Raw genomic sequence first — 55734 nt, 5'->3', positions numbered from 1 at the left:
TGGGGTAGTAGGCCATGCCGGAGGCGCCGAAGGCGTCCAATTGGCTCATATGGAACTGGAGGTTGGCGGTCATCGGCGCCGCCGTTTCCACGAAGGCGAGGTTGGCGACGGCGCTCCACTCCCCCATCGCCTGCAACGCCATGGCCTTCTGGCTGTCGTTGAGCGGACGGAAGCCGGGCACGTAGCGGATGCCGGCATCCACGACCCAGCCGTAGGTCAGGCTGTAGGGCGCCGTCGCGGCACCGTCCGGCGGGACGCCCCAGCGGCGCCCGCTGTCGAACGCCCGTACGAACAGCGGATCGCCGGCGCCGCCCGTCGTCCGGCCGGCCGTTTCCATCGCCGGGCCTGAAACGTCATCGAAGCCCGAGACGTCATCGAGGGGTGATCGATCGTCGCCGAGCCCGTCCCCAATTTCGCCAGGGGCGGGAATCCGAAACTCACTCATGTCCGCGCACTCCGTTTGAGTGGACCGGTGTTTCGCTAAATTCGTTCGGAATTTCGATGATGTTTGGCGAAAACGATCGGAGTTCGTCTTTCAATCAGCCAGTACTTATGACAAGGCGTTTGTCCGTGTTCAATGGAACAGACGGCATCATCAGCATTGGGCGATGGAAAATTTCCAGCGAATTTTCAGTATCTTGTGGGGATTCCGGGAAATTCCTTCCTCGCACTCGCGGGCCTGCGGTCACGCCGGGTTATACGCTGAGGATGACTGGCGGGATTTCCAGGATGGGCAAAAATTCAATCGCTACAAATGAAACACACGAACCGGCTCGCACCCGCCATGATAAGGTCAAAGTAAATTCTTTAAAGAATATTAAGGCGCAATCCTGTCACAGCATAGGTGTGGATTCGCGGATTGACAGGATGGAGAGATTCCGCAACCGTTGCCGCATAACAACAACGGGGGAGAAAAAGATTGCGGTATGGCTGTGTTGCGCTCGCCATCTTTGCTGTTTCTGTTGGAGCATGCTCGACTGGTGCACAGATTGCCTCCGTCCCGCCAGTGCCGCAGGACACAATTCTGCAGGATGTCGAGTTTGAGGAAAACTCGGCGCCGGTCGTTTCGGATATCGAACCGGTTTATGTTCACAAGGGGAAGGCGTCCTACTACGCCGATTTCTTCCACGGCCGGACCACGGCGTCGGGGGAGCGATTCAGCCAGAACCGGCTGACCGCCGCGTCCCGCCGGCTTCCCCTGGGCAGCCGGGTGACGGTGACCAACGCCGACAACGGGCGCAGCGTCGAGGTCGTGATCAACGACCGCGGCCCCTACGTGAAAGGGCGGGTGATCGATCTGTCCCGGAAGGCCGCCGGCGAACTGGGCATGATCGAGGACGGCGTGGTGAACGTGCGCGTCGAAGCCCGGCCCTCCGACCAGCCGAACCGCTCGCTGCGGCACCGGCTGGAGCGGATGGTGGCCGCGCTTTACCCCGACCGCAAACCGGCGTCCGAACCGCCTGTGACGGTGGCCGAACGGCCCGAACCGGATTTGACCGGCACGGACCTGGGCGCGGCCGAATAACGGAACCGCGTCCCGTCCGACGCTTCCCACCCAAACGCACAACGCGCAGGCTTCCGCCCAACGGGCGTGGCGCCGCGAAGGCCGCCGATGCGTCCCCGCGGGTGACGGAGCCGTGCGCGCAGAGGAGATTCCAACCCATGCTGAAACTCGTGATCCGCGACACGCATCACGCCGCCGGCCTGTTCCTGGAGCAGGTGGACAACGTCCGCCAGCTCATCGCCGAGTTGAAGGCGCTGAAGCGCGTTCCGTCCGCCTCGCTCTATCTAGAAGGGCTGGCCGAACGTTGCCTGCGGCGCGGCTGGACGGTGATTCCCGCCGATCCGCTGATCCGCGGCTGCACGTCGCGCACCCACATCGTCGAACTGCACCTCGACCCCAACCAGCCGGGCGCGCCCTTCGTCGGCATCTACGAGCCGGGGGAGGACGGCACCCCCTGCCGGCGCCTGCACGACTCCCTGGAAGGGCTGGCGAGCCGCCTGCGCCTGCCGCCCGCCAACACCGGCACCGTGCCGGCAACGGTGCAGCAGGCGCCCGCGCTGGCCGCATAGAGCCATCGCAGCGGTCCGGGGACTCCGGCCGCATCCATTGATTGGAATCATACCGCGGCATGGCGGGCGGGGGTAGCCTGCGGGCCGGCCATCCCGCCGCCCGCCACCCGCCGTCCGCCCCCCTGACCGTCGAGCATCTCAGCCTCGTCTTCCTGCTGCTCCAGCAGATGTGCGTGTATCTGGTCATCGCGTACATGCTGAGCCGGACGCCGCTGTTCCTGCCGGTGATGCACCTCACCGTGCGCTGGCCGCACAAGCTGGCCTGCTACGTCATCTTCTCCATGTTCTGCATCATGGGGACCTATTTCGGGTTGCAGATCGACGATTCCATCGCCAACACCCGCGCCATCGGGGCCGTGCTGAGCGGCATCCTGGGCGGGCCGTCGGTGGGGCTGGCGGTTGGCTTCACCGGCGGGCTGCACCGCTATTCGCTGGGCGGCATGTCGGCGGTGGCCTGCGCCGTCTCCACGGTGACGGAGGGGCTGATCGGCGGTCTGGTGCACCGCCACTTCGTGCGCCAGGGCCGGATCGAGCCGCTGTTCGACCCGCTGCGCGTCGGCGCTGTCACACTCGTCGCGGAAATCGCCCAGATGCTGATCATCCTTCTGGTGGCAAAGCCCTTCCCGGCGGCGGTCCATCTGGTCGAGGTGGTGGCTCTGCCGATGATCGTCGCCAACACGCTGGGGGCGGGGCTGTTCATGCGCATCCTGATGGACCGCCGCGCCCTGATCGACAAGCAGTCGAGCGCCTTCTCCGCCAAGGCGCTGAAGATCGCCGCGCGGGCCGACGGCGTGCTGCGGCAGGGTTTCAACGAAGAGAACAGCATGCGGGTCGCCCGCATCATCTACGAGGAGACGGGCGTCGGCGCCGTCGCCATCACCGACCGCGAGAAGCTGCTGGCCTTCATCGGAGTCGGCGACGACCACCATCTGCCGGGCACGCCGATCACCTCGCCCCAGACCTATCAGGCGATCGCCAACAACCAGGTGCTCTACGCCGACGGCAATCTGGTCTCCTACAAATGCTCGATCCACCCGAACTGCCGGCTGGGCGCCTCGCTGGTGATCCCGCTGGTCGGGGAAGACGACCGGGTGATCGGTACCGTGAAGCTGTACGAGCCGAAGACCAAGCTGTTCTCCACCATCAACCGCACGCTGGGGGAGGGCATCGCCCGGCTGCTGTCCAGCCAGATCCTTGCCGGGCGCTACGAACAGCAGAAGGCGCTGCTCGCCCAGTCGGAGATCAAGCTGCTGCACGCGCAGGTGAACCCGCATTTCCTGTTCAACGCGCTGAACACCATCTCCGCGGTCATCCGCAACGACCCGGAGCGGGCACGCCAACTCGTGCAGAGCCTATCGGTCTTCTTCCGCAAGAACCTGAAGCGCCCCAGCCAGGAGGCCACGGTGGGCGACGAGGTGGAGCATGTCAGCGCCTATCTCCAGATCGAACTGGCGCGCTTCACCGGGCGCCTGTCGGTGGAGATCGACGTGCCCGACGAACTGCGCCACGCCCGGCTGCCGGCCTTCCTGCTCCAGCCACTCGTTGAGAACGCCATCAAGCACGGCACCTCGCAACTCCTCGGCCCTGGCCATGTCCGCATCGCGGCGCGGCGGGAGGGCGGCGACCTGCTGCTGGCGGTGGAGGACAACGCCGGCCTTTACGAGGAGCGACCGGGCGGTGACGGGCTGGGCATGTCCATCGTGGACCGCCGCGTCCGCAACCGCTTCGGCAACGGCTACGGGGTGGATGTCGCCTGCGAGGCCGACGTCTTCACCCGCATCACCTTGCGCCTTCCCCTGGATATCCCTGCCGTTGCGGAGACCGCGCCATGATGACCGTCCTGATCGTGGACGACGAGCCGCTGGCCCGCGAGGAGTTGCGGCGCCTTCTGGAGGAGTTCCCCGACCTCCAGGTCGCCGGGGAATGCGCCAACGCCATCGAAGCCATCGGCGCCATCAACCGCCAGCCGCCCGACGTGGTCTTCCTCGACATCCAGATGCCGCGCGTCAGCGGGCTGGAGATGCTGAGCATGCTCGACCCGGAGCGGATGCCCCGCATCGTCTTCCTGACCGCCCACGACGAATACGCCGTCCAGGCCTTCGAGGAGCACGCCTTCGACTATCTGCTGAAGCCGGCGGACCCGGCCCGGCTGGCCAAGACGCTGCAACGGTTGCGCCGTGAGCGCGCGCCGCAGGACCTCGCCGTGCTGAAGGACGCCGCCCCGCTGCGGCTGATCCCCTGCACCGGCCACAACCGCATCTCCCTGCTGAAGCTGGACGAGGTGGAATGCGTGGCCTCCAAGGCGAGCGGCGTCTTCGTCGTCGGCGCCGACGGCGAGGAGCGCTTCACCGAGCTGACCCTGCTGACCTTGCAGGAGCGCACGCCGCTGGTGCGTTGCCACAGGCAATATCTGGTCAACCCCGACCGCATCCGGGAAATCCGCCTGATCGACAACGGTCTGGCGGAAATCCAGACGCTGGGCGGCCAAAGCATCCCGGTCAGCCGCCGCTTCCTCGGCCCGCTGAAGGAGCGGCTTGGCATCGGATGAATGTCCTGGCTATTCCCTCTCCCCTCTGGGGAGAGGGTTAGGGTGCGGGGGTTGCGCGTGGCGGTGCGTCCGGCAAAAGCGCAACCCCCTCACCGGCCCTGCGGGCCACCCTCTCCCCGGAGGGGAGAGGGCTTATAAAACCCCCCCGCCACTCACCGTCGCTTTCCGACCGCTCGCCACGCCCTGGCGCCGCTCCGGGGAGAGCACCACACGGAGGATGAAACCCGGCCTAACGTGACGGCAGTTCCTTCCAAGGAGAGCTGTCATGGATCACGCCCTAACATTTGTGATCGCGACACTCTGCATCCTCGCCCTCTGCTACCGCTTCTACGGCGTGTTCTTTGTGCGCAAGGTGCTCCGTGCCGATGATTCCGAGGTGACGCCGTCCCACATCCTGGCCGACGGGCGAAACTATGTTCCCACTAAGAAGTGGGTGAACGCCGGCCAGCATTTCGCGGCGATCGCCGCCGCCGGCCCGCTGGTCGGCCCCGTGCTGGCCGCGCAGTTCGGCTATCTGCCGAGCTTCCTGTGGCTGCTGATCGGCTGCGTCATCGGCGGTGCTGTGCACGACACGGTCGTGCTGTTCGCCTCGATGAAGCACAAGGGCCAGTCCCTGTCGGAAGTCGCGAAGGCCGAACTCGGCCCGGTCGCCGGCTGGTGCACCGGTCTGGCGATGCTGTTCATCATCACCATCACCATGGCCGGCCTGTCGATGGTCGTCGTCCATGCGCTGGAACGCAACGCCTGGGGCGCCTTCGCGGTCTTCATGACGATCCCGATTGCCGTCGCGCTCGGCCTCTACGAGAAGATCACCGGCTCGTCCAAGGGCGCCACGCAGGTCGGCATCGCCGCCATCGCCGCCTCCGTCTTCGCCGGCCCCTACATCCAGGGCACGGTGCTGGGCAGCTGGCTGACGCTGCACGCCGAGACGGTCGCGCTGATCCTGCCGATCTACGCCTTCTTCGCCACGGCCCTGCCGGTGTGGATGCTGCTGACCCCGCGCGGCTACCTGTCGAGCTTCATGAAGATCGGCGTGTTCGGCGCGCTCGTCGTCGGCGTCGTCTTCATCAACCCGGAAATCCGCTTCCCCGCGCTCACCGACTTCATCCATGGCGGCGGCCCGGTGCTGGCCGGCCCGGTGTGGCCGTTCATCTCGATCACCATCGCCTGCGGCGCCATCTCCGGCTTCCACGCCTTCATCGGCTCGGGCACCACGCCGAAGCTGATCGACAAATGGAGCGACATCCGCACCGTGGCCTTCGGCGGCATGCTGGCCGAATGCGTGGTCGGCGTCATGGCGCTGATCGCCGCCACCTCCCTGCATCCGGCCGACTATTTCGCCATCAACTCCTCGCCCGCCGCCTTCCAGGCCCTGAACATGCAGGTCGTCGATCTGCCGCGGCTCAGCCAGGAAATCGGCCTCGACCTCTACGGCCGCACAGGCGGCGCGGTGACCCTGGCCGTCGGCATGACGGAAATCTTCACCCGCATCCCGTGGTTCGGCACGCTGGCCTCCTACTTCTTCCAGTTCGTCGTGATGTTCGAGGCGGTGTTCATCCTGACCGCGGTGGACAGCGGCACCCGCGTGGCCCGCTACCTGATCCAGGACCTGGGTGGCGACCTCTATGCCCCGCTGAAGCGTCTCGACTGGGTCCCCGGTTCGATCGCCGCGAGCGTGCTGGCCTGCGTGGCCTGGGGCTACCTGCTGACGTCGGGTGACATCAACTCGGTGTGGGCGCTGTTCGGGGTGTCGAACCAGCTCATGGCCTCGGTCGGCCTGATCATCGGCGCCACGATCATCCTGCGCCTCGGCCAGAAGCGGGTCTACATGCTGACCTGCCTCGTCCCGCTGGCCTACCTGTTCGTGACGGTGAACTACGCCGGCTACTGGATGATCACCAACGTCTATCTGAACCCGCTGGCCAAGGGCTACAACGTCTTCAACGCTGGCATCTCGATCATCATGCTGTCGCTGGGCTTCGTGATCCTGATCGCCGCCCTCAAGAAGTGGAAGGAACTCCTGCGCATCCGCAAGGACACCCTGCCCGAGACGCTGATCGCCACCCCGGCGGAATAGCCGGACACCGGGCAAGCCGCCCGGAGACGACCAAGCGCTCAACCGGAAGAGGTATCGCTGCTCCCCCAGCGGTACCTCTTCTGCATTGCTGTGGAATGGCTGGGACGCCACCGAATCCACGAATTACAAGGGTTGATTCGCCATCCGGCAGGTGCCATCCAAGGGCCGGCGCCGTGGCCTCCGGGCTGCGGCGCCGGTCTTTCGTGGATGAAACGGGTGGTCGGACACATGCCGCAGGTTGCACGGTCGGTACTTTCGCTCCTGCTCGGGGTCGCTTTTCTGATGCTGGGCAACGGCGCGCTCAGCACGCTCATCGGCCTGCGGCTGGCCGGCACGGAATCCGGTGCGGTCGCGGTGGGCCTGATCACCGCGGCCTTCTACACCGGGTTGACCGGCGGCTCCCTGTTCGCCCACCGGGTCATCACACGGGTCGGCCACATCCGCGCCTTCGCCGCCTTCGCCTCCGTCCTGTCCGCGGCGGCGCTGTCGCACGCGCTGTTTGCCGCGGTGCCGCTGTGGACCGTGCTGCGTCTGGCCGAGGGCTTCTGCATGGCCGGCCTCTACATCTGCATCGAAAGCTGGCTGAACGGCACCGCCAACAACGAGACGCGCGGGCAGATCCTGTCGCTCTACATGGTCACGCTCTACGCCGCCTCGGCGGTGGGCCAGCAGTTGCTGCAGTTGGACGATGAGGCGGGCGTGCGCATCTTCATGCTGATCGCCATCCTGCTGACGCTCGCCCTGGTGCCGGTGGCGCTGACCCGGACCACGCCGCCGACCCTGCCCAACGTCGAATCCTACGGCCTGCGGCGGCTGTACGAGGCGTCGCCGCTGGGCGTCGTCGGCGTCTTCATCAGCGGGACGGTGACCGGCTCCATCTACGGCCTCGCCCCGGTGTTCGGAGCGGCCTCCGGTTTTGGGGTGTCGGGGACGGCGCTGTTCATGAGCACCCTGATCCTGGGCGGGGTGGCGCTGCAATGGCCTCTGGGGCGGCTGTCAGACCGCTTCGACCGGCGCGCCGTCATCATCGGCCTGTCGGCGGCGCTGGCGCTGGTCAGCGTCGGCATGATCCTGGCGGACGGCAGCGGGCGGCAGGAAACGCTGCTGCTGGTGGCGCCGCTGTTCGGCGGGCTGGCCTTCACGCTCTACCCGGTCTGCGCCGCCCACACCAACGACCATGCCGGGCCGGACAATGTGGTGTCGGTCAGCGGCGGCCTAATCCTCGCCAACTCGGTGGGGGCGATCATCGGGCCGCCGCTGGCCTCGGCCGCCATGGGCTTCGCCGGGCCGGAAGCGCTGTTCGGCTTCATCGCCGCGGGGGCGGGCTCGGCGACGCTTTACGGCCTGTGGCGCACGCGGATGCGCCCGCCGCCGCCCGCCGAGGCCCAGGCGAGCTTCCGCCCGCTGCCCCAGACGACGCCGACCGTCACCCCGCTCGACCCGCTGGGTCCGCCCCGGCCGGAACTGGTGGCGGGGGATTGAGGGGATTTGCGGTGTGAAGCCCTCTCCCCCCTGGGGAGAGGGTTTGGGTGAGGGGGATTTACGCCCGACAGGGCGGAGGAAAACTATCGATCAGCGACGCGGATCGCCTTCGGCGCCCCCTCATCCTGACCTTCTCCCCGCTTTCGGCGGACCGAAGGTCCGCCTGTCGCGTCAGCGCAAACTTCATTTGCGCGTGAGCGGAGGGGAGAAGGAATGGGGTCACTCCTCCACCTTCGCCGGGGCGGTGGGCTGCCAGGGGAAGGCGCCCATCGGTCCCATGCCGACGCGGTCGCGCGGGATCGCCACGTCGCTCTGCATGTAGAGCGCGATCAGCTCGGCCAGCGAGCGCAGCGAGTCCGCGTGGATGCGCTCGTAGCCGTGGGAGCTGTCGATGCCGAAGCAGACCAGAGCCGTGCGGATGTCGTTTCCGGCCTCGATGGCGGCGGCGCTGTCGCAGCGGTAATAGCGGAAGACGTCGCGCTGGTGCTCGATGTCGTGCTGCTGGCACAGCGACAGCAGCTTGTGCGTCAGGTGATAGTCGAAGGGACCGGTGCTGTCGGCCATGGCGACGGTCACGCCGAACTCGCGGCTGTTCTGGCCCATGGCGGTGGTGCCGTTGTCGATGGTCACCATTTCCGCCACGTCCTTGTGCAGCACCGACGAGGCGCCGGACCCGACCTCCTCGGAGATGGTCAGCAGCAGGTGGCAATCGACCGGCAGGGGCAGCTTGGCGTCCAGCACCGCCTTGGCGGCGGCGAAGATCACCGCCACCCCGGCCTTGTCGTCGAGATGGCGGGAGTTGATGAAGCCGCTGGCGTCGAACTCCGCCTGCGGGTCGATGGCCACGAAGTCACCGACGTTGAAGCCGTGGAACTGCAATTCCGCCAGAGTCTCGCAGCGGGCGTCCACCCGAATCTCCAGATTGGTCCAGGCCACCGGCTGGGTGTCGATCTCCTCGTTGAAGGTGTGGCCGGACGCCTTCAGCGGCAGGATGGTGCCGCGGTAGCTGCCCTTGTCGGTGAAGACGGTGCAGCGCGCTCCCTCGGCGAAGCGCGCCGACCATGTGCCGATGGGTACGACCTCCAGCCGGCCGTTCGGCTTCAGCATCTTCACCTGGGCGCCCAGCGTGTCGAGATGGGCGACCACGGCGCGGTCGGGGCTGTATTGGCGCCCCGCCAGATCGGCGCGGATCGCGCCGCGCCGGGTCAGCTCGAAGGGGATGCCCAGACGGTGCAGCTCGTCGCCGCAGAAATGCACGATCTGGTCGGTGTATCCGGTCGGGCTCGGGATCTCCAGCAGGCGGCGGAGAAGGCCCGTCAGATAGTCCATGTCGATGACCGGCCGGACGATTCCGGTCCGTGTCAAGGCTGCCTGCTCCATACCACCTCCTGAACGGTCACGCCCGCGGATCGACCGCGGAGTAGGGGAAGAGAAGATCGAGGAAGCGTTCGGCGGTCGGCTGCGGTTCGTGGTTGGCAAGACCGGGCCGCTCGTTCGCCTCGATGATCGCGTAGTCGGACCCCAGAAGGTCGGGAATCAGAAGATCCAGGCCGACCACCGGAATGTCGAGTGCGCGCGCCGCCTCCACCGCCGCCTCGACCACGCGGTGGTGCAGGCGGTCGGTGATGTCGTGCAGCGTGCCGCCCGTGTGCAGGTTGGCCGTTTTGCGAACGGCCAGCGTCTGCCCCTCCGGAAGGACCGAGTCCATGGAGAAACCGGCGTCCCGCACGCAACGTTCCGTCTCCTCGTCCATCGGAATGCGGCTTTCTCCGCCGGTGGCGGCGGCGCGGCGGCGGCTCTGCGCCTCGATCAGCTGAGAGATCGTCCGGTCGCCGGTGCCGACGATCTCCGCCGGGCGGCGCACCGCGGCGGCGACGACGCGGTAGTCGATGACCAGGATGCGCACGTCCTGGCCCTGCACGAACTGCTCCAGCAGGACCGTGTTGCAGATCTTCTTGGCCTTGCCGATCGCCCAGGCCAGCGTCTCCGCGTCGCGCACGTCCACGGTGATGCCCTGGCCCTGCTCGCCGCGGGCGGGCTTCACCACGACGCTGCCGTGGCGCTCCAGGAAGGCGGCGTTGTCGTCCATGCCGGCCGCCGTCATCTGGTCCGGCACCGACAGGCCCGCGCGCAGCAGCGTGCGCCGGGTCACCGCCTTGTCGTCGCAGCGGAACAGTGCCACCGCCGAGGTCAGCTCGCTGAGGCTCTCGCGGCACAGGATGCTGCGCCCGCCGAAGCTGAGGCGGAACAGGTTGGACTCCGCGTCCACCACCTCCACCCCGATGCCGCGGCGCCGGGCCTCGTTGATGATGATCATGGCGTAGGGGTTGAGGCTGGCCTCCACCGCCGGGCCGGCGAACAGCTTCTCGTTGATCGGGTTCTTGGTCTTCAGCGCGAAGACCGGCACCCGCCGGAACCCCAGCTTCTCGTAGAGCGCGATGGCGTTCGCGTTGTCGTGCAGGACCGACAGGTCCATGAAGCTGCGCCCGCGCTCCTTGAAATGTTCGGCCAGCGCGCGGACCAGCGCCTCGCCGATGCCGGGATAGGCCGCCTGCGGATCGACCGCCAGACACCACAGGGAGGAGCCGTTCTGCGGGTCCTTGAAGGCGCGGACATGATCCACCCCGGTGACCGAGCCGATGACCGCCCCACTGACCGGATCGGTTGCGATCAGATGGGTCAGCACGCGGCTGTCACGCTCCGACCAGCAGAATTCCGGGTCCATGGTCACCATGCCGCGGGCGCCGTAGATGCGGTTTACGGCATCGACGTCCTGGCGGCCGCGCAGCGTTTCGATGGAAAAGCCGCGCGTCTCGCCGCCCGGCCGGAAGCCGGCCAACCGCAGGCGGTAGGTGTGGGAGGGGTCAAGGAACAGCTCGGTCGGCGCCTGGGCCAGCGCCACATGGGGGTCCTCCAGATACAGCGCGATGTCGCGCCGTCCCGGACCCTCCTGGCGCATTGCCGCGATCAGTTCACCCACGTCGGGAAAGGTGTTGGCGAACAGCAGGCGGCCCCAGCCGCAATTCACCACCGCGCGCGGCGTCGGCCCAAGCCCCGCCCCCGTCCGGCGGTTCGGACGCGGCGAGTCCTCGTCCATCAGGGCGGAGACCAGGGCGCGTTCGATCCGGAAAGGCGTCTGGGTGCGATTCTGCATCGTCATCATGCGGTGTTCAGATCCCGTGGGTTTGCAGCCAGAACTCCAGCAGGGCGGCCTGCCAGAGCTTCGAACCGCGAAGCGGCGTGATATGGGTTTCCGGATCGCTGAACAGCCGGTCCAGATAGGCCGGCTGGAACAGAGCGCGCTCCCGCGCGGCGGGCTGGTTCAGCACGTCGCGCACCAGTTCCAGATAGGGACCGCGCAGATACTTCAGCGCCGGAACGGGGAAATAGCCCTTGGGCCGGTCGATGACCTCGGAGGGGACGACCATGCGCGCCGCCTCCTTCAACACGTATTTGCCGCCGTCGCGCAGCTTCAGCTCCGGCGGGACGCGGGCGGCCAGTTCAACCAGATCGTGGTCGAGGAAGGGCACGCGTCCCTCCAGCCCCCAGGCCATGGTCATGTTGTCGACCCGCTTCACAGGGTCGTCGACCAGCATGACCGTGGTGTCGAGGCGAAGCGCCTTGTCCACCGGGCGTTCGGCGCCGGGCCGGGCGAAATGGGCGGCGACGAAGGCGCTCGCCGCGTCCTCGTCGGCGAGGTATTGCGGGTTCAGCGCCTCGGCCATCTCCGCGCGGTTGCGGTCGAAGAAGACCTTGGCGTAGGTGGACAGCGGATCGGTCGCCTCCATCATCGGCGGGTACCAGTGGTAGCCCGCAAAGATCTCGTCGGCACCCTGGCCGCTCTGCACCACCTTCACATGCTTGGACACCTCCTGCGACAGCAGGAAGAAGCCGATGGCGTCGTGGCTGACCATCGGCTCCGACATCGCCCGCACGCAGTCCTGAAGGGCGGGCAGGGCGCGGCTGCTGTCGATGAACAGCTTGTGGTGGTCGGTCTGGAAGCGCTGGGCGATCAGGTCGGAATACTGGAACTCGTCGCCCTTCTCCTGCCCCACGGTCTCGAAGCCGATGGAGAAGGTCTGCAGGCCGGTCTGTCCGGCTTCCGCCAGCAGGGCGACAATGACCGAGCTGTCCAGCCCGCCCGACAGCAGCACGCCGACCGGCACGTCGGCGACCAGACGCCGCTCCACCGCCTTGCGCAGCGTGGAGAGCACGGCGTCCTGCCAGTCGCCCTCCGACATGCGCTCGTCGCCGGGCTGCGGGCCGAAAACCGGCTCCCAATAGGTTTCCTCGGTGCGGCGCCCGTCCGGCTCCAGCGTCAGCAGCGTGGCCGGCGGCAGCTTGCGCACACCCTTCAGGATGGTCCCCGGCGCCGGGACGACGGCGTGGAAACTCATGTATTGGTAGAGCCCCACCGGATCGATCGCGGTGTCGATGTCGCCGCCGGCCAGCAGGGCGGGCAGGGTCGAGGCGAAACGCAGCCGCCCCGCCGTCTCGGACAGGTAGAGCGGCTTGATGCCCAGCCGGTCGCGGCCCAGCGTGACACGCCCGCTGTCACGCTCCCAAATGGCGAAGGCGAACATGCCGTAGAGCCGCTCGACGAAGCGGCGGCCCCAGGCGTGATAGGCTTTCAGCAGGACTTCGGTGTCGCCGTGCGAGAAGAAGCGGTAGCCCTTGGCCTCCAGCTCCGCCCGCAGCTCCGGATAATTGTAGATGCAGCCGTTGAAGACGATGCCGAGGCCCAACTCGGGGTCGGTCATCGGCTGCTGCGCCGCTTCGGACAGGTCGATGATGCTCAGCCGCCGGTGGCCGAAGGCCATCCGGCCATGGGCGAAGACGCCTTGCCCGTCGGGGCCGCGCAACGCCAGGGCTTCGGTCATCGAGCCGACCGCGGAAGCGGAGGCCGGGCGAGAATCGAAGCGGATTTCCCCGCTGATGCCGCACATTGTAAGAAATATCTCCGTATTCGAATGGACTGGACGCCGGAAAAAAACGCCTGGAGACGGCGAAGGACCGGCGCCAGCCCTCAACAGGCGTGCAGCTTGATCGTCGCAAGGTTGGAGCCTGCCTTGCACAGGGTATCGGGGGTAGGGCGCGCCGAACGACGGGAGGGGAGCGGCCCGAAAACGGGGTATCCGGACTACCCCATAGGGCTGGAAATGCCTCGCGGCTGAGGAAAGCCAAGGGGGATGGCGCCGGCCAGCGCAATGGTGGGGATAGGCTTTTCGGGATTAATACTTCTGCGCCCGATAAAGGCGATTAGATGTCTAATCGCGCTGCCGTCAGCGCGGCGGCCAGTTCGCGGGCGGCGTGGCGCAGGGCGCCCGGCTCATGGCCGGTGAAGCCCAACATCAGCGCCTGCAACGGCAGGGCGGCGATGTGCATCGGGCTGACCGGGCGCACGGCAATGCCACGCCGGGCCGCCACCGCCTCGACGTCGCGGTCCGACAAGCCGGGGCGCAGGCGGGCGATCAGCTTCATGCCCTGCTCCGGGACCTCCGCCTCCATCCAGGGGGAGAGGTGCGCGCCGATGGCCTCGGCCAGCGCGTCGCGCGCCGCCATGTAGCGCTGGCGCATGCGGCGCAGATGCGGGCCGAAATGCCCCTCCTCCAGGAAATCCGTCACCACACCCGTGTAGAGCGTTGCCGGGTGCCAGTCGGTCAGGCGGCGCATGGCGAGCACGGGGTCAAGCAGTTCGGGCGGCAGCACGGCGTAGCCGAGCCGCAGGCCGGGGAACAGGACCTTGCTGAAGGTGCCGACATAGATGACCCGCCCGCCGCCGTCGATCCCCTGGAGCGAGGCGAGCGGACGGCCCGCGTAACGGAACTCGCTGTCGTAGTCGTCCTCCAGCACCCAGGCGCCGGCCGTGCGCGCCCAGGCCAGAAGTTCCATCCGCCGCGCCATCGACAGCACGACCCCCAGCGGGTAGTGGGAGGACGGGGTGACATAGGCCAGCCGGGCGTCCGGCGCCGCGGCGACGCCCGCCGCCACCTCCAAGCCCTGCCCATCGACGGGCACCGGCACGACGCGCGCCCGCGCGGCCTCCAGGGCGGCGCGCACCGCGGGGTAGCAGGGGTCTTCCAGCCACACCGGATCGCCGGGCCGAAGCAGCACCCGCAGCACGAGGTCGATGGCCTGCTGGGCGCCGGCGGTTATCACCACCTGCTCCGGCTCGCAGCGCACCGCCCGCGCGCTTTGGAGGTAGTGGGCGATGGCCTCCCGCAGCGCCGCCGGTCCGCCGGGCTCGCCATAGCCGAGCATCTCCGGGTCGGGCCGTTGCAGGTGCCGCAGGGTCAGGCTGCGCCAGATTCGCAAACTGCGCTCGTCCAGCGCGCAACGCCCCGTGCTGAACGGGAGGGTGCCGAAGGGGGTGACCGATGGCGGCGGGGAGGAGACGCGGCGGGGCGGCTCCGGTGGCGGAATCTCCAGCCCGTCCGGCAGATCGCGGGACACGAAGCTGCCCGCCCCGACCCGCCCCTCGATGAAACCTTCGGCCAGAAGCTGTTCATAGGCGGCGACCACCGTGTTGCGGGCGACGCCGAGCCGTTCGGCCAGGGCGCGTGTCGGCGGCAGCTTCCCGCCGGGCGGCAGGGCGCCGGATAGGATGGCCCGGCGCAGCGCACCGTAGACCTGCCGCAGCAGCGGCTCCCCGCCCGTCCGGTCGATAGGGAGGAGCATCAGGTCGGAGAGATCGGCGGGCATCGGATTGGTCCAGTCGACAAGGTCGGAATTGGCTCTCACGCAGAACCAATGGCTAGGCTCTAATGGCGCCGTTGTCCACCGCCGCGAAGTGAGTTCCGCGATGTCCGAGGCCGTTCCGTCCGAAAGCTATCCCGTCACCGACCGCAACCGGGTAAAGCGCCTGCACGAGCGGGGCCGCTACGACCGCGAATCGGTCCACGCCATCCTCGACGGAGCGATGATCGCGCACATCGCCTACGTGATCGACGGGCAGCCCTACTGCACGCCCACGGCCTTCTGGCGAGAGGGGGGGCATCTCTACTGGCACGGCTCCTCGGCCAGCCGGATGCTGCGGGCGCAGCGCGACGGCCTGCCGGTCTGCCTGACCGTCACGCATCTCGACAGCCTCGTGCTCGCCCGCAGCGGGTTCAACCATTCGGCGGATTACCGGTCCGCCATGTGCTTCGGCACCGCGCGCATCGTCGAGGAGCCGGAGGCCAAGGCCCGCGCGCTCGACGCCATGGTCGACCGCTTCTATCCGGGGCGCAGCGCCGAGTTGCGAACCAGTACGGTGCAGGAGATCAAGGCGACCATGGTCGTCGGCATGGAGATCGAAGAGGCGAGCGCCAAGGTCCGGGGCAAGGGGCTGTCGGACGAGGGCGAGGACATGGACCTGCCCATCTACACCGCCCGCTACCCGGTGGTTCAGGTGATCGGCGCCGCCGAGCCTTGCCCGCGGCTTCCCGCCGGCACGCCGGTCCCGCCGGGGCAGGCGGGCTTTACCGCCGGCCGCCGGCTGGACGAGCTGATGCTGGAGAACCACCGCATCAGGTTCGGCGGGGAGTAACGCGCCCCTTCTCCGCGTCCGGGGTCACCGCGTCCGGCGCCACTCGCCGTCGATGGTGTAGGGCGCCGAGCGGCGGCGGTGCGTCCGATCGCCGTGCGGCGGATGACCGTCCAAATGCTCGGCCAGGATCGCCATGTTCTTGCGGTTGGCCTTCCAGAACACGTCGGCGATGTTGCCGGCGACCGGGACGGCGCTGATCAGGCTGTCCATCGCCACATTGCCGACCATGCGCAGCAGCTTGCCGCGCGGCACGCCGAGCCTCCAGGCCTCGCGGATGAGATAGCCGGACACCGCCGTGGTGGCGAGGTTGCCGAAGCCGGGCACCAAGCCCAGCACCGCGTCGGCGCCGAAGGTGATGTTGGTCCCCGGCACGCGGATGGCGCTGTCCATCGTCCGTGCCAGCCATTCCAGCCGCTGGCGCGCGGCGAAATGCGCCGTCTCATCGTAGGCGGAACCGTAACGGAAAGAAGAAAAAGAGGTAGCGGTCATACGGACCCTCCAGAAGGGGACGGCTGCGCCGTCCGCTCAAGTGAAGGGCTCCGACATCGCGGTCCGTACCAAGTGGACCGCCAGAGGGGCCCGGAGCCAGTCCCGCACAGATGGCCCGGTTGTCCCATCCACGCAAGACCCACCTGGTGCATTTTCGTATGAGTACGGTGGAATCATCCCCGGTTTCTGGGACCGGTCACAAAAGCATCAGGAACGCCGGCAGGCCGCCCAGAACCGCTCCCTGGGCTCCTCCCCACAGGACGTCCCCCTGCTCCACCGACCGGCGCAGCGCCGGGTTGGTGCCGCGCAACTGACACAGGGCGAAGATGGCCGCGTTCATCGGGCCGGCCAGGGCGAACCACAGGATCCAGGACGGCATGCCGCCGAGCCACACGGCGGGAGCGAGCATCAGGGCGGTGCGCCCGGTCCAGGACAGGCCGCGGAACAGCAACGCCTCCCATGACCAGGAGCCGGCTTGGCCGACCGGGCCGAAGGGCAGGAGATGCTGACCGATGAGCGTGGCTCCGGCGGTGGCCACGCCGACGACGAGTGCTTGGTCTGCGGGCATGGCCAGCGACCACAGGGCGGTGCTGAGCAGGGTCGCCGGAACGCCCCACAGCAGCAGACGTGGAAGGGCGCCCGTCTGGCGGGTGAGCGCGCTGAGAAAGAAACTGCCGAGCAGGGAACAGGTGACGGTGAGGAGGACGGCGGCGAACAGCAGATAGTCGATGACGAACTGTTCGGTCAGCATCACCATGGCCGCGCTCCCCCCACCGGTTCTTTGTTCGTATTCCCCACAATTACGGTGGGGCGTGACGGGGCCGGCGTCAATGGAAATTACCCTGATTTTTGGGGGCCGCCCACCCTCTTCATTCCCGGCCCTTCCAGCCCCGTCCGTCGCAGCAGGTCGAGAAACCGCTCCAGCACCAGATTGGCCTGCGTGCCCGCTTTGGTGACTGCCTGGAACTCCTGGGCGTAGTAGAAGCGCTCCGGCAGAAGGGCGCGCATCGCCCCGCGTTCGACCCACTGCCGCGCGTAATGGGTGGGCAGGAAACCGACGTAGCAACCGGTCAGGATGAGGAAGGCCACGCCCTCGCGGTCGGTCGCGGTGGCGGTCGCGGTCAGCGCCCGCTGCACCCCCGTCGCCTCCGGCACCTGCTGCGCCTCGGTCGGGGCGACGGCATCGGCGGCCTCCACCGCGGCGTCGGGCACCGTTTCCGCATCGAACAGCGGATGGCCGCGCCCGCAGTAAAGGTGTGACTCCTCCTGGTACAGCGGCAGACGGTCCAGGCCGGGCAGGGCGCGCCGCACCGGCACCACGCCCACATGAAGGCGCCCGTCCAGCACGCCGCGCTCAATCTCGTTGGGCGGGATCATGCGGATGTTCACCCGCACCTCCGGCCCCTGCTGCTTGAGGCCGCGGAGCGCGTCGGTCACCCGCATCTTCGGCATCGTCACGAGGTTGTCGGTGATGCCGATGTTCAATTCGCCGCGCAGCCGCCCGTGCGCGGCGTTGATCTCGCTGCGGAAGCTCTCCAGGCCGGCGAACAGGCGCAGCGCCGCCTCGTAGGCCATGCGCCCCTCGTCGGTGAGCAGGAAGCCCGCCCGCCCGCGCCGGCACAGCCGCAGACCCAGCCGCCGTTCCAGGTCGGCCATGTGCAGGCTGATGGCGGCGCGGCTGATGTTCAGCTCCACCTCCGCCGCGGAAAAGCCGCCGCACTCCACCACCGTCTTGAAGACGCGCAGCAGGCGCAGGTCGGCGTCGTTGAGGCCGCTCATGGGGCGGGCGGGCTTGGTCATGAATAGGTAAGCGGACGCTTGCGTAAGGTTTGAATGGTTTGGATTTAACCGTAACCGAGCCTCCGCGCACACTGTTTTCCGAAGCGATTTCCGATGACCACCCGAACCAGCAGGAGCGCCGCCCGATGCCGCCGTTGGACGAGAGCCAGAAAGCCGGAACCGCCCCGACCGCCGGGCTGACGCGCGAGGAGCTGGACGCCCATTGGATGCCCTTCACGGCGAACCGCGAATTCAAGGCGAACCCGCGCCTGATCGCCCGCGCCGAAGGCGCGTGGTACTGGGACGTCGAGGGTCGGAAGATCTACGACAGCCTGTCCGGCCTGTGGTGTTGCGGCGCCGGGCACAGCCGCCGCGAAATCAGCGAGGCGGTGGCCCGCCAGATCGCCGAGCTGGACTACAGCCCGGCCTTCCAGTTCGGCCACCCCGCCGCCTTCAAGCTGGCGCACAAGCTGGCCTCGATGACGCCGGCCGGGCTGGACCATGTGTTCTTCGTCAATTCAGGGTCGGAGGCGACCGATACGTCGCTGAAGATGGCGCGCGCCTATTGGCGGCTGAAGGGCCAACCGGCCAAGACCAAGCTGATCGGCCGGTCCAAGGGCTATCACGGCGTCAATTTCGGCGGAATCAGCCTGGGCGGCATCGGCGGCAATCGCAAACTGTTCGGCTCGGGCGTCGAGGCCGACCATCTGCCGCACACGCTGCTGCCGCAGAACGCCTTCACCAAGGGCCTGCCGGAGCAGGGCGCCGAACTGGCCGACGCGCTGGAGGAACTCGTCGCCCTGCACGACGCCTCCAACATCGCCGCGGTGATCGTGGAGCCGCTGGCCGGTTCCGCCGGCGTGCTGCCGCCGCCCAAGGGCTATCTGCAACGGCTGCGCGCGCTGTGCGACAAGCACGACATCCTGCTGATCTTCGACGAGGTCATCACCGGCTTCGGCCGCATGGGCGCTGCCTTCGGCGCCGACGCCTTCGGCGTGGTGCCCGACATCATGAACGTTGCCAAGGGCCTGACCAACGGCGCGGTGCCGATGGGCGCCGTCGTCGCCAGTCATGATATCTATCAGACCTTCATGGACAACGGCGGCGCCGACTACATGGTCGAATTCCCGCACGGCTACACCTACTCCGCCCACCCCGTCGCCTGCGCCGCCGGCCTCGCCGCGCTGGAACTGTTCGAGCAGGACAAGCTGGCCGAAAAGGCGGCGGCGCTCGCCCCGCATTTCGAGACGGTGCTGCACGGGCTGAAGGGGCTAAAGCACGTCACCGACATCCGCAACTACGGGCTGTGCGGCGCGGTGCAGATCGCGGCCCTGCCGGGCGAGCCGGCCCGCCGGCCCTACGAGATCGCCATGAAGTGCTGGAAGGCGGGCTTCTACGTCCGCTTCGGCGGCGACACGCTGCAATTCGGTCCGCATTTCATCAGCGAGCGCGACGACCTCGACCGGCTGATGAACGCCGTTTCCGACGCCATCCAGGCGACCGCTTGAGCCATCGACGGAGGACAATGGAAACCGCCATGACCCTCGTTCCGCACCTCATCGGCGGCACGGCCGACGCCCCCACCGACACCCGCAGCGCCGACATCATGAATCCGGCGACGGGCGAGACCGTCGGCCGCGTCCCGCTGGCCAGCCGCACCACCGTTGAATCGGCCATCGCTGCCGCAGAGGCCGCCTTCCCGGCGTGGCGGGCGACGCCGCCGGCCAAGCGGGCGCGGGTGATGTTCCGCTTCCGCCAATTGCTGGAGGACCACGCCGACCGCATCTGCGCGGCGATCACGCGGGAGCACGGTAAGACGCTGGAGGACGCCCGCGGCGAGCTGACCCGCGGCATCGAGAACGTCGAATACGCCTGCGGCATCGCCGACCTGCTGAAGGGTGAGCATTCCAAGAACGTCGGACCGGGCATCGACAGCTGGTCGGAGTTCCAGCCGCTGGGCGCCGTGGCGGGCATCACGCCCTTCAATTTCCCGGCCATGGTGCCGCTGTGGATGTTCCCGGTCGCCGTGGCCTGCGGCAACAGCTTCATCCTGAAGCCGTCGGAGCGCGACCCGAGCGCTTCCCTGCTCGTCGCGCAGCTGGCCCAGGAGGCGGGGCTGCCGCCGGGGGTGCTGAACGTCGTCCATGGCGACAAGGAGGCGGTCGATACGCTGCTGACCGACCCGCGCGTCCAGGCGGTCAGCTTCGTCGGCTCCACGCCGGTTGCCGAATACGTCTACGCCACCGGCTCCGCCCATGGGAAACGGGTGCAGGCGCTGGGCGGGGCCAAGAACCACGCCATCGTCATGCCTGACGCCGACCTCGACAACGCGGTCAGCGCGATCATGGGGGCGGCCTACGGCTCCTGCGGGGAGCGCTGCATGGCGATCTCCGCGGTCGTCGCGGTGAGCGACGCGACCGCCGACCGCGTGGTGGCGATGCTGGCGGAGCAGGTGCGCGGCCTCAAAGTCGGGGCCGGGACCGGCAGCGGCTGCGACATGGGGCCGCTGGTCACGCGCGCCCATTTCGAGAAGGTGAAGGGCTTTGTCGACCAGGGCGTTGCCGAAGGGGCAGAACTGGTGGTTGACGGCCGCGGGCTGGTGGTGCCGGGGCACGAGGGCGGCTTCTTCCTCGGCGGCTGTCTGTTCGACCGGGTGACGCCGGACATGAGCGTCTACCGGGAAGAGATCTTCGGCCCGGTCCTCTGCGTCGTGCGCGTGAAGACGATGCAGGAGGGCATGGACCTGATCGACGCCCACGAATACGGCAACGGCACCTGCCTGTTCACCCGTGACGGCGAGGCCGCGCGCTACTTTACCGACGCGATCAAGGTCGGCATGGTCGGCGTCAACGTGCCGCTGCCGGTGCCGGTGTCCTATCACAGCTTCGGCGGCTGGAAGCGGTCGCTGTTCGGCGATCTGGCGGCCTATGGACCGGACGGCGTGCGCTTCTACACCCGGCGCAAGACGATCACCCAGCGCTGGCCGACCGGCGGCGTGCGCGAAGGCGCACAGTTCTCCTTTCCGTCGATGAAGTGAGAGCTGGGTGTATTCCCTCTCCCCAGAGGAGGGCTTTGCGATAGGGCCGGATTTTGGACTCTATTTGAGTATTGCGCGGCCAAGTGGGACCAAACACCGCCTCAGCCAAGCCGCTCTCCTACAGGGCTGCACGGAAGCGCCACAGCGTGGAGTGATCCGGCGTCGGGCCGTCCAGGCTCAAGCCGACAAAGCGGCGGAACGACAGCCGGTCGGCCAAGGCGGCCTCCAGCGCCGGGTCGGACAGCCCGCCGTGCCACAACCCCAGCAGCAGGCAGCGCAGCAGCACCGGCGGATTCCCCGGAGCCCCGGCCTCCGAGCGTCGGTTGCGCAGTGACCGGAGCACCACCTCCAGCGCCGCCCAGTCCGCCGCACCGGCGATCTCGTCCAGAACCCCGTTCTCCGGAGCCCGGACCAGATCGTCCGCCAAACTCAGTTGACCGCAAACCCGAACACGCATGGTCGCCCTTTCCGAGAACCAAGGAAGGGAATCACAACTGAGAACGTTCGGCAATTGCGCAAAGCCCTCCAAGGGGGAGAGGGCTTTGTCGTTCGGCTGCAATTCGGCCCTAGGGAACTCGACCGCGGCCATTGGAGTTTCCCATCCGGACCTGGGTGAACCGGGAACGGATGGAATCCCATGGCGCGGCGGTGCGCGTTGCTCTTGGCTGGGGTGTTGACGGCCCTCTCGGCGCTGCCCGCCGCCGGGGCGACGGTGACTCTCGCCTGCAGCGGGCTCGGCATCAGCTTCGACCTGTGTCGCGACGGCGCGCAGGAATGGGCGCGGCGCAGCGGGAACGAGGTTCGTTTCGTTTCCCCGCCGAAGGGGGCGAGCGAGCAGTTGGCGCTCTACCAGCAGCTTCTCGCCGCCGGATCGCCGGACATCGACGTGTTCCAGATCGACGTGGTCTGGCCGGGCATCCTCGGCAACTACTTCATCGACCTGAAGGACCGCGCCGGGCCGGACGTTGTTCGCCAACATCTTCCGGCAATGGTCGAGGCTGCGACGGTCAAGGGCCGGCTGGTCGCGATGCCCTGGTTCGCCGACGCCGGGGTTCTCTACGCCCGCAAGGATCTGCTGGAGGCCCACGGGCGCCCGGTGCCGCAGACCTGGGAGGAGCTTCAGGACACCGCCGCCCTGATCCAACGGGCGGAGCGCGCCGCCGGGCGGGACCGGATGTGGGGCTATGTCTGGCAGGGCCGCGCCTATGAAGGGCTGACCGTCAACGCGCTGGAATGGATCGCCAGCCGCAACGGCGGCACCATTGTCGCCCCCGACGGAGCCGTCACCATCGACAACCCGCGCGCCGCCGAGGCGCTGGCCATGGCCCACGGTTGGGTCGGTTCGATCAGTCCACCGGGAGTCCTCAATTACATGGAGGAGGAGGCGCGCGGGGTCTTCCAGTCCGGCAACGCCGTTTTCATGCGCAACTGGCCCTACGCCTGGACGCTGGTCAACGCGGCGGACAGCGCGGTCGGCGGCAAGGTCGCCGTGGTGCCGCTGCCCAAGGGCGGGCCGGAGGGGCGCCACACGTCCACGCTGGGCGGGCAGTTGCTGGCGGTCAGCAAATTCTCCGCCCATGCGGACGAGGCCGCGGACCTGGCGCTGTATCTGACCGGCCTGGCCGAGCAGAAGCGCCGGGCCATCCACGGCGCCTCCAACCCGACCATCCCGGCGCTCTACGAGGATGCGGAGGTGGTGGCCACCAACCCCTTCTTCGCAGAGCTGGCCGACTCCATCGCCAATGCGGTCAACCGCCCGGCCCAGGCGACGGGCATGCGCTACAACCAAGTGTCGGCGGAGTTCTACGCCAACGTCCACGAGGTGCTTACCGGACGGCAGGACGCCAAGGCGATGCTGCCCGATCTCAAGGAGGCTCTGGTCCGCATCAGCCGGGGAGGGCGCTGGTGAGCGCTCTTCCGCGATCCAGCCTGGAGCGGCAGCGGCGCCGGGCGGCGTGGCTGTTCCTGCTGCCGATGCTGACCGTGCTGGCGGGGGTGGCCGGCTGGCCGTTGTTCCGCACCGTCTTCTTCTCCTTCACCGACGCGACGCTCGCCACGCTGGACGGCTTCCAGGGGGTGGGGCTGGACAATTACCTGTGGCTGATGCGCGACCCCGTCTGGTGGCGGGCGGTGTGGAACACGCTGGTCTTCACCGTGGTGTCGGTGGCGATCGAGACGGCGTTGGGGCTGGGCGTCGCGCTGATCCTGAACGCGCATCTGCCGGGGCGCGGGCTGCTGCGCGCCGCCGTCCTGATCCCCTGGGCGATCCCCACCGTGGTGTCGGCCCAGATGTGGGGCTGGATGTTCCATGATCTCTACGGCGTGGTGAACACGATCCTGATGGGACTCGGGCTGATCGCCGAGCCGCGGGCCTGGACCGCCGATCCCGATCTGGCGCTGCCGGTGGTGATCGCGGTCGATGTCTGGAAATCCACGCCCTTCATGGCGCTGCTGATCCTGGCCGCCCTGCAGATGCTGCCGCGCGACCTCTACGAGGCGGCGCGGGTGGACGGGGTGCATCCGGTGAAGGTCTTCTTCCGCATCACGCTGCCGCTGATCCGTCCGGCGCTGATGGTGGCGGTGCTGTTCCGCACGCTGGACGCGCTGCGCGTGTTCGACCTGATGTATGTGCTGACCGGCAACAGCCGCTCCACCATGTCGATGTCGGTCTATGCCCGGCAATATCTGATCGACTTCCAGGACGTGGGCTACGGCTCCGCCGCGGCGACCCTGCTGGTCCTGGTGCTGGCGGTGGCGACGGTGCTGGCGGTGACGCTGGGCCGCGTGCGTGTCGACGCGGGGAGGTGAGGGGATGGGCCTGAAACGCATCGCCTTTGCTCTTGTGGTTCTGGGAATCGTCGTCTGGGCGGTGTTTCCCTTCGCCTGGGCCATCGTCACCTCGCTGAAGGCGGGCAGCGCGCTGTTCACGGTGGAGGCCTGGCCGTCGCAGCCATCGCTGGCGAACTACGCGGCGATCTTCAAGGAGCAGCCCTTCGGGCGGAACATCCTGAACTCCCTGCTGGCCGCCTCGGCGGTGGTGGCGCTGTCGCTGGGGCTGGCGGTGCTGGCCGCCTACGCGCTGGGGCGGGTGCGCTTCCGCGGGCGGGGGCTGCTGCTGTTCGTGGTGCTGGGCGTGTCGATGTTCCCGCAGGTCGCCGTTCTGTCGGGCCTGTTCGAGCTGGTGCGCTGGCTCGGCCTCTACAACCGGATCGGCTCGCTGATGTTGTCCTACCTGATCTTCACGCTGCCCTTCACCGTCTGGGTGTTGACCACCTTCATGCGCGAGCTGCCGAAGGAACTGGAGGAGGCCGCCATGGTGGACGGCGCCGGCCCCTTCGTGATCGTGACGCGGGTGTTCCTGCCGCTGATGGGGCCGGCGCTGGCGGCGACCGGGCTGCTCGCCTTCATCGCCGCCTGGAACGAGTTCCTGTTCGCCCTGACCTTCACCCTGACCGACGACGCGCGCACCGTGCCGGTGGCGATCGCGCTGATGTCCGGGGCCAGCCAGTACGAGCTGCCCTGGGGCCGGATCATGGCGTCGTCGGTGGTGGTGACGGTGCCGCTGATCGGGCTGGTGCTGCTGTTCCAGCGGCGGATCGTCTCCGGCCTGACCGCCGGCGCTGTGAAGGGGTAGGGCGATGGCGGGCGTCACGCTGCGCGGGGTGCGCAAGAGCTTCGGGCGGATCGAGGTCATCCACGGCGTCGACCTGGAGGTCGCGGACGGTGAGTTCGTCGCCTTCGTCGGGCCGTCCGGCTGCGGCAAGTCCACTCTGCTGCGCCTGATCGCCGGGCTGGAGGAGCCGAGCGCCGGGGACCTGTCCATCGGTGGGCAGCGGGTGAACGACCAGCCTCCGGCGGCGCGCGGCATCGCCATGGTCTTCCAGTCCTACGCGCTCTACCCCCACATGACGGCCTACGACAACATGGCCTTCGGCCTGACCCTGTCGCGGACCGACAAGGGGACCATCGCGGAGCGGGTGCGCGCCGCCGCGCGGCTGCTGCAGATCGAGGATCTGCTCGACCGCAAGCCGCGCGACTTGTCCGGTGGGCAGCGCCAGCGCGTCGCCATCGGGCGGGCCATCGTGCGCGAGCCGCAGGTCTTCCTGTTCGACGAGCCGCTGTCCAACCTCGACGCCGGCCTGCGCGTCCAAATGCGCCTGGAGATCGCCAAGCTGAAGGCCGACCTGCGCGCCACCATGATCTACGTGACCCACGATCAGGTGGAGGCAATGACCCTGGCCGACCGCATCGTCGTGCTGAACGCCGGGCGGGTGGAGCAGGCCGGCACGCCGCTGGAGCTGTACCACCGCCCGCGCAACCGCTTCGTCGCCGGCTTCATCGGCTCGCCGGCCATGAACTTCCTGGATGTGGTCTCGGAGGGGCAGGCGGACGGGTCGGTGCGGGTGTGGCTTCCCGGCGGGGTGCCGCTGGATATCGCCGTGGATGCTTCAGCGCCGGCGGCGGGCACGCTGCTGACGCTGGGCGTCCGGCCGGAGCATGTCGGTTTGGCCGATGGCGGGGTCGGGCTGGTCGCCACCATCCTGGCCGTGGAACGGCTGGGCGGCGAGACGCATTGCCACGCCGCGCTGGAAGACGGGCAAAGGCTTCTGGTCCGCCTCGACGGCGACCGGCCGGTGGCGACGGGCGAGCGGTTGCGCTTGAACCTGCGGAGTGAAACCGCGCATCTCTTCGGGTCCGACGGGCAGAGGCTCTGAGCGCAGCGGCGGGGCGCGCTGTACTGCTTTCGAATGAACTTGCGGGCGAAGCGGCGGTCGGTTTGAATGCCGCCATGGACATCATGACACCCCGGCAGACCGACATCCTGGCGCTCGCCCGCACGCAGGGGCGCGTGCTGGTCGACGATCTGGCCGCCCGCTTCAACGTCACGCCGCAGACCATCCGCAAGGACCTGAACGAGCTGTGCGACCGTCGCCTGCTCCAGCGGGTCCACGGCGGCGCGGTCGCCGGATCGGGTGTCGAGAATCTCGGCTACGAGGCGCGGCGGCTGATCGCCCAGGACGAGAAGCGCGCCATCGGCCGCCGCGCCGCGGAGCTGGTGCCCGACAGCTCCTCCCTCTTCATCAACATCGGCACGACGACGGAGGAGGTGGCCCGCGCCCTTCAGGGGCGCAGCGGGTTGGTGGTCATCACCAACAACATCAACGTCGCCAACCTGCTGCGCCCCGAGCCGCACATCGAGGTGATCGTGGCCGGCGGCGTGGTGCGTCGGTCGGACGGCGGCATCGTCGGCGAGGCCGCCATCGACTTCTTCAACCAGTTCATGGCCGATTTCGCGGTGATCGGCGCCTCGGCCATCGACGAGAGCGGGGCGCTGCTCGACTTCGATTACCGCGAGGTGCGGGTGTCGCAGGCGATCATGGCGAACGCCCGCCACGTCATCCTGGTCGCCGACCGCGGCAAGCTGGAGCGCACCGCCCCGGTGCGCATCGGCCACATCTCGCAGGTCCACACCTTCGTCACGGACGTCCTGCCCTCCGACCGGCTGGCCCGCATCTGCCGGGAGTCCGGCGTGCGGGTGGAGGAGCTGTTCCCCGACCGCGCGGCGGAGCCGGAACCCCAGGACTGATCCCTACACCAGCCAGACCCAGGCGATGACGACGGCGAGCAGCGAGGCCGTGGAGGCGACGCCGATGGGCAGCGCCAGCCGGTAGATCGCGGACTCCGCCTTGGTCAGCCCCAGAAGGCTGGAGGCCAGAACGATCCGGCCCGGCGTCAGCAGCGTGCAGACGCTGCCGGCCACCACCTGGATCGCGGCGGCGGCGATCAGCGGCAGGCCGCTGCCCGACGCCAGATTGACCTGGATGTGCATCATCAGGGCGTTCGACGCCGTGTTGGAGCCGGTCAGCATCCCCGTCGCCGCCCCCAGCACCGGCACGGCCAGCACGGCGGCGGAGCCCGCCACCGCCTGCCACGCCTGCCCGAAGGCCGCCGCCCCGCCGGAGGCGGCCATGAAGGCGGCCAGTTCCACGAAGACCAGGGTCGCCGCCATCGGCACCAGCGCCGCGCGCAGGGCGGGACCGGCCACAGCCAGGGCGCGCCCGCGCGGCAGGCTCGCCAGCATGACAAGGGCGATGGCGACCAGCCATGTCGAGGGGTGGCGCAGCAGGGGCATCGGCGCCAGCCCGCCGAACGGGTCGAGCACCAGCAAGTCCGCCGTCCAGCCCGACAGCGGCGGCACCAACCGTGTCGCCATCAGCCCGCCGACCAGAACCACATAGGGCCACAGCAGGGCCAGCAGCCGCGACAGGCCGGCGGCGTCGCGCGGCAGCCGCCGCGCCTCCACCGCCAGCAGAAGCACCGCCGTCGCCAGCCCGCCGCCCAGCTCCGGCGCCACGAAGCGGTTGGTCAGCCAGAGCAGCCCGGCCAGCGTCAGCATCAGGACGAGGTCCCTGGCCCGGTCGCCCGGGGTGGAGGTCAGCCCGGCGCCGTGGATCAGCCGCCAGAACACCAGCAGCAGGCTGGGCAGCACGACCACCATCAGAGCGGCGCTGGCCGTCCCCAGCTCGGTGAAGGACACGCCGATCAGCTCCGCCCCGACCCGCGTGCCGACGCCCAGCGCACCCCAGGGGGCGAGCATCTGGCTGAACAGGCCCAACGCCGCGGCGTGGGCCGGCGGCAGATTCAGCGGGCGCAGCATGGCGAGCGCCACCACCAGCCCGACGCCGAACCCCGTCACCGATTCGGCGAAAGGACCGGCGAGCAGGCAGGCGACGAAGACGGCGCGGCGGCGCTCGGCCGGTGTCTTCGCCTCGACCTGCGCATCGGCCTTGACGGCGCGGGCCTCGAAAGCGCGGTGGAACAGCAGGCCCGCCGCGATGATCGACATGGCGTGCCACGCCAGCCACGCTCCCTCGCCGGCCTTCAGCGCCACGGCGGGGAGCAGGCTGGGCAGTTGGGCCAGCCAATCCGGAGCGGTGGCGCCGCTCGGCTGCGCCACCATCAGGGCCGCCATGAGCACCCCGGCGGCCAGCGCCATGCCCGCGGTCCCGGCGGTTAGCATGCTGACGCGCCGCGACACGAGCAGGGCGATGGTGGCGGCGAGCGGCAGGAGATGGAGGGTCAGGGGCATGATCGACACAGGGGACCGTGGAAGAAGCGTGCTGATATACTAATATCGGCACGCTTCGGCCAGCCCCATCGGTCTTTGCGCGGCTGCCCTGCCTGGGACTCAGGCGCCTTTGATCCCGCGCAGCAGGGCGATTTCCGCCAGAAGGTCGTCGATGGCGGCCAACGCGAAGTCCAGCGCGGCTTGGTCGGTCAGCCGGCCGTCCTTGATCTTCTCGTGAACCGTGCCGATGACCACCTGCGGGCGGGCGATGACCCGACCCATCATGCCGGACAGTGTCTCGCGCATCTCGTGCTGGGCGCGCACGCCGCCGGTGAAGGCGGGGGAGGCGGTCATGATGAGGATCGGCTTGCCCCGCACCGGCGACTTCATGGCCGGGCGCGACGCCCAGTCCAACGCGTTCTTCAGCACGCCCGACATGCCGTAATTGTATTCCGGGGAGATGATGACCAGACCGTCGGCCGCGGCGATGGCGTCGCGGAGCGCGGTGGCCGCGGCGGGGGTGTTCTCCGCGTCCAGATCGGGATCGTAAAGCGGGATGTCGTTCAGGGGGAACAGCGCCATCTCCGCCTTGCTGCCCGCCTTTTCGCCCAGCGAGTCGGCGATCGTGCTCAGCACCGCGGTGCAGTGGGAGTGACGGCGGATGCTGCCGGAAAGGCCGAGAAGGCGGACGGGCTTGGCGGTGTCGGTCATCGTGGCTGTCCTGTCGCGGTTTGAGGTGGGTGCCCGTTCCAACGGTGCGCACGGAGGATGGTGCCGTCCCCGTCCCCGCGCCGCAACCCGCGGGATCAGGGGCCGGACCACGCCTCCGCTCCGGATCGGGGCGGACTCCGTAGAATCCACAATAGGGGAAAGCAGCGCTGCGAATACGCATAAAATACAAGATAAATCGCTGATTTTTCCAGCGCTTGCAAGGCACTAGGGGGTGGGATGCGGCTCAAGAGAGGCTGGCGACGGGCTAAGATGGTGCGACAATATGGTGATGTTTTTCGGCCATTAATACAGTAGAAGTAGCACTTAAGTAGTGTTTGTGCGTGTTCTCCGCGACGGGGTGCTGGCTTATGCGCGACAATGGACCGGTTACGAACCGCGAAATCGAAATGTCCGACGACATGCTGCTTGTGTCACGGACCGACACCCGCGGCAAGATCACGTTCGTCAATAAAGCATTTGTTGATATTAGCGGTTTCTCAGAAACGGAATTACTCGGCTCGCCTCATAATCTTGTGCGCCATCCGGACATGCCACCGGCGGCCTTCGCCAACCTGTGGGAAACCATCAAGGACGGCAGGCCGTGGGAAGGGCTGGTCAAGAACCGGTCCAAAAGCGGCGACCATTATTGGGTCAAGGCGAACGTCACCCCGATCACCGAGAAGGGCGTGGTGACGGAGTACATCTCCATCCGGTCCAAGCCGAGCCGGGAAGCGGTGGCGGAGGCGGAGCGCATCTACGCGTAGATCCGCGCCGGGCGCGGCCAGCAGTATGGCCTGCTGGACGGCCAGATCGTCCGCCGCGGTTTCGGCGTCTGGCTGGGTGACTTGGCGTCGAGCATCGCCGGGCGCATCGTGGCAACCACCGGTCTTCTGTTGCTGACCGTCATGGTCCTCGGCTGGCTGAGCCTGACCGGTAGCGACAGCGTCGAGGTTTTCGCCGGGCTGATGCTGTTCGGCCTGCTGGTGGCCGGCGTCGGGACGCTCAGCGTTCTGGGCACGGTGCGGCGCCCGCTCGGGCTGGTGGAAACCCATCTCGACGCCATCGCCCGCGGCGACCTGATGACCAACGTCCCCAGCTCCGGCGTGGCGGAGTTCGCCCGCATCCGATCGCAGATCCGTGCCGTGAAGGCGAAGCTGAACTATTCGACCCAAGAGCGCGCCGAGCGCCAGCGCCAGGCGGAGGAGGAGCGCATCACCGCTCTCCAGTCCATGGCAGAGACGGTGGAGCGCGAGGCCAGCCATGCGGTGGAGCAGGTGGCCCTGCGCACCGGCGGCATGGCCCAGGACGCCGACGCCATGGCGACCTCCGCCGAGCGGGTCAGCATCAACGCGCAGAACGTCGCCGCGGCTGCGGAGGAAGCGCTGGCCAACGCCCAGACCGTGGCGGCGGCGACGGAGGAGCTGGCGGCCTCGATCCGCGAAATCTCCGCGCAGATCGCCCATTCCAGCGCGGTCACCCGCCGCGCCGTGGAGAACGGCCAGCGCACCCAGGGCACCATCCAGTCGCTGTCCGAGGCGGTCGGCCGCATCGACGAGGTGGTCAAGCTGATCACCGACATCGCCAGCCAGACCAACCTGCTGGCGCTCAACGCCACCATCGAGGCGGCGCGTGCGGGTGAGGCCGGCAAGGGCTTCGCCGTGGTGGCCCAGGAGGTGAAGAACCTCGCCAACCAGACCGCCCGCTCCACCGAGGAGATCACCCGTCTGATCGCGGAAATCCAGGGGGTGACCAGCACCGCCGTGGGGGCCGTGGCGGAAATCGGCGACACCATCGGCGAGATCGACCAGATCTCCAGCGCCATCGCCGCCGCGATGGAGGAGCAGGCCGCCGCCACCCAGGAAATCAGCCGCAACGTGGTGGAGACCTCCAACGCCGCGCAGGAGGTGTCGGTGCGCATCGCCGCCGTCTCCAGCGACGCCGACCAGACCGGTTCGCAGGCCTCGGGCGTGCGGGCCGGCTCGGACGAGGTGGCGACGAGCATCGACGAGCTGCGCCGCGTGCTGGTGCGTGTCGTCCGCACCTCCACCAGCGACGCCGACCGCCGCCGCAGCCCGCGCTACCGGGTGAACGAGGCCTGCGGCGTCGTGGTGCAGGGGCGCGATCAGTCCGGCACGCTGACCGACCTGTCGAACGGCGGCGCCATGCTGAGCGGGATCGGCGGTCTTGGCGTGGGCGACCGTGGCACTCTGCGGCTCGACCGCTTCGGCCTGACCGTCGCCTTCGAGGTGCGGGCCATCGACAAGACGGCGATCCATGTCCGCTTCGCCGAAAGCGACGTCGCCCTGCCGCGCTTCCGTGACGCCTTCGCCCAGTTGACCCGCGGCCTTCAGCCGGTGGCGACGGCGGCGGCCTGACGAACAGCAACCCGCTCTGAAAAAGCAACGGCCCGGCGTTCTGCACGCCGGGCCGTCGTCGTTTCGGGCTTTTCCCCGTCAGCCTTGCGGCTTGTCGACGCGGTAGCGGAAGTCGCAATGGCTGGCGCCCTGCATGATGGTCTGCGTCCGCTCCATCTTGATCGACGGGTCGTAGCCTGTGCAGAAGGCGGCGTCGCGGTTGCAGGACAGCAGGTGTCCGATGTGACCCAGCCCCATCTCCCGGTACATCTCGGCGTAGCGGCAGCGGGTGACGTTGTAGTCGAACCGCGTCTCGTCCTGGTGCAGTACCTCCAGCCGCAGCGCGTCGTCCTTGGTCCACAACGGCTGCAGGTCGGCGAAGCTGGTCAGGCTGGTGCCGTTCGGCTCGGTCGCGGCGAAGGCGGCGGCGGATTCGACGGCGGCACGGGTGATGGCAGCGCCAAGGATCTCTTGCGCTACCGCCTCGCCCAGCCGGACGGCCATCTCCTCATAGACCGGCTTCAAGATCGCCGCCTCAATCCCGCGGCGCTCCAGCATGCCCATCGCGGGCTTGGCCGGGGGCGTGTCGGTCGATTCGGTCATCACTGTCTCCGTCAATGCGCGTGCCCGCCGAGATAGGCTTCGGCGATGCGGGGATCGTCACGCAGTTGGGCGGCCGGTTCGGCCAGCACGATGCGCCCGTCCTCCATCACCGCCGCGTGGTCGGCGACCCGCAGCGCGGCGCGGGCGTTCTGCTCGACCAGCAGGATCGACACGCCCTCCGTCCGGATGCGCTGCACCAGATCGAAGATCTGCGCGACCACCATCGGGGCCAGCCCCAGCGACGGCTCGTCGAGCAGAAGCAGGGCCGGGCGGCGCATCAGGGCGCGAGCGATGCACAGCATCTGCTGCTCGCCGCCCGACAGCGACCCGGCGTTCTGGCGCAGGCGCTCCCGCAGGACCGGGAACATGTCGAGCATCCGGTCCAGTTCGCCCAGCCCGATGTCGCCGCCGCCGAGCACCAGATTCTCCCGCACGCTCATGTTGGAGAAGATCTGGCGGCCCTCCGGCGCCTGCGACAGGCCGAGCTTGACGATGCGGTGGGCGGGCAGGTTGGCGATGGCCTCGCCGCGGAAGGCGATGCTGCCCCGGCTCGCCCGGTAGACGCCCGAGATCGCCCGCATCAGCGTCGTTTTGCCGACGCCGTTGGAGCCCAGCACGGCGACGATGGCGCCCTGCGCCACGGTCAGGTCGATGCCGTGCAGGATCTCCTGCGGCCCCATGGTGACGTGCAGGTTCTCGATCGTGAGAATGGGACCATTGGATTGCGGCTGGGTCATGCGTCCACCCCCAGATAGGCTTCCAGGACCGCCGGATCGCGGCGGATGGCGTCGGGCGGGCCGTCGGCGATCTTGCGGCCGGAGGCGAGCACGAGGATGCGCTGGCAGATGCTCATGACCAGGGTCATGTCGTGCTCCACCAGCATGATGGTCAGGCCGGTGCCGTGCAGCCGCTTGATGAAGTCGGCCAGCGCGCGGGTCTCGGTGTCGTTGAGGCCGGCGGCGGGCTCGTCGAGGATCAGGAAGCGCGGCTGCATCGCCAGGGCGCGGGCGATCTCCAGATACTTGCGCTGGCCGTAGGGCAGGTTGGCCGCCAGTTCGCCCGCCACATGGGTCAGGCCGACCGCCTCCAGCGCCTCCCAGGTGCGGCGGCTGATCTCGGCGGAGCGGGCGCCACCCCCGGCGAGGGAGCCGAACAGGGCGCCCAGCGCCCCCTGCGGCAGCGCGCCCACCGCGCCCACCGACACGTTGTCGAAGACCGACATGTTCGGGAAGACGCGCAGGTTCTGGAAGGTGCGGCTGATGCCCAGCCGGGCCACCTGGTTGGTCTTCAGCCCGCTGATGGTCTTGCCGTCGAAGGCGACGGTGCCCGACGACAGCGGCGTGAAGCCGGAGATCAGGTTGAACAGCGTGGTCTTGCCGGCGCCGTTCGGGCCGATCAGCCCGACCAGCTCGCCCTCGTCCACATGGCCGGTCACGTCGTTGACCGCCAGCACGCCGCCGAAGCGGCGGCTGACGTTGCGGATGTCGAGAAGATGGGTCATCGCCAGCCGATCCCTTCGCCCTTCACGGTGTTGCGCCACGCCGCGCCCAGCTGGCGCCGCGCGAGCTGGAGCGCGGAGACCTCGCCCAGCAGGCCCTTCGGCAGCAGGAGGATCGACAGGAACATCACCAGACCGACCATGATGTTGCGGAAGTCGCCGAAGGCGCGCAGCCCCTCCGGCAGCAGGATCAGCAGAAGCGCGCCGATCACCGCTCCAGGCAGGCTGCCCAGGCCGCCCACCACCACCATCGCCAGGATCAGGATGGATTCGGAGAACTTGAAGTCGCCCGGCGAGATATAGCCGGTCATGTGCGCCCACAGGCTGCCCGCCACACCGGCGAAGAAGGCCGACAGGGTGAAGGCCTCCATCTTCAGCCGCGCCGTGCTGACGCCCATGGCGTCGGCGCACTGGTCGTCCTCGCGGATCGAGCGCAGCGCGTTGCCGTAATAGGAGTGGCTGAGCCGCCCGATCGCCAGCACGCACAGCGCCACCACCGTCGCCACCGTGTAGTAGGTGGCGAGCCGGCCTGACAGGCTGAAGCCGAACAGCTCCAGCCCCTTGGTGATGATGATGCCGTTGGGCCCCTTGGTGAACTCCACCCAGTTCAGCATGACCAGATAGAGCATCTGCCCGATGGCCAGGGTCGCCACGGCGAAATAGATGCTGACCAGCCGCATGGTCGGCAGCGCCACCAGGAAGGCGATCAGCGCCGCCACCAGACCGGACAGCGGCAGCGTCACCGTGAAGCCCAGCCCGAACTTGGTGGACAGCAGGGCGGCGGTGTAGGCGCCGACCCCGTAGAAGGCGGCGTGCCCGAGATGCAGCAGCCCGGCCACCCCGGTGACCAGATGCATGGAGGCGGACAGCAGGATGAAGATCAGCGCCAGATTGGCGATCTGGTAGAAATAGCCGCGGTCGAAGCCGGCCAACATGGCCGGCAGCCCCACGAAGACCAGCAGGGCGAGGAGGAGCGGTATCAGCAACCCCCGCCCGCGCGGCGGCGCCGACAGGTCAGACACGTTCACGGCGCGCTCCGAACAATCCGTTGGGGAAGAAGATCAGGGTCAGGATCAGGAAGCCGTAGGCCACCATGTCCGACCAGCCCGACGACACGAAGGTCGTCGCCATGCTCTCCGAGATGCCCAGGATCAGGGCGCAGATCACCGCACCGGGGATCGAGGACAGCCCGCCCATCACCATGGCGACGAAGGCCTTGATGCCGGGCACGAAGCCCATGGCGGGGAAGATCGCCCCGTAATAGAGCCCCGTCAGGATGCCGGCCGCCGCCCCCATCATCGAGCCGACGACGAAAGTCATGATGATGGTGCGGTCGGTGTCGATGCCGACATACTTTGCGCCCAGCGGGTTGTTCGACACCGCCCGGATCGACAGGCCGATGCGGGTGCGGGTCAGCAGATACTGGAGACCGATGAGCATCGCCGCGGCGACGCCGAAGATGATGAAGTCGCCGGTCACCAGGATCACCGGCCCGATGCGCACCGGCGTGTTGATCAGATACTCGAACGGGACGGAGCGCATCTGCGACCCGAACACGATCTCCAGCGCCTCGCGCACCACGATGGACACGGCGAGCGAGGAGAGCAGGGTGGATTCGCGCATCGCCCGCGACTTCAGCGACGCCTCGTCGGTGAAGCGGCGGAAGGGCTTGAAGGCGATCCGCTCCAGCGAGAATCCGGCCATGGCGCCGATCGCCAGGGCGATGAAGATCACCGCGAAGATCGGCGGGGCCGTCGCGGAAATCAGCACCAGCCCGGCGAAGGCGCCCAGCGTGTAGACCTCGCCATGGGCGAAGTTGACGACGTTCAGCACGCCGAAGATCAGCGTGAAGCCGATCGCCATCAGCGCGTAGGTCATCCCCAGCGACAGCCCGATGGCGAGCTGCTGGAGGTAATATGGGTCGATCATGCGGGCCGTTCGCTGGAGATCGTTAAAGCGGGTTGGAAACCGCTTTGGACCGCGACGGCGGTCCCGGTCGCATGTGCGACCGGAGCCCACCGGCGAATGAGGTGATATGAGCCTAAAGCGAACGGAAGTTCGCTTTAGGCTATCGGGTCGGAGGGGCGCGCGCCGGTCAGTCGGCGACCGGCACGAAGGCGCCGCCCTTGACCTCGACCTTCACCAGCTCCTTCTCGGCCTCGCGGTCGGCGCTGAAGCTGGTCTTGCCGGTCACGCCCGGGAAGTCCTTGGTCTGGGCCAGGGCGTCGCGCACCTTTTCGCGGGTCGGGTTCGGGTAGGCCTTCTCCACCGCGGCCAGCATGATGCGCACGGCGTCATAGGCCTGGGCCGGGAACTGGCCCGGAACCGCGCCGTTGGAGGCGGCTTTCCACTCCGTCACGAAATGCTGGATGTGCGGGGCGGGGTCGGTCGGCAGGAAGTTGGAGGTCAGGTGCACGCCCTCCGCGGCTTCGCCGGCCAGCTCGATCAGCTTCGGGCTGTAGGCGGCCGAGGTCGAGTAGACCGGCGTCTTGATGCCGAGCTGCTGCACCTGACGCAGGAACTGCGCGCCGTCCTCGTAGAAGAAGCCGGTGTAGATGGCGTCCGGCTTCGCGCGCTCCAGCTTGCTGATCAGCGAGCGGTAGTCCTTCAGGCCGCGGTTGAAGAACTCGGAGAAGACCACCGTGCCGCCGTTGGCCTTCACGCCGTCGGTGAAGCCGGAGACGACGGACTGGCCCCAGTCGGTCTGCTCGGCGATGACGGCGATGTTCTTGTAGCCCTTGGACAGCATCCACTTGGCGTTGTAGGGGCCTTCCTGCGCCTGGGTGGCGATGTTGCGGAACTGGTACTTGGAGATCTTGGTGTAGTCGGGGTGCGAGGCCGTTTGCGAGAGCTGCGGCATCCCGGCGTCCTTGTAGACCTGCGCCGAGGCCATCGACACGCCCGAGGTGAAGTCGCCCAGCACGCCGACGATCGCCTTGTCGTCCACGAACTTGCGGGCGATGTTGGTGCCCTCCTTGGCGTCGGAGCGGCTGTCCTCGAAGACGATCTCCGCCTTGAAGGGCTTGCCGGACGCGTTGAACTCGGTCAGCGCGATCTCGGCGGCCTTGCGGAAGTCCTGGCCGTACTGGGCGGTCTCGCCGGTCAGCGGCAGCTGATAGCCGATCTTCACGGTGTCGGCGGCCAGGGCGGTGCCGGTGGTCAAAGCGGTGCCGGCCAGCGCGGCCGTCATCAGGGCGGCGAGGGAGGCGGTCTTCAGGGCGGTCATCGCGGGTGAACCTTTCTTGTGAAGGCCGGCTTCGAGGCCGGTGTTGGGCAGCGTCGTACGGTTGGGAGGCATACTCGACGGATCAGGCGGCCTTGGGGCCGGGCAGGACCTTCAGGCGGCAACAGCCTTCATCGCCGGGCTTCCAGGTTTCGCCGCGGAAGACGAAGCCCGCCGCCTCGAACAGGCCTCCGTCGATGGCGCCGGCCATGTTGCAGAGCAGCTCCAGATCTTCGTCGGACTTGCCCTGGGCCTGCCACGCCTCCTTCAGGGGGCAGCGGTGGAAATGGATCTCCAGCGCGTCGCCGTCGCAGCGCTTGATCTCCGGCGCGAACATGGAATCGCGGTTCGGGATCCCGTCGAGGAAGGCGTGGCACAGGCCGGCGAGGTCGTCGGGACCGTGCGCCGCGTACTTCACCCCCATCGCCTCGCCCAGGCGGCGGGTCGCCTCGCGCCCGATGTCCAGCGCCGTCTCGGTGCCATAGCGCTCGCGCAGCACGTCGAACATATGGGCGTAGGACGCGGCCCGCATGGCGTAGGCGTTGCGGAGCTGCGTGGCGTGGTCCGGGGCGGCAGGCGGCTTGGTGTCTTCAGTCATCGTCAGATATCCCGGATGTCGTTCCAGCGGTATTGCAGGAGTTTGAACGGCCCGATGCGTTGCAGCAGGTCGTTGAAGGGCAGGGGGCGCGGCTCGGTCAGCGGCAGCGCCAGCTCCGCCGGATCGCGGCCCAGCGCCGCGTAGGCCAGCTCCCGTCCCAGTGAGACGGACAGGGCGACTCCGCGCCCGTTGCAGCCCGCCCAAGTGAAGGCGTTGGGGCCGAGCTGGTGGACGCGCGGGGTGTAGTCGGTGGTCATGGCGATCCGCCCGTTCCACACATGGTCGAACCGCAGCCCGCGCAGCGTGGGGAACATGGAAGCCAGCCGCAGGCCGACGATTCGGCGCAGCCGGTCGGCCCCGTCGACGGGGACGAGCAGCGCGCCGCCGCTGACCAGCCGGTGGTCGGAGGTGTAGCGCATGAAGCGCAGGTCGCCGTGGGTGTCTGACATGGCCTGACGGCCGGGCAGGATGCTGCGCCGCTGCGCCTCGTCCAGCGGCTGGGTGGCCATCTGCCAGGACAGGACGGGGACGACCTCCGTCCGGACCTCCGGAAAGACAGCGGCGGCGTAGCCGTTGGTGCCCAGCACCAGGGCGTGAGCGGTCACCGTGCCGTCCGGCGTGCGGGCGACCCAGCGGTCGCCGCGCCGCTCCACCGACAGGACCGGCGAGTTGATGAAGACCGACGCGCCAGCCTCCACCGCCTTGCCGGCCAGCCCGCGGGCCAGGGCCAGCGGGTTGATGTGGCCGCCGCTGCGGTTCATCCAGCCGCCATAGTAGGCGTCGGTGCCCAGCAAGGCCGAGACGGCGGCGCGGTCGAGCAACTCCACCGGAGCGCCCCGGCTGCCCCACTGCTTCGCCCGCCGTTCGGCGATGGCGATGCGGCCCGGCGAATGAACCGGCTGCACCCAGCCGGTCTGCTCGGCCGCGCAGTCGATGCCCAGGCGGCGAATCAGGGCGAACAGGGTTTCGGCGCTGTCGCGGATCAGCGCGACGAAGCGCTCGCCCCGCTCCGGCCCGAACTTGGCGACCAGATCCTCGGGGTCGGGGCGGGTCAGGGTCGGGATGACCTGCCCGTTGTTGCGCCCGGACGCGCCGCGCCCGATCTCCGACGCCTCCAGGACGACGGCGCGCTTGCCCGATTCGGCGGCGTGCAGGGCCGCCGACAGGCCGGTGAAGCCGCCGCCGATGACCAGCAGGTCGGTGTCCACCGCGTGTTCGAGCACCGGAAGGGCCGGCGGCAGCGGGGCCGTGGCCTCCCAAAGAGAGTCGGGCCGCTGCCAGATGCCGCCGGTTCCAGGAACACCGGTCTTCTTCTCTATCGCCTTCACCGTGCCTTGTCCCACGTCTGTCGGGTGAAATCGGCCCGATCATGGGACAAATTGCATACTCGGGCAATTACCATGGAGAGGACGCGGTAATTTTCCTGTTTCATACACAAACCATAGGGAGATAGGAATGGTTTGTACAAGGGCGCTGGAATGAACGCGGTGGCCTTTGTAATCCTCTCCCCTCCGGGGAGAGGGGATTTCGTCCGCCGTCACGCCGCGCGCGGCAGCACCGTTTCGGCCAGCCGCACCCAATAGCTGAGGCCGATGGGCAGGACCGCGTCGTTGAAGTCGTAATGCGGGCTGTGCAGGTTGCGACCGCCGTCCGACGGCCCGGCGCCGACCCAGACGTAGCAGCCCGGCCGCTGTTGCAGCATGAAGGCGAAATCCTCAGCGCCCATGCTGGGCATCGGGTCCAGGTCCAGCCCCGATTCGCCGACGACGCCGGCGGCGGCGCGGCGGGCCAGCTCGGTCGCCCCGGCCTCGTTCACCGTCGACGGGTAGCGACGCTCGTAGCGCATCTCCGCCTCGACCCCGAAGCCGGTGGCGATGGCCTTCGCCAGTTCGCCCATGCGGCGCTCCACCATGTCCTGCACCTCCTTGCGGAAGGTGCGGGTGGTTCCACGCAGGACGGCGGTGGCCGGAAGGACATTCCACGTATCGCCCGCGTGGAACTGCGTGACGCTGACCACGGCGGAATCGACCGGATGCACGCTGCGGCTGGCGATGGTCTGCCAGGCGTTGACGATTTGGGTGCCGGCCAGGATCGTGTCGGTGCCCAGATGGGGCATGGCGGCGTGGGTGCCCTTGCCGGTCAGGGTCAGCTCGAAGATGTCGTAGGCGGCCATGATGGGGCCGGGGCGCAGCGCGATCTTGCCGACCTCCAGCCCCGGCCAGTTGTGCATGCCGTAGACCTGCTCGACGGGGAACTTCTCGAACAGCCCCTCCTCGACCATCACACGCCCGCCGCCCTCGTTCTCCTCCGCGGGCTGGAAGACGAAGGCGATGGTGCCCTGGAAGTTGGGATGCGCCGACAGGTGGCGCGCCGCGCCCAGCAGCATCGCCGTGTGCCCGTCATGCCCGCAGGCGTGCATCCGCCCCGGATTGCGCGAGGCGTGGGGCAGGTTGGTCTGCTCGTGGATGTGCAGGGCGTCCATGTCGGCGCGGAAGGCGACCGCCGGTCCCTCGCCGTTGCGCAAAACGCCGACCACGCCGGTCTTGGCGAGGCCGCGATGAACCTCCAGCCCGAAGGAGGCCAGCTTCTCCGCCACGAAATCGCTGGTCCGCTCCTCCTCGAAGGCCGTTTCCGGGTGGGCGTGCAGGTCGCGCCGCCACGCGGTCATGTCGGCCGTCAGCGCCTCCGTCCCGTCGATCGTCCTCACCATGTCCCTGGTTCCCTGTGTTTCATGAGTGTGTGCGAATGATCTTGCCCAAAAAAACACCCGCCGTGCAAAGCGTGTGACGATGCGGTGCCGTCACATCACCCTTGCAGGGCGGTCCAGTTCCGTGCAGGATGTGAGTGAACGTTCACTCATAATGAACGCCACGAACGGGAACGCCATGTCCAAAGACGCCCGCATCGACGCACGCAACAAGGTCCGGGACGCCGCCATCGCGCTGTTCGCCCAGAAGGGGGTGAAGGCGACCACCATCAAGGACATCGCCCGCGCCGCCGGGGTGTCGGAGGGGGCGCTGTACCGCCATTGGGCCAGCAAGGAGGAGCTTGCCGCCGCCCTGTTCGCCGCCGAATACACCGCCCTGTCGCATGACCTGCGCGCGGCGGCGGGGAGCGGCCCGGCGCCGCAGCGGCTGCGCCGCGTCGTCGCCTGGGCTTTCGGGCTGGTCGAGGCGGCGCCGGACCGCGCGCGCTTCCTCCTGCTGTCGCAGCACGACGCTCTGCCGCTGGTTCCAGACGGGCTGGAGACCCCGGTGGACGTGGTCTGCGCCATCGTCGGCGACGGCATCGCGGAGGGGAGCATCGTCGATGCCGACCGCGAGGCGCTGGCCCACACCGTCATCGGCGCCATCGTCCTCAACATCCAGTCGCACGTTTACGGACGGCAGATGGCGCCGCTCGGCACGCTGGCCGACACGGTCGCCGACGCGCTGCTGCGCGGCCTGTCCACTGGAAAGGGAGCCTGAAGCATGAGCGAAGTCGGCCTTCTCGCCACGCGGCGCTTCCTGCCGCTGTTCGTGACGCAGTTCCTCGGCGCCTTCGGCGACAATGTGCTGCGCGGCGCCATCGCGGTGCTGGCCGTCTACGGCATGGCGGGGACGGCGGGCGACGGCGCGCTGATCTCGACGCTCGCCGCGGCGGCCTTCACCGTGCCCTTCCTGCTGTTCTCGGCGACCGCCGGCCAGCTGGCCGACCGGTTCGACCGCACGCTGATCGCCCGCGCCGTGAAGGTCGCGGAGATCGGCCTGATGGCGATCGCCGCCTGGGGCATCCTGCGCGCCGACCTCGGCGTGCTGATCGTCGCGCTGGTCGGCATGGGCGCCCATTCCACCGTCTTCGGGCCGGTCAAGTACGGGCTGCTTCCCGATTTGCTGAAGCCGGAGGAGCTGACCGCCGGCAACGGTCTGGTGGAGGCGGGGACCTTCGTGGCGATCCTGCTGGGCACCATTGCCGGCGGCTCGCTGGCGCTGGCCCATCCGCTGGCGCTTCCGGGGCTGCTCGGGGCGACGGCGCTGGGCGGGCTGGCGGCGTCGCTGCTGATCCCGCGGGCGGGCAACGCCGACCGGACGGTGCGTGTCGGGCTGAATCCGGTGTCGGTCACCCTGTGCGTTCTGCGCGCCACCGCGCAGGACCGCGTGTCGATGCTGGCGATCTACGGCATCTCGGTCTTCTGGGGCGTCGGCGCGGTCGTCATGGCGCAGTTCCCGGCCATTGCGCGGGAAACGCTGGGCACCGACAGCGAGGGGGCGACCCTGCTGCTGGCGGTCTTCGCCGTGGGCGTGGCGGTCGGTTCCGTGTTCGCCGGGCTGGGGCACCGGGTGCCGTCGCGCGCCGACGCGCGGCGTGCCGCCCTGGCGGGCCTTGTCGCGGCGCTGGCCGGGGCGGCGCTGCCCTTCCTGACGCCCGACACCCCGTCGGCGGAGCCGCTGTCGGCGCTGGCCCTGCTGGCCCAGCCCTGGGCGATGCCTCTGCTGGCCGACCTGTTCCTGATCGCCGCGGCGGGCGGCGCCTTCGCCGTGCCGCTCTACGCGCTGATCCAGCACCGGGCCGCACCCTCGGCCCGTGCGCGGGTGATCGCGGCGGCCAACGTGGTCAACGCGCTGTTCATGGTGGTCGGCTCGGGCGTCGCGGCGGCCATGCTGGCGCTGGGCGTCACGCCGCTGACCGTCGCCGCCTGGGGCGGGGCGAGCATGCTGGCCGCCGTCGTCCTGGCGCTCGCCATCGACGCGGTGGGCATGGGGCGGGCGTTGGCCCGCGCCTTCTTCCGGCTGGCCTTCCGCGTCGAGCTGCGCGGGGCGGAGCATCTGGAGCGGCTGGAGGGGGCGGCGGTCGTCACGCCGAACCACCAGTCCTTCCTGGACGGCGCGCTGCTCGCCGCCTTCCTGCCGGGCATGCGCTTCGCGGTGGACAGCTTCATCGCGCAGCAGGCCTGGGCCAAGCCCTTCCTGGCGCTGGCCGACCATGTGACCATAGACCCGACCAAGCCGATGGGCACGCGCCTGCTCGCCCGCACCCTGGCCGAGGGCCACAAGATCTGCATCTTCCCGGAGGGGCGGATCACCGTCACCGGCTCGCTGATGAAGATCAACGGCGGTCCCGGCATGCTGGCCGACAAGGCGGGCTGCCCCATCGTGCCGGTCTGCATCGAGGGCGCGCAGCGCTCCATCCTGTCGCGGATGCACGGGCGGCTGCGGCTGGGCCTGTTCCCGCGGATCACCATCACGGTCATGCCGCCGGTCGCCACCCCGGACGTGACCGGGCTGGCCGGCAAGAAGCGGCGGGCGGCGCTGAAGTCCTGGCTGTCGCGCGTCATGACGGAGACCGTCTTCGCCGCCGGGCAGCGGCCCGACACGCTGGCGCTCGCCCTGCTGGAGGCCGGGCGGAAGACCGGCTGGGGCAAGGCGGCGGTTCAGGACGGCGACTTCACCACACTGTCCTACCGCGCCCTGACCGCGCGTTCCCTGGTGCTTGGCCGCATCCTGGCCCGCGGCACCGAACCGGGGGAGGCGGTGGGCGTGCTGCTGCCGACCGCCTCGCCGACCGCGGCGGTGTTCTTCGGGCTGGCGGCCCATGGGCGGCCAGCGGCGATGCTGAACTTCACCGCCGGGGCGGAGGCCGTCAAGGCGGCCTGCCGTGCCGCCGGGCTGCGCCGGATCGTCACTTCGGCCCGCTTCGTGGAGATGGGGCGGCTCGGCCCGCTGGTGGAGGCGCTGGCCGCCGAGCACAGCATCGTCTATCTGGAGGACGTGAAGCGCGGTCTGGGCATCGGCGACAAGCTGCGCGCCCTGGCCGCCTCGGTGGCGCCGGAGCGCTTCCTGCCGGAACAAGGCCAGCCGGACGACGTGGCGGCAATCCTCTTCACCTCGGGGTCGGAGGGGCCGCCCAAGGGCGTGGCGCTGACCCACGACAACCTGCTCGCCAACATGGCGCAGGTGGCCTCCGTGGTCGACTTCACGCGGCAGGACGTGGTGTTCAACTGCCTGCCGGTCTTCCATTCCTTCGGGCTGCTCGGCGGGATGCTGCTGCCGATCCTGAACGGGGTGAAGACGGTGCTCTACCCCAACCCGCGCCACGTCCGGCTGATTCCGGAGCTGGTCTACCAGACCAACGCCACGGTGCTGTTCGGCACGGACTTCTTCCTGAACGCCTGGGCGCGGGCGGCGGACCCCTACGACTTCCGCTCGCTGCGGCTGGTCTTCGCCGGGGCCGAGCGGCTGCAGGAGGAGACGCGCCGCACCTACACGGAACGGCTGCGCGTGCATCTGCTGGAGGGCTACGGCACCACCGAGACCTCCCCGGTGATCGCGGTCAACACGCCGGCCCGCTTCCGCCCCGGCACGGTCGGGCAGGCCCTGCCGGGCATCGAGACGGAGCTGCTGCCGGTTCCCGGCGTGCCGGTGGGCGGGCGGCTGCGGGTGCGCGGGCCGAACGTGATGAAGGGCTACATGCGCGCCGACAACCCCGGCGTGGTGGAGCCGCCGGAGGACGGCTGGCACGACACCGGCGACATCGTGGACATCGACGCCGACGGCTTCATCCGCATCGTCGGGCGCGTCAAGCGTTTCGCCAAGGTGGCCGGCGAGATGGTCCCGCTGGGGCTGGTCGAGGAGCTGGCCCTCCAGGCCGATCCCGACGCCACCCACGCCGCCATCGCCCTGCCGGACGCCCGGCGCGGCGAGCGGATCGTGCTGGTCACCACGGGCGACGGTCTGACCCGCGACGCGCTGACAGCGGCCGCCAAGGCCAAGGGCGCGCCGGAAATCGCCATTCCCCGCGACGTGCTGCGGGTGGAGACGATCCCCCTGCTCGGCACCGGCAAGACCGACTACCCGGCCGTCAGCCGGCTGGCCGCCGAGATGCTGGCGAGCGAGACCGCCTGACGACCGGCGGGGTCAGGGGCGGCAGGCGACGTGCAGCCCCTTGCCCACCGGGAAGATGGTGGAGCCGAAGCCGGGCAGGGCGTCCACCGCCGCGATGTAGCCGGCGATCTCCTGCGGGTGCGACAGGGCATTGTCGGCCAGCAACAGGCAATCCGGCTCCAGCTTCGGCAGCAGAAGGCGAAGCTGCTCCGGGGCGCTCCAGCGGTCGGCGTCGAAGAACACGCAGTCGAAGGGGCCGTCCAGCCCCGCCACCGTCTCCGTCGCGTCGCCGACCAGAAGGGTGACGCGGCTGGCCAGCCCCGCGCGCTCCAGGTTGGTGGCGGCCTGGGCGCTCTTGCCCGGATCGCGCTCGATGCTGGTCAGCGGGTCCGTTGCGCCGATGGCCTGCAACGCCGCGGCGAGCCACAGGGTGCTGACGCCGTTGGAGGTGCCGATCTCCAGCACCCGCCGGCGGCGCCCGCTGCGCACCAGGATGTGCAGAAGCTCCGCCGTCTCGCGTTCCAGATTCAGCATCTTGCGGGCACGGTCGCCCTCGCGCGCGTCGTTGTCGCGCCCGTAGCTTTCGAGATCGCGGAGCACGCGGTCGACGGCGTCATCCAGCAGCATGGTGTTGGTCCCGGTGGCGGAGAGTGGGACAAGACCCTGCGCCGAGTGTGGCCGCAGCGTCAAGAGCGTGGACGACAAAAAACCCTCTCCCGCCGGGTGCGGGAGAGGGTTTCGCGACGGGAAACGTCACGCCGCCTGGTTGAGCTGTTCAGCGCGTTGCGGGGCGATCTTCAGGCGGGTGGCGAGGTAGGTGAGATAGGCGCGTTCCGCCTCATGATCGCGGTCCACCGCCATCAGCGAGGCCAGATAGACCTGCTCCGCCATGTCCGGATCGGTGACGGAGCGGACCAGCGTGTCGAGCGATTGCGGCTGGGACAGTTCCTGCTCCACGATCCGCCGCTCCTCCGGCCCGCCGCCCGCCTCGTCCAGGGCGGACATGACGCGCTGGCGCTCGGCCGGGGAAATTTCGCCGTCGGCGTTGGCGGCGGCGATCATGGCGCGGATCAGCAGCAGGGCGTGCTGGTCTTCCATGGCGAGTTCCGGGAACGCACCTTCGCCCGATCCCGACGGGGCGGCGTCGGGCGGGGGAGCGGTGCGCTGCTGGAAGACCTGGGACAGCCGCTCGCCCAGCGACCCGCCGCCGGAAGCGCCGGCCCCCCCGAGGATACCGCCCAGGATGCCCCCCGGCGTGCTGCCCGAGCCGGACGGCGGCGCCCCCCACGGGCTGGCGCCCGGCTGCCCGGAGGAAGGCTGCCCTGATGACGGCATATTCTGCTGCCGCTCCTGATAGGCGCGGTAGGCGAGGTAGGCCAGCGCGCCCAGCCCGGCCATGGGGCCGACGCCCATTCCGCTGCGGGCGTGCATCGCCGATCCTGAGCCCATCCCTGACCGGTTCAGGATCGACCCCAGATCCTGCGGGCTCCTGCGGCTGTGCCCTCCCATGCCGGTCGCCAGAAGGGTGCCGAGGATGTTCTGAAGATTCGCCATGACGCGCCTCTCTCCTAATCGGTGTCCGTGTCGATGCGGCTTCGCGCCCCATCAACAGGCGGGAGGGCTTGGCGTCACGGCATAGCTATCGGTGCCGATGATGGGTCATGCCCGCCGATCCATCTCCTATGACGGCCTCTATGCCGGAGGTGGGGTGGCTTTCGAACAGGCTGTGCAGGACACCGACTTCCGCTATCGTGGCGCGCATCAGAGCGCAGCAAGCGCCGACGCCCGCCGATCGGCGGGTGGCATTTTGGAGGAGACGCCCATGAACTTCGACCGGCACGCGGAACCGCCTCCGCTGGACCTATCGCCGACGCCGTTCGCTCCGCCGTTGCCGGCCCCGGCTTGCGGGTCGCTGTGGAACGATTATCTTCACCGCCTGCTGGGCACGGCGCACGGCTGCGTCGCCGCGAACGATGACGAATCCGATCCGGAGCCCGTCTGTTGCTGCGCCGCCGGATGATGCCGTGATTCCGTGCCCCTGAAATCGTGATTGCGAGGCGGTCGGGTGCCCGTCAGCGGGCGCCCGCCGCCTCGATGATCACCGCCGCCACCGCGTCGGGCCGGGAGGCGTGCGGGATGTGGCTGGCCTCGACCTCCACCGTCCGCGCGCCGATGCGCTCGGCGGTCGCCCGCAGGAAGGCCGGGGGAAGCATCCGGTCCTCGCTGGCGACGACGTACCAGGACGGCTTGTGCTCCCACGCCGCGGCGGTCACCCGCGTGCGGAAGCAGCCGGCATGGACCGGCCCCTGCGTCGCGGCCAGCAGCGCCGCCTCCGCCGCCGGCACATCCTGGGCGAAGTTCGCCGCCAGACTCTCCGCCGACAAATGCAGATAGCCTGCGCGGTCCATCGACACGCTGGACAGGCCGGGCGAGGGCGGGAAAGGCTTCAGCGTGTCGTTCGGCGACTGGTCGATCCCCGGCGCGAAGGCCGCCACATAGACCAGCGCCTTCACCTTGTCCTGATTCCCGATCTGGGTGATCACCGCCCCGCCCCAGGAATGGCCGACCAGCACCACCGGCCCCTTGGCGCGGTCGATGGCGCGCTGGACGTGGGCGACATCCTCGTCCAGCGAGGTCAGCGGATTCTGCACGGCGATCGCCTCCAGCCCCTGGGCCTGGAGCAGGGGGATCACGCGGCTCCAGGCGGAGCCGTCCGCGAAGGCGCCGTGGACGAGGATGACGGAAGTGGCGACTGGGTCCATGGACCGATTCCCGTGACAGTGACCGACCCTATCCTCTGAGCACGCCCGCGCCCGCCTGTCCAGCGTGGAGCCTCCGCTTTTCCTCCCTGCGGAAAAGCCGCCCGGACTCTGGGGGCAAACGGTGTCTTGCTGCGGAGCGGGATGAAAATTTCGCAAAATCGTCCTTGAGGCTAAGATTGTTCTGGGATACGGTATACCAACAGTGAGGCGGAGCGATTGTCCGCCCCTTCCGCCAAGCCAATCCGTCCGTATCGCCAGCCCGAGCCCTTGAGGTGAGCCATGGTCAAGACCCTTTCCGCCGTCCGTCCCGGAAGCCGCCCGAACGCCGTCCGCGGTGTCGACGATGCCGCTCCCGCCGGCGTCGTGGTCGCCCTGCGCCCCGATCATCGGCCGTCCGATCATCGCCTTTCTGATCATCGGCAGCGGGCCGCGGTGCTGGCGGCGACCACCGGCGGGCGCGGCCCGCGCATGGACATGCTGACGATCACCCACAGCCGGGGGCCGGCGGAGGATCGCGGGGCGGAACTCATCCACATCGACGGCCCCTATGCGGACGTTTTGGCCTACATCGCCGACTCGCCGGAGTGCGTGGTCTGCTTCGACACGCTGCACGGTGGCATGGCCCGCGCGCAATTGTCCGTGCCCTGACATTGTCCGTGCGCTGAGTGGGCGCCGGGTCCTGCTGGAGAGCGAACCGATGAACGCTTGCATGATGATTGATTGTATGACGACGCCCTTTTCCGGGCAGGAACTGGCCTCCGCGATCATCGCGGCGGCGCTGTCGCTCCCATCGGCCAATGGCCGGCTCCATCTGCCCAACGGTGCCGTGCTGTGCGACCCGGCAGCGCTGGAGCGGGAATTCGCGCTGGCCGCGCAGGGGCTGTCCCACTGGCTGGCGCAGAACGAGCCGCACATCGCCGAGGCCGCACGGGCCAGCCGGTTGAAGATCGGGGCCGGGGTCATCCGCGCCGCCGTGGCGACCCTGGAGCACGCCGGGCGGCGTTGCGGCGAATTGAGCGACCGCGGGCAGCGGGCGCTGTCCATCGACTTCAGCGCGGTCTGCGACCGGGTTCAGGAGCGTCCGGGCCTGCTCGCCCAGACGGTGGCCGCCGTCGCCGCCGGCCACACCATCCACGCGGTCGCCGCCTGAGGACGGCGACCGCTGACGGTTGGGCGTTACAGCAGGGTGTGCTCGACCAGGATCTTGGTGCCGATGGCGAGCAGGCCGAGGCCGCCGATCAGCTCCGCCCGGCGCCCCAGCAGCGGGCCGGCGGCCCGGCCCAGCAGGACGCCGCCGAAGCCCATCAGGAAGGTGACCACGCCGATCAGGCTGGCGGTCACCGCGATGTTCACGTCCGCCATGGCGAGGCCGACCCCCACCGCGCTGGCGTCGATGCTGGTCGCCACCGCCACGGTCAGCAGGGCCAGCCAGCCCGAGCGGGCGGCGGCAGCCTCGTCGTCCTCTTCCCCGGCGAGCGCGTTCCGGATCATCGAGCCGCCGATCAGCAGCAGCAGGCCGAAGGCGATCCAGTGATCCACCGCCTGGACGAAGCCGGCGAAGGCCGAACCCACCGCCCAGCCGATGGAGGCCATCGAGAGCTGGCAGAGGCCGAATGCGAAACCGACCCGCAACGCCTCGGACAGGCCCGGACGCTTCTGAACGGCACCACGGCCCAGCGCCGCGGCGAAGCTGTCCATGGAAAGGCTGACGGCGAGGACGAGGGAGGTCACACCGAGCATGGCAACGAACTCCGGCCAAACGGACACGACAGCACGGCTACCCCCGGTTGGCCTTCGGGAACATCCGCACCATCGGTCTTGCCGAACCGGCCGGATTCTGTCCGGCTGCCGCGTGCACCACGGGACCGCCTGAGGCAGGATGATCCCGAGTCTGTTGGCGCACGCCCCTCTCGCTAGAGGGTGGCTACTCCCCAATGACGGGGCGGACCCTAACGCCGGAGAGTCTGGGTGTCAATCTATATGAACAGCTGTTCATATATATTTGAATCGCTCTAAAAAGGATGCGCCGCGCTCCGCCGCGGGTGAGGCATGGTGCAGCGCAGAACGATTTGTTAAGAGCCTCTGACGCTTTTATTCCGCTGCGGTTCGTTGGGGTACGAAACGCTCGGATTCAATGGGCATCATTGGGCGCGGGGGTTCGCCATGGGGTTGCTGACGGGGGTCGGCTCGCTGTCGCTTTCGGGCAAGACGGTGTCGCTGTGTGTCGGTGGGCTGGTCGTGTTGACGAGCGCCACCTTCGCTGTCAACGAAACGTTGCTGAGCCGCTACGCGGAGCGCATGGCGGTCGAGCGGCAGGAAACGAACATGCGCGTCGCCTGGGACGTGCTGAACCAGTACGGGCGTGACATCAGCGTTCGCGACGGCACGCTGTATGCCGGCGACCGGGCTCTGAACGGTTTCTTCGAGCCGGTGGACCGGGTGAAGACGCTGGTCGGCGGCACCGCCACGCTGTTCATGGGCGACACGCGGGTCACCACCAACGTCCAGAAGCCGGACGGCGGGCGCGCCGTCGGCACCAAGCTGGCCAAGGGACCGGTCTATGATTCGGTGCTGGTCCGGGGCGAGCCATACCGCGGGCAGGCCGACATCCTGGGCGTTCCCTTCTACACCGCCTACGACCCGATCAAGGACCGCTCGGGCAAGGTGGTCGGCGTGCTCTATGTCGGTGTGCCGAGGGCGGAATTCTTCGCCCCGATCCGCGACACCCAGACGATGATCGGCGGGCTGGGCGCCGTGGTGACGCTGCTGGTGGCCGGCGGCAGTCTGCTGCTGTCGCGGCGCATCTTCCGACCACTGTCCGCCATGCGCGGCGCCATGGAGCGGCTGGCGACGGGGGAACTGTCGGTTAAGATCCCGGCGCTCGGCCGCAAGGACGAGATCGGCGGCATGGCCAGGGCGCTGAGCGTCTTCAAGGAGAACGCACAGCGCGTCGCCCGGCTCGACGCCGCCCAGGCGGAGGAGCGCGCCCGCGCCGAGCGGGACCGCCGCGACGCGCTGGAGTCGGTCGCCCGCAACTTCGAAGGGACGATGCTGAGCGTCGTCGAGACGCTGAGCGCCACCACGGCCCAGCTTGAATCCAACGCCCAGCGCCTGCATGGCATCGCCGAGAGCAGCAGCGGGCGGGCCGCCGCGGTCAGCGGTGCGGCGGGCGAGGCCAGTGACGACGTGCGGACCGTGGCCGGCGCCACCGAGGAACTGACGGCTTCCATCGTCGAGGTGTCCCGTCAGATTGACGAGTCCTCCCGCATGGTCCGCAACGCGGTGGAGGAGGTGGAGCGCACCAACCACACGGTCGAAGGGCTCGCCGCCGCCGCCGGCAAGATCGGGGAGGTGGTGACGCTGATCCAGAGCATCGCCGCGCAGACCAACCTGCTGGCGCTCAACGCCACCATCGAGGCGGCGCGGGCGGGGGAGGCCGGCAAGGGCTTTGCTGTCGTCGCCAACGAGGTGAAGGGGCTCGCCAACCAGACCGCCAAGGCGACCGACGAGATCGCCCAGCAGGTCGCGGAGATCCAGGCGGTGACCGGCAGTGCGGTGACGGCCATCGGCGGCATCGGGCGCACGGTGGTCGCTGTCAACGATCTGGTCGGCCGCATCGCCGGGTCCGCCGACCGCCAGAACGCCACCACCGGTGAGATCGCCCGCAGCGTCCAGCGCGCCGCCGACCGCACGTCGGAGGTGACCCACAGCGTCCGCGACGTGTCGGCCTCCGCCCACGAGACCGGCACCATGGCGTCGGAGGTGCGCTCCGCCGCCGCCGACCTCGGCCGGCAGGCGCTGGCCCTGCGCGAGCAGGCCGGCGCGTTCCTGCGGCAGATCCGTTCGGCCTGAAGGGAGGGTCCCGCCCGTGTTCCGCAACCCGCGTTTGCTGCTGTTCGTCTTCTTCTTCGCGTCCCTGGCGGCGTTGCTGGTCTTCAGCGGCGACCCGCCGGACGGTGGGCGGACCGACGCGAACCGGGATTTCCTGGCGGCCTGCGAGGCCAGCCCCTTCGCGGCTCAGAACACCGGCTCCACCGAGGCGGCGGTGCGGGTGTGCTCCTGCATCCTGTCCTGGCACCGCAAGGAGGGCGGGGGTACCGGCCGGCCGCTTCCCGCCGCGCTCTATGGCGGGGGGGGGGGGGCCGGCGCCGCGGCGGGGGGGGGGGGCGGGCGGGGGCGGGCCTCCTGCCTGTCCGGGCGCGTGACGCCCTGATGATCGGAGACCCGCTTTTTGAGAATCGTCCGCAGGACGGGGCGGCCGGGGCTTTTCCAACGGCCCTGCCGCACCCATCCTATGGCGCTATGAGCACGCACGACACCCGCAATCCCTGCACGAAGCTCTGCCGCTACGACGCGGCGGACCGCTGCATGGGCTGCTTCCGCACCCGCGCGGAGGTGAGGCATTGGAAGCGCCTGCCGGACGAGACGAAGGCGGCGATCAACGCCCGCATCGCCGCGCGCGGCGGCACCGTCTCCAAGAAAGACGGCAAGCGGGCGAAGAAGCTCGACAGGAAAATCCGCAAGCTGGAAGGCAAGCTCGCCACCCTGCGCGCCCGCCGGTCGGAACTGGAGGGACCGGTCGTCAAAGCGGCGGAGTGAACACCGCCTCAACCGATCCCGGCGTGCCGTTCCACATACAGCAGCAGGGCGGGATAATAGTGCCTCTGTGAAACCGTCAGTTCCTGGCAGTAACGGCGTGCCATGCCGTTGGAAAGCCAAGCATCAAGCTCGCCGCTCTCGCGTTTCTGGGCGATGACGCGGTCGATCTTGTCCATGATCTTGTGGATCACGTCCGTTCCTTTTCCGGTGTTGATTTGTTGTGGAAGGGGTGGATGCCGCAGAGGCGGCGCCATCGATTGCCCGTTCAATATGAACCTCGGGACAGCGGTGAGCTGCGCATTATGAGCATGCCTGCTTACCGCATTGCACAAAAGTCCGCCCTGACCACCGGACCCGCGCGCGGGTCTGCCCTTCGCAGGCGTTCGTTGACCGGCTTCTCGGCGCCGTCCCATTCTGCACGTCGAAGGAAGAAAAACCGGGAGGACGTGCGGTGGGGATGGCGGTGGACCGCCGCGCCGCCGCAGCCATCATCATGACCGCCATCGCCATGACCGAACGCCGTGCGGAGCTGGACGGCGCCGCCTCCGCCACGCTGGTCCTGCTCTGCCTGCTCTGGGGCTTGCAGCAGGTCGCCATCAAGGTCGCCATGACCGGATTCTCGCCGGTGCTCCAGGGCGGGCTGCGCTCGCTGGGCGCGCTGGCGCTGCTGTGGGCCTGGGCGGCACTGCGCGGCATGCGCCTGTTCGAGCGGGACGGCACGCTGGGGCTGGGCCTGCTGGCCGGTGCGCTGTTCGCCGGCGAATTCCTGCTGATCTACACCGGGCTGTCCTACACCACGGTGTCGCGCAGCATACTGTTCCTCTACACAGCACCCTTCCTGGTGTCGGTCGGCGCACATCTGCTGCTGCCGGGGGAGCGGATGCGCAGCGTCCAGGCGGCCGGGCTGGCCTGCGCCTTCGTCGGGGTGGCGGTGGCCTTCGCCGACGGGCTGCGCCTGCCGACGAACCGCGAGATGATCGGCGACCTGATGGTGCTGGCGGCGGCGGTGCTGTGGGCGGCCACCACCCTGGTCATCAAGGGCAGCAAGCTGGTCCGCGCCAGCTCGACCAAGGTGCTGTTCTACCAGCTCGCCGTGTCTGGGGCGGTGATGCCGGTGGCCTCGCTTCTGATGGGGGAGGCGGGGGTGACCGCGCCCGGCCCGCTGGCCCTGGCCTGCCTCGCCTTCCAGATCGTGGTGGTGGCCTTCGCCTCCTACCTCGCCTGGTTCTGGCTGGTCGCCCGTTACCCGGCGGCCCGCCTGTCGGCCTTCACCTTCCTGACGCCGCTGTTCGGCGTGCTGTCCGGCGCCCTGCTGCTGGGTGAGCGGGTCAGCGCGAGCCTCGCCGCGGCGATGCTGCTGGTCTGCGCCGGCATCTGGCTGGTGAACCGCCGCGCGCCCGCCGCGGGCGCCTAGAAAGACGGGAACCGGCCCGGCCGCCATCGGTTGGCTCTGCTGTCCCAGCACAAGCAGCGGAGCCGGTTTCACCATGGATTTGAACGGAAAAGTCGCCCTCATCACCGGGGCCGGGTCGGGCATCGGCAAGGCGTCCGCCACCCTGTTCGCCAGCGCCGGGGCGAGCGTCGGCGTGCTCAGCCGCACCGAGGACGAGATCCGCAAGACGGCGGAGGAGATCACCGCAGCGGGCGGCAGGGCCATCCCCCTGGTCGCCGACGTCGCCGACAGCGAGGCCGTGAAGCGGGCGGTGGACCGGCTGGTCCAGGAATACGGGCGGCTGGACATCGTCTTCGCCAACGCCGGCATCAACGGCGTCTGGGCGCCGATCGACGAGCTGACTCCGGAGGAATGGGACCGCACCATCAACATCAACCTGCGCGGCACCTACCTGACGCTGCACCACGCGGTGCCGCATCTGAAGAAGGCGGGCGGCGGGTCGGTGCTGGTGACCGCCTCGATCAACGGCACGCGGGTGTTCAGCAACGCCGGCGCCACCGCCTATTCCTGCACCAAGGCCGCGCAGGTCGCCATGGTCCAGATGCTGGCGCTGGAACTGGCCAAGCACCGCATCCGCGTCAACGCCATCTGTCCGGGGATGATCGACACCGCGATCCAGGACAACACCCAGGCGCGCAACACCGAAAAGGCCGAAGAGGCCGCCGAGTATCCGGACGGCGAAATTCCGCTGACCCGCGGCAAGCCGGGCAGCAGCGCCGACGTGGCGGAACTGGCGCTGTTCCTGGCGTCCGACCGGTCGAAGCACATCACCGGCACCCCCGTCTGGATCGACGGTGCCGAGTCCCTGCTGATCGGCTGAGGGACCCCTCATGGCGGACAGCTTCATGGCGGACGGCTTCGCGTGGTGGCAGAGCGGGGTGATCTATCAGGTCTACCCGCGCTCCTTCCAGGATTCGAACGGCGACGGGGTGGGCGACCTGCCGGGCATCCTGGCCCGGCTTGACCATCTCCAAGCGCTCGGGGTGGACGCGCTGTGGGTGTCTCCGATCTACCCGTCACCGATGGCCGATTTCGGCTACGACGTATCGGACTACACGGGCGTCCACCCGCTGTTCGGGACGATGGAGGATTTCGACCGGCTGCTGGCGGAGCTGCACCGCCGGGGGATGAGGCTGATCCTGGATTTCGTGCCCAACCACAGCTCCGACCGGCACCCGTGGTTCCAGGCCAGCCGCTCGTCCCGCAGCGATCCCAAGCGGGACTGGTACATCTGGCGCGACCCGGCCCCGGACGGCGGCCCCCCCAACAACTGGCTGTCGGAGTTCGGCGGCGCCGCCTGGGAATGGGACGCGGCGACCGGCCAATACTATTACCACGCCTATCTGAAGGAGCAGCCGGATCTCAACTGGCGCAACCCGGCGCTGCGCGAGGCCATGCTCGACGCGTTGCGCGTCTGGTTCGACCGCGGGGTGGACGGCTTCCGGGTGGACGCCATCCATCACCTGATCAAGGACGCGCGGTTCCGCGACAACCCGCCGAACCCCGGCTGGCGGGAGGGCATGTCGCCGGTGCGGCGGGTGATCCGCCTCCACACCGTGGACCAGCCGGAGGTGCACGACGCCATCGCCGCCATGCGCCGGGTGGCGGACGGGTACGGCCCCGACCGGCTGCTGATCGGCGAGGCCTATCTGCCCATCGACCAGCTCATGGCCTATTACGGCGCCGACCTGACGGGCTTTCAGCTTCCCTTCAACTTCCATCTGCTGTCCACCCCGTGGGGGGCGAAGGCGCTGGCCGCGCTGATCCGCACCTACGAGGCCGCCCTGCCGCCCGGCGGCTGGCCGAACTGGGTGCTCGGCAACCACGACCGTTCCCGCGTGGCGAGCCGGCTGGGTGCGGGGCAGGCGCGGGTGGCGGCCATGCTCCTGCTGACCCTGCGCGGCACGCCGACGCTCTACCAGGGCGACGAGATCGGGATGACCGACGTGCCGATCCCGCCCGACCGCGTGCAGGACCCCTGGGAGAAGAACATCCCCGGCCTGGGGCTGGGCCGCGATCCGGTGCGCACGCCGATCCCCTGGGACGGCAGCCCGCAGGGCGGTTTCACGACGGGCGAGCCCTGGCTGCCGCTCGGTCCCGACCATGACCGGGTGAACGTCACGGCGCAGGCGGCCGACCCGTCCTCCATGCTGGCGCTCTACCGCGCCCTGCTGTCGCTGCGGCGGGCGGAGCCGGCCCTGTCGGTCGGGCGCTACGATCCGGTGTCGGCGGAGGACGACGTCCTGTCCTATGAGCGCCGCCATGGAACCGGCCGCTTCCGCATCCTGCTGAACCTGTCGGCCGGGGAGCGGACGGTGGACGCGGTGCCGGAGGCTGCCCATATCCGGCTGTCCACCCATCTCGACCGAGGCGGGGAACCGGTGTCCGGCATCCTTCGCCTGCGGCCCGACGAGGGGGTGGTGATCGGTTTCGACGACAAGGGAAAGGGTGGGGAATGAGCGGGGACGTGAAGAACAACGCGGCCAAGAACCGGTATGAGCTGACCGTGGGCGACGCCACCGCGGTGGTGGAGTATGAAAAGCGCGACGGGGCCATCGTCTTCACCCACACGGAGGTTCCGGAGAGCATGGCCGGGCAGGGCATCGGCTCCGCCCTCGCGCGCGGCGCGCTGGAGGACGCGCGTTCCAGCGGGCAGAAGGTTGTGCCGGTCTGCCCCTTCGTGGCCAAATACATCCAGCGCCACCCGGAGTACCAGGATCTGGTCGTCGCGGAGGGCGGACCATCGACGTGAGGCGTTCGCCGTGAAACGGTTTCTCCTGGCCGCCGGCCTGCTGTCTCTTCTGCCGGCGGCGGGCCGCGCTGGGACGCTGGAACTGGACTTCGCCGCCTATGGCGGCGGCGTCTCCCTGGCGCGCGGCAGCGTCGTGCTGACCGAGGAGGCGGAGGGGGGCGCCAGCCGCTACCGGGCGGCGCTGGAGGCGGAGGCGGTGCCCTGGCTCGGCCTCTTCACCAATTTCCGCTACCACGCCG

The 55734-nt window shown here is 69.0% G+C and carries 54 protein-coding genes and 1 riboswitch (2 of these 55 running past the window's edge); of the genes, 29 read left to right on the top strand and 25 right to left on the bottom strand.

The window, feature by feature from the left end; all coding sequences use genetic code 11:
* A protein-coding gene (locus tag ACWPXE_RS02490; RefSeq protein WP_454016552.1) for a reprolysin-like metallopeptidase crosses the window boundary here: on the bottom strand, positions 1–445 show its 5' portion. 1322 nt of this gene lie to the left of the window's left edge; only the first 445 of its 1767 coding nucleotides appear in the window; the start codon lies at positions 443–445; the stop codon falls past the left edge of the window.
* A 474-nt stretch (positions 446–919) separates the two neighbouring features.
* Here ACWPXE_RS02490 and ACWPXE_RS02485 point away from each other — a divergent pair, with 474 nt between their 5' ends.
* The 6 genes from ACWPXE_RS02485 (at position 920) to ACWPXE_RS02460 (ending at position 8180) form a co-directional block, all read left to right on the top strand.
* Positions 920–1525, top strand: a complete 606-nt coding sequence (locus tag ACWPXE_RS02485; RefSeq protein WP_454016551.1) for a septal ring lytic transglycosylase RlpA family protein — start codon at positions 920–922, stop codon at positions 1523–1525.
* A gap of 137 nt (positions 1526–1662) precedes the next feature.
* Positions 1663–2073, top strand: coding sequence for a hypothetical protein (locus ACWPXE_RS02480; RefSeq protein ID WP_237907271.1), 411 nt, complete (start codon positions 1663–1665; stop codon positions 2071–2073).
* 167 nt (positions 2074–2240) lie between these two features.
* Positions 2241–3905 carry a LytS/YhcK type 5TM receptor domain-containing protein gene (locus ACWPXE_RS02475; RefSeq protein ID WP_454017893.1) on the top strand — a complete coding sequence of 555 codons (1665 nt, stop codon included), beginning with the start codon at positions 2241–2243 and terminating at the stop codon, positions 3903–3905.
* Positions 3902–4621, top strand: a complete 720-nt coding sequence (gene btsR / locus ACWPXE_RS02470) for a two-component system response regulator BtsR (protein ID WP_014241759.1) — start codon at positions 3902–3904, stop codon at positions 4619–4621. The genes ACWPXE_RS02475 and btsR overlap by 4 nt, the downstream gene beginning before the upstream one ends.
* Before the next feature lie 265 nt (positions 4622–4886).
* Positions 4887–6698 carry a carbon starvation CstA family protein gene (locus ACWPXE_RS02465; RefSeq protein WP_035679491.1) on the top strand — a complete coding sequence of 604 codons (1812 nt, stop codon included), beginning with the start codon at positions 4887–4889 and terminating at the stop codon, positions 6696–6698.
* 207 nt (positions 6699–6905) lie between these two features.
* Complete coding sequence (locus ACWPXE_RS02460; protein ID WP_454016550.1) at positions 6906–8180, top strand: MFS transporter; 1275 nt, start codon at positions 6906–6908, stop codon at positions 8178–8180.
* 219 nt (positions 8181–8399) lie between these two features.
* Here ACWPXE_RS02460 and ACWPXE_RS02455 read toward each other — a convergent pair whose 3' ends face one another.
* The 4 genes from ACWPXE_RS02455 to pdxR all read right to left on the bottom strand — a co-directional run bounded on the left by ACWPXE_RS02455 (position 8400) and on the right by pdxR (position 14882).
* On the bottom strand, positions 8400–9545 hold the full coding sequence (locus tag ACWPXE_RS02455; protein WP_454016549.1) for an osmoprotectant NAGGN system M42 family peptidase: 1146 nt from the start codon (positions 9543–9545) through the stop codon (positions 8400–8402).
* Positions 9546–9576: 31 nt separating this feature from the next.
* Positions 9577–11343 carry an N-acetylglutaminylglutamine synthetase gene (gene ngg / locus ACWPXE_RS02450; RefSeq protein ID WP_454016548.1) on the bottom strand — a complete coding sequence of 589 codons (1767 nt, stop codon included), beginning with the start codon at positions 11341–11343 and terminating at the stop codon, positions 9577–9579.
* A gap of 7 nt (positions 11344–11350) precedes the next feature.
* Complete coding sequence (locus ACWPXE_RS02445) at positions 11351–13126, bottom strand: N-acetylglutaminylglutamine amidotransferase (RefSeq protein WP_454016547.1); 1776 nt, start codon at positions 13124–13126, stop codon at positions 11351–11353.
* Between the two features lie 313 nt (positions 13127–13439).
* Complete coding sequence (gene pdxR / locus ACWPXE_RS02440) at positions 13440–14882, bottom strand: MocR-like pyridoxine biosynthesis transcription factor PdxR (protein ID WP_454016546.1); 1443 nt, start codon at positions 14880–14882, stop codon at positions 13440–13442.
* Positions 14883–14982: 100 nt separating this feature from the next.
* Here pdxR and ACWPXE_RS02435 point away from each other — a divergent pair, with 100 nt between their 5' ends.
* Positions 14983–15708, top strand: a complete 726-nt coding sequence (locus tag ACWPXE_RS02435; protein WP_454016545.1) for a pyridoxamine 5'-phosphate oxidase family protein — start codon at positions 14983–14985, stop codon at positions 15706–15708.
* A 24-nt stretch (positions 15709–15732) separates the two neighbouring features.
* On the opposite strand, the gene ACWPXE_RS02430 is transcribed toward ACWPXE_RS02435, so the two are convergent.
* The 3 genes from ACWPXE_RS02430 to ACWPXE_RS02420 form a co-directional block, all read right to left on the bottom strand.
* Entirely contained in the window at positions 15733–16197 is a 465-nt protein-coding gene (locus tag ACWPXE_RS02430) for a DUF4112 domain-containing protein (protein ID WP_454016544.1), read from the bottom strand.
* Between the two features lie 196 nt (positions 16198–16393).
* The gene (locus ACWPXE_RS02425; protein ID WP_454016543.1) at positions 16394–16954 is read right to left on the bottom strand and encodes a hypothetical protein; all 561 of its coding nucleotides are present in this window, start codon (positions 16952–16954) and stop codon (positions 16394–16396) included.
* Positions 16955–17034: 80 nt separating this feature from the next.
* Complete coding sequence (locus tag ACWPXE_RS02420; RefSeq protein ID WP_454016542.1) at positions 17035–17997, bottom strand: LysR family transcriptional regulator; 963 nt, start codon at positions 17995–17997, stop codon at positions 17035–17037.
* A 125-nt stretch (positions 17998–18122) separates the two neighbouring features.
* Between ACWPXE_RS02420 and ACWPXE_RS02415 the strand changes: the two genes are divergently transcribed.
* On the top strand, positions 18123–19484 hold the full coding sequence (locus ACWPXE_RS02415) for an aminotransferase class III-fold pyridoxal phosphate-dependent enzyme (protein ID WP_454016541.1): 1362 nt from the start codon (positions 18123–18125) through the stop codon (positions 19482–19484).
* 29 nt (positions 19485–19513) lie between these two features.
* The gene (locus ACWPXE_RS02410) at positions 19514–21013 is read left to right on the top strand and encodes a CoA-acylating methylmalonate-semialdehyde dehydrogenase (protein WP_454016540.1); all 1500 of its coding nucleotides are present in this window, start codon (positions 19514–19516) and stop codon (positions 21011–21013) included.
* 118 nt (positions 21014–21131) lie between these two features.
* On the opposite strand, the gene ACWPXE_RS02405 is transcribed toward ACWPXE_RS02410, so the two are convergent.
* Positions 21132–21470 carry a transposase gene (locus ACWPXE_RS02405; RefSeq protein WP_454016539.1) on the bottom strand — a complete coding sequence of 113 codons (339 nt, stop codon included), beginning with the start codon at positions 21468–21470 and terminating at the stop codon, positions 21132–21134.
* 213 nt (positions 21471–21683) lie between these two features.
* On the opposite strand from ACWPXE_RS02405, the gene ACWPXE_RS02400 reads away from it, so the two are divergent.
* The 5 genes from ACWPXE_RS02400 (at position 21684) to ACWPXE_RS02380 (ending at position 26600) form a co-directional block, all read left to right on the top strand.
* The gene (locus ACWPXE_RS02400; RefSeq protein WP_454017892.1) at positions 21684–22922 is read left to right on the top strand and encodes an ABC transporter substrate-binding protein; all 1239 of its coding nucleotides are present in this window, start codon (positions 21684–21686) and stop codon (positions 22920–22922) included.
* Complete coding sequence (locus ACWPXE_RS02395) at positions 22919–23821, top strand: carbohydrate ABC transporter permease (RefSeq protein WP_454016538.1); 903 nt, start codon at positions 22919–22921, stop codon at positions 23819–23821. The genes ACWPXE_RS02400 and ACWPXE_RS02395 overlap by 4 nt, the downstream gene beginning before the upstream one ends.
* 4 nt (positions 23822–23825) lie before the next feature.
* On the top strand, positions 23826–24647 hold the full coding sequence (locus tag ACWPXE_RS02390) for a carbohydrate ABC transporter permease (RefSeq protein ID WP_454016537.1): 822 nt from the start codon (positions 23826–23828) through the stop codon (positions 24645–24647).
* Between the two features lie 4 nt (positions 24648–24651).
* On the top strand, positions 24652–25728 hold the full coding sequence (locus ACWPXE_RS02385) for an ABC transporter ATP-binding protein (RefSeq protein ID WP_454016536.1): 1077 nt from the start codon (positions 24652–24654) through the stop codon (positions 25726–25728).
* 74 nt (positions 25729–25802) lie between these two features.
* A complete protein-coding gene (locus ACWPXE_RS02380) occupies positions 25803–26600 on the top strand; it encodes a DeoR/GlpR family DNA-binding transcription regulator (RefSeq protein ID WP_454016535.1) in 798 nt (265 codons plus the stop codon).
* 3 nt (positions 26601–26603) lie between these two features.
* On the opposite strand, the gene ACWPXE_RS02375 is transcribed toward ACWPXE_RS02380, so the two are convergent.
* Both ACWPXE_RS02375 and ACWPXE_RS02370 read right to left on the bottom strand, forming a co-directional pair.
* Positions 26604–28103 (bottom strand): L-lactate permease, encoded by a 1500-nt coding sequence (locus ACWPXE_RS02375; protein WP_454016534.1) that lies wholly within the window; start codon positions 28101–28103, stop codon positions 26604–26606.
* A gap of 99 nt (positions 28104–28202) precedes the next feature.
* Entirely contained in the window at positions 28203–28793 is a 591-nt protein-coding gene (locus tag ACWPXE_RS02370) for an NADPH-dependent FMN reductase (RefSeq protein WP_454016533.1), read from the bottom strand.
* A 368-nt stretch (positions 28794–29161) separates the two neighbouring features.
* On the opposite strand from ACWPXE_RS02370, the gene ACWPXE_RS02365 reads away from it, so the two are divergent.
* Positions 29162–29557 (top strand): PAS domain-containing protein, encoded by a 396-nt coding sequence (locus ACWPXE_RS02365; RefSeq protein ID WP_454016532.1) that lies wholly within the window; start codon positions 29162–29164, stop codon positions 29555–29557.
* Between the two features lie 81 nt (positions 29558–29638).
* The gene (locus tag ACWPXE_RS02360) at positions 29639–31168 is read left to right on the top strand and encodes a methyl-accepting chemotaxis protein (protein WP_454016531.1); all 1530 of its coding nucleotides are present in this window, start codon (positions 29639–29641) and stop codon (positions 31166–31168) included.
* Positions 31169–31246: 78 nt separating this feature from the next.
* Here the strand turns inward: ACWPXE_RS02360 and ACWPXE_RS02355 are convergent, their stop codons facing one another.
* The 9 genes from ACWPXE_RS02355 to ACWPXE_RS02315 form a co-directional block, all read right to left on the bottom strand.
* Positions 31247–31750: an L-2-amino-thiazoline-4-carboxylic acid hydrolase gene (locus ACWPXE_RS02355; protein ID WP_454016530.1), complete on the bottom strand. Its 504-nt coding sequence runs from the start codon at positions 31748–31750 to the stop codon at positions 31247–31249.
* Between the two features lie 11 nt (positions 31751–31761).
* Positions 31762–32487, bottom strand: coding sequence for an ABC transporter ATP-binding protein (locus tag ACWPXE_RS02350; protein WP_454016529.1), 726 nt, complete (start codon positions 32485–32487; stop codon positions 31762–31764).
* Complete coding sequence (locus ACWPXE_RS02345; protein ID WP_094304648.1) at positions 32484–33251, bottom strand: ABC transporter ATP-binding protein; 768 nt, start codon at positions 33249–33251, stop codon at positions 32484–32486. Before ACWPXE_RS02345 ends, ACWPXE_RS02350 begins: the two co-directional genes overlap by 4 nt.
* Positions 33248–34276, bottom strand: coding sequence for a branched-chain amino acid ABC transporter permease (locus tag ACWPXE_RS02340; RefSeq protein ID WP_454016528.1), 1029 nt, complete (start codon positions 34274–34276; stop codon positions 33248–33250). The genes ACWPXE_RS02345 and ACWPXE_RS02340 overlap by 4 nt, the downstream gene beginning before the upstream one ends.
* Positions 34263–35177 carry a branched-chain amino acid ABC transporter permease gene (locus ACWPXE_RS02335; RefSeq protein ID WP_040136279.1) on the bottom strand — a complete coding sequence of 305 codons (915 nt, stop codon included), beginning with the start codon at positions 35175–35177 and terminating at the stop codon, positions 34263–34265. The genes ACWPXE_RS02340 and ACWPXE_RS02335 overlap by 14 nt, the downstream gene beginning before the upstream one ends.
* A gap of 166 nt (positions 35178–35343) precedes the next feature.
* Positions 35344–36474 (bottom strand): ABC transporter substrate-binding protein, encoded by a 1131-nt coding sequence (locus tag ACWPXE_RS02330; RefSeq protein WP_454016527.1) that lies wholly within the window; start codon positions 36472–36474, stop codon positions 35344–35346.
* 82 nt (positions 36475–36556) lie between these two features.
* The gene (locus ACWPXE_RS02325) at positions 36557–37069 is read right to left on the bottom strand and encodes an L-2-amino-thiazoline-4-carboxylic acid hydrolase (protein WP_035683038.1); all 513 of its coding nucleotides are present in this window, start codon (positions 37067–37069) and stop codon (positions 36557–36559) included.
* A 2-nt stretch (positions 37070–37071) separates the two neighbouring features.
* The gene (locus ACWPXE_RS02320; RefSeq protein WP_454016526.1) at positions 37072–38397 is read right to left on the bottom strand and encodes an NAD(P)/FAD-dependent oxidoreductase; all 1326 of its coding nucleotides are present in this window, start codon (positions 38395–38397) and stop codon (positions 37072–37074) included.
* 209 nt (positions 38398–38606) lie between these two features.
* Positions 38607–39779, bottom strand: a complete 1173-nt coding sequence (locus ACWPXE_RS02315) for a M20 aminoacylase family protein (RefSeq protein ID WP_454016525.1) — start codon at positions 39777–39779, stop codon at positions 38607–38609.
* Between the two features lie 175 nt (positions 39780–39954).
* Between ACWPXE_RS02315 and ACWPXE_RS02310 the strand changes: the two genes are divergently transcribed.
* On the top strand, positions 39955–40536 hold the full coding sequence (locus ACWPXE_RS02310) for a TetR/AcrR family transcriptional regulator (protein ID WP_454016524.1): 582 nt from the start codon (positions 39955–39957) through the stop codon (positions 40534–40536).
* Positions 40537–40539: 3 nt separating this feature from the next.
* Positions 40540–43950: an acyl-[ACP]--phospholipid O-acyltransferase gene (locus tag ACWPXE_RS02305; protein ID WP_454016523.1), complete on the top strand. Its 3411-nt coding sequence runs from the start codon at positions 40540–40542 to the stop codon at positions 43948–43950.
* Positions 43951–43962: 12 nt separating this feature from the next.
* Here the strand turns inward: ACWPXE_RS02305 and ACWPXE_RS02300 are convergent, their stop codons facing one another.
* A complete protein-coding gene (locus tag ACWPXE_RS02300; protein ID WP_137142212.1) occupies positions 43963–44556 on the bottom strand; it encodes an O-methyltransferase in 594 nt (197 codons plus the stop codon).
* Positions 44557–44682: 126 nt separating this feature from the next.
* A complete protein-coding gene (locus ACWPXE_RS02295) occupies positions 44683–45483 on the bottom strand; it encodes a tellurite resistance TerB family protein (protein WP_454016522.1) in 801 nt (266 codons plus the stop codon).
* A gap of 154 nt (positions 45484–45637) precedes the next feature.
* Between ACWPXE_RS02295 and ACWPXE_RS02290 the strand changes: the two genes are divergently transcribed.
* On the top strand, positions 45638–45949 hold the full coding sequence (locus ACWPXE_RS02290) for a hypothetical protein (protein WP_247895996.1): 312 nt from the start codon (positions 45638–45640) through the stop codon (positions 45947–45949).
* Positions 45950–46001: 52 nt separating this feature from the next.
* Here ACWPXE_RS02290 and ACWPXE_RS02285 read toward each other — a convergent pair whose 3' ends face one another.
* Positions 46002–46691, bottom strand: a complete 690-nt coding sequence (locus ACWPXE_RS02285) for an alpha/beta fold hydrolase (protein WP_454016521.1) — start codon at positions 46689–46691, stop codon at positions 46002–46004.
* 279 nt (positions 46692–46970) lie between these two features.
* Here ACWPXE_RS02285 and ACWPXE_RS02280 point away from each other — a divergent pair, with 279 nt between their 5' ends.
* Both ACWPXE_RS02280 and ACWPXE_RS02275 read left to right on the top strand, forming a co-directional pair.
* Positions 46971–47339 (top strand): hypothetical protein, encoded by a 369-nt coding sequence (locus ACWPXE_RS02280; RefSeq protein ID WP_454016520.1) that lies wholly within the window; start codon positions 46971–46973, stop codon positions 47337–47339.
* Between the two features lie 76 nt (positions 47340–47415).
* Complete coding sequence (locus ACWPXE_RS02275) at positions 47416–47841, top strand: hypothetical protein (RefSeq protein WP_454016519.1); 426 nt, start codon at positions 47416–47418, stop codon at positions 47839–47841.
* A gap of 26 nt (positions 47842–47867) precedes the next feature.
* Here the strand turns inward: ACWPXE_RS02275 and ACWPXE_RS02270 are convergent, their stop codons facing one another.
* Positions 47868–48431 carry a manganese efflux pump MntP gene (locus ACWPXE_RS02270; RefSeq protein ID WP_114856783.1) on the bottom strand — a complete coding sequence of 188 codons (564 nt, stop codon included), beginning with the start codon at positions 48429–48431 and terminating at the stop codon, positions 47868–47870.
* A 58-nt stretch (positions 48432–48489) separates the two neighbouring features.
* A riboswitch (yybP-ykoY riboswitch) is annotated at positions 48490–48636 on the bottom strand.
* A 218-nt stretch (positions 48637–48854) separates the two neighbouring features.
* Here ACWPXE_RS02270 and ACWPXE_RS02265 point away from each other — a divergent pair.
* The 3 genes from ACWPXE_RS02265 (at position 48855) to ACWPXE_RS02255 (ending at position 51290) form a co-directional block, all read left to right on the top strand.
* The gene (locus tag ACWPXE_RS02265) at positions 48855–50543 is read left to right on the top strand and encodes a methyl-accepting chemotaxis protein (RefSeq protein ID WP_454016518.1); all 1689 of its coding nucleotides are present in this window, start codon (positions 48855–48857) and stop codon (positions 50541–50543) included.
* Positions 50544–50559: 16 nt separating this feature from the next.
* Complete coding sequence (locus ACWPXE_RS02260) at positions 50560–50904, top strand: hypothetical protein (protein WP_454016517.1); 345 nt, start codon at positions 50560–50562, stop codon at positions 50902–50904.
* Between the two features lie 89 nt (positions 50905–50993).
* On the top strand, positions 50994–51290 hold the full coding sequence (locus tag ACWPXE_RS02255) for a DUF1289 domain-containing protein (RefSeq protein ID WP_454016516.1): 297 nt from the start codon (positions 50994–50996) through the stop codon (positions 51288–51290).
* Positions 51291–51298: 8 nt separating this feature from the next.
* Here ACWPXE_RS02255 and ACWPXE_RS02250 read toward each other — a convergent pair whose 3' ends face one another.
* Positions 51299–51481, bottom strand: a complete 183-nt coding sequence (locus ACWPXE_RS02250) for a hypothetical protein (RefSeq protein WP_183179120.1) — start codon at positions 51479–51481, stop codon at positions 51299–51301.
* 266 nt (positions 51482–51747) lie between these two features.
* Here ACWPXE_RS02250 and ACWPXE_RS02245 point away from each other — a divergent pair, with 266 nt between their 5' ends.
* The 5 genes from ACWPXE_RS02245 to ACWPXE_RS02225 all read left to right on the top strand — a co-directional run.
* Complete coding sequence (locus ACWPXE_RS02245) at positions 51748–52704, top strand: DMT family transporter (RefSeq protein ID WP_454016515.1); 957 nt, start codon at positions 51748–51750, stop codon at positions 52702–52704.
* Positions 52705–52777: 73 nt separating this feature from the next.
* Positions 52778–53563 (top strand): SDR family oxidoreductase, encoded by a 786-nt coding sequence (locus ACWPXE_RS02240; protein ID WP_454016514.1) that lies wholly within the window; start codon positions 52778–52780, stop codon positions 53561–53563.
* Positions 53564–53573: 10 nt separating this feature from the next.
* Positions 53574–55202, top strand: a complete 1629-nt coding sequence (locus tag ACWPXE_RS02235; RefSeq protein WP_454016513.1) for an alpha-amylase family glycosyl hydrolase — start codon at positions 53574–53576, stop codon at positions 55200–55202.
* Positions 55199–55495: a GNAT family N-acetyltransferase gene (locus tag ACWPXE_RS02230; RefSeq protein WP_014242492.1), complete on the top strand. Its 297-nt coding sequence runs from the start codon at positions 55199–55201 to the stop codon at positions 55493–55495. Before ACWPXE_RS02235 ends, ACWPXE_RS02230 begins: the two co-directional genes overlap by 4 nt.
* Positions 55496–55505: 10 nt before the next feature.
* On the top strand, positions 55506–55734 hold the start of the coding sequence (locus ACWPXE_RS02225) for a DUF3108 domain-containing protein (protein WP_454016512.1). 566 nt of this gene lie beyond the right edge of the window; 229 of the gene's 795 nt are visible here — the first part of the coding sequence; its start codon is at positions 55506–55508; the stop codon falls past the right edge of the window.

The sequence above is a fragment of the Azospirillum sp. Marseille-Q6669 genome (assembly GCF_965111635.1).
This window is presented reverse-complemented; position numbering and strand designations above follow the sequence as displayed.

Bases quoted from the DNA above. Each gene is read 5' to 3' on its own strand.
- ACWPXE_RS02480 (WP_237907271.1), top strand. From the start codon at position 1,663: ATGCTGAAACTCGTGATCCGCGACACGCATCACGCCGCCGGCCTGTTC.
- ACWPXE_RS02475 (WP_454017893.1), top strand. From the start codon at position 2,241: ATGTGCGTGTATCTGGTCATCGCGTACATGCTGAGCCGGACGCCGCTG.
- btsR (WP_014241759.1), top strand. From the start codon at position 3,902: ATGATGACCGTCCTGATCGTGGACGACGAGCCGCTGGCCCGCGAGGAG.
- ACWPXE_RS02465 (WP_035679491.1), top strand. From the start codon at position 4,887: ATGGATCACGCCCTAACATTTGTGATCGCGACACTCTGCATCCTCGCC.
- ACWPXE_RS02460 (WP_454016550.1), top strand. From the start codon at position 6,906: ATGAAACGGGTGGTCGGACACATGCCGCAGGTTGCACGGTCGGTACTT.
- ngg (WP_454016548.1), bottom strand. From the start codon at position 11,343: ATGATGACGATGCAGAATCGCACCCAGACGCCTTTCCGGATCGAACGC.
- ACWPXE_RS02445 (WP_454016547.1), bottom strand. From the start codon at position 13,126: ATGTGCGGCATCAGCGGGGAAATCCGCTTCGATTCTCGCCCGGCCTCC.
- pdxR (WP_454016546.1), bottom strand. From the start codon at position 14,882: ATGCCCGCCGATCTCTCCGACCTGATGCTCCTCCCTATCGACCGGACG.
- ACWPXE_RS02435 (WP_454016545.1), top strand. From the start codon at position 14,983: ATGTCCGAGGCCGTTCCGTCCGAAAGCTATCCCGTCACCGACCGCAAC.
- ACWPXE_RS02430 (WP_454016544.1), bottom strand. From the start codon at position 16,197: ATGACCGCTACCTCTTTTTCTTCTTTCCGTTACGGTTCCGCCTACGAT.
- ACWPXE_RS02425 (WP_454016543.1), bottom strand. From the start codon at position 16,954: ATGGTGATGCTGACCGAACAGTTCGTCATCGACTATCTGCTGTTCGCC.
- ACWPXE_RS02420 (WP_454016542.1), bottom strand. From the start codon at position 17,997: ATGACCAAGCCCGCCCGCCCCATGAGCGGCCTCAACGACGCCGACCTG.
- ACWPXE_RS02415 (WP_454016541.1), top strand. From the start codon at position 18,123: ATGCCGCCGTTGGACGAGAGCCAGAAAGCCGGAACCGCCCCGACCGCC.
- ACWPXE_RS02410 (WP_454016540.1), top strand. From the start codon at position 19,514: ATGACCCTCGTTCCGCACCTCATCGGCGGCACGGCCGACGCCCCCACC.
- ACWPXE_RS02405 (WP_454016539.1), bottom strand. From the start codon at position 21,470: ATGCGTGTTCGGGTTTGCGGTCAACTGAGTTTGGCGGACGATCTGGTC.
- ACWPXE_RS02390 (WP_454016537.1), top strand. From the start codon at position 23,826: ATGGGCCTGAAACGCATCGCCTTTGCTCTTGTGGTTCTGGGAATCGTC.
- ACWPXE_RS02385 (WP_454016536.1), top strand. From the start codon at position 24,652: ATGGCGGGCGTCACGCTGCGCGGGGTGCGCAAGAGCTTCGGGCGGATC.
- ACWPXE_RS02380 (WP_454016535.1), top strand. From the start codon at position 25,803: ATGGACATCATGACACCCCGGCAGACCGACATCCTGGCGCTCGCCCGC.
- ACWPXE_RS02375 (WP_454016534.1), bottom strand. From the start codon at position 28,103: ATGCCCCTGACCCTCCATCTCCTGCCGCTCGCCGCCACCATCGCCCTG.
- ACWPXE_RS02370 (WP_454016533.1), bottom strand. From the start codon at position 28,793: ATGACCGACACCGCCAAGCCCGTCCGCCTTCTCGGCCTTTCCGGCAGC.
- ACWPXE_RS02365 (WP_454016532.1), top strand. From the start codon at position 29,162: ATGCGCGACAATGGACCGGTTACGAACCGCGAAATCGAAATGTCCGAC.
- ACWPXE_RS02355 (WP_454016530.1), bottom strand. From the start codon at position 31,750: ATGACCGAATCGACCGACACGCCCCCGGCCAAGCCCGCGATGGGCATG.
- ACWPXE_RS02350 (WP_454016529.1), bottom strand. From the start codon at position 32,487: ATGACCCAGCCGCAATCCAATGGTCCCATTCTCACGATCGAGAACCTG.
- ACWPXE_RS02345 (WP_094304648.1), bottom strand. From the start codon at position 33,251: ATGACCCATCTTCTCGACATCCGCAACGTCAGCCGCCGCTTCGGCGGC.
- ACWPXE_RS02335 (WP_040136279.1), bottom strand. From the start codon at position 35,177: ATGATCGACCCATATTACCTCCAGCAGCTCGCCATCGGGCTGTCGCTG.
- ACWPXE_RS02330 (WP_454016527.1), bottom strand. From the start codon at position 36,474: ATGACCGCCCTGAAGACCGCCTCCCTCGCCGCCCTGATGACGGCCGCG.
- ACWPXE_RS02325 (WP_035683038.1), bottom strand. From the start codon at position 37,069: ATGACTGAAGACACCAAGCCGCCTGCCGCCCCGGACCACGCCACGCAG.
- ACWPXE_RS02315 (WP_454016525.1), bottom strand. From the start codon at position 39,779: ATGGTGAGGACGATCGACGGGACGGAGGCGCTGACGGCCGACATGACC.
- ACWPXE_RS02310 (WP_454016524.1), top strand. From the start codon at position 39,955: ATGTCCAAAGACGCCCGCATCGACGCACGCAACAAGGTCCGGGACGCC.
- ACWPXE_RS02305 (WP_454016523.1), top strand. From the start codon at position 40,540: ATGAGCGAAGTCGGCCTTCTCGCCACGCGGCGCTTCCTGCCGCTGTTC.
- ACWPXE_RS02300 (WP_137142212.1), bottom strand. From the start codon at position 44,556: ATGCTGCTGGATGACGCCGTCGACCGCGTGCTCCGCGATCTCGAAAGC.
- ACWPXE_RS02295 (WP_454016522.1), bottom strand. From the start codon at position 45,483: ATGGCGAATCTTCAGAACATCCTCGGCACCCTTCTGGCGACCGGCATG.
- ACWPXE_RS02285 (WP_454016521.1), bottom strand. From the start codon at position 46,691: ATGGACCCAGTCGCCACTTCCGTCATCCTCGTCCACGGCGCCTTCGCG.
- ACWPXE_RS02280 (WP_454016520.1), top strand. From the start codon at position 46,971: ATGGTCAAGACCCTTTCCGCCGTCCGTCCCGGAAGCCGCCCGAACGCC.
- ACWPXE_RS02275 (WP_454016519.1), top strand. From the start codon at position 47,416: ATGACGACGCCCTTTTCCGGGCAGGAACTGGCCTCCGCGATCATCGCG.
- ACWPXE_RS02270 (WP_114856783.1), bottom strand. From the start codon at position 48,431: ATGCTCGGTGTGACCTCCCTCGTCCTCGCCGTCAGCCTTTCCATGGAC.
- ACWPXE_RS02265 (WP_454016518.1), top strand. From the start codon at position 48,855: ATGGGGTTGCTGACGGGGGTCGGCTCGCTGTCGCTTTCGGGCAAGACG.
- ACWPXE_RS02255 (WP_454016516.1), top strand. From the start codon at position 50,994: ATGAGCACGCACGACACCCGCAATCCCTGCACGAAGCTCTGCCGCTAC.
- ACWPXE_RS02245 (WP_454016515.1), top strand. From the start codon at position 51,748: ATGGCGGTGGACCGCCGCGCCGCCGCAGCCATCATCATGACCGCCATC.
- ACWPXE_RS02240 (WP_454016514.1), top strand. From the start codon at position 52,778: ATGGATTTGAACGGAAAAGTCGCCCTCATCACCGGGGCCGGGTCGGGC.
- ACWPXE_RS02235 (WP_454016513.1), top strand. From the start codon at position 53,574: ATGGCGGACAGCTTCATGGCGGACGGCTTCGCGTGGTGGCAGAGCGGG.
- ACWPXE_RS02230 (WP_014242492.1), top strand. From the start codon at position 55,199: ATGAGCGGGGACGTGAAGAACAACGCGGCCAAGAACCGGTATGAGCTG.